The sequence below is a fragment of the Paenirhizobium cremeum genome (genome assembly GCF_022884085.1).
Classification (GTDB): Bacteria; Pseudomonadota; Alphaproteobacteria; order Rhizobiales; family Rhizobiaceae; genus Allorhizobium; species Allorhizobium cremeum.
In genome coordinates this window covers 337,585-395,042 of the sequence record NZ_JAGGCS010000001.1, presented here as the reverse complement: position 1 = coordinate 395,042, position 57,458 = coordinate 337,585, and the positions used below count along the sequence as shown (strand labels likewise).

At 62.4% G+C, this 57,458-nt stretch carries 49 protein-coding genes (2 of these 49 only partly in view); 32 read left to right on the top strand and 17 right to left on the bottom strand.

Going from position 1 to position 57,458, the window contains the following annotated elements:
* The 11 genes in view from rsmH to murB are tightly spaced (at most 60 nt apart) and all read left to right on the top strand, a layout consistent with a single transcriptional unit that may run on beyond the window.
* A protein-coding gene (gene rsmH, locus J5N58_RS01925) for a 16S rRNA (cytosine(1402)-N(4))-methyltransferase RsmH (protein WP_112828016.1) crosses the window boundary here: on the top strand, window positions 1-595 show its 3' portion. 431 nt of this gene lie to the left of the window's left edge; 595 of the gene's 1,026 nt are visible here — the last part of the coding sequence; its start codon lies off the left edge, out of view; the stop codon is at window positions 593-595.
* A gap of 3 nt (window positions 596-598) precedes the next feature.
* Window positions 599-973: a cell division protein FtsL gene (ftsL, locus tag J5N58_RS01920; protein WP_112828017.1), complete on the top strand. Its 375-nt coding sequence runs from the start codon at window positions 599-601 to the stop codon at window positions 971-973.
* Window positions 973-2,721 (top strand): peptidoglycan D,D-transpeptidase FtsI family protein, encoded by a 1,749-nt coding sequence (locus J5N58_RS01915; RefSeq protein WP_244709392.1) that lies wholly within the window; start codon window positions 973-975, stop codon window positions 2,719-2,721. The genes ftsL and J5N58_RS01915 overlap by 1 nt, the downstream gene beginning before the upstream one ends.
* Before the next feature lie 60 nt (window positions 2,722-2,781).
* Entirely contained in the window at window positions 2,782-4,242 is a 1,461-nt protein-coding gene (locus tag J5N58_RS01910; protein ID WP_244709390.1) for a UDP-N-acetylmuramoyl-L-alanyl-D-glutamate--2,6-diaminopimelate ligase, read from the top strand.
* Window positions 4,239-5,672, top strand: a complete 1,434-nt coding sequence (locus J5N58_RS01905; RefSeq protein ID WP_244709387.1) for a UDP-N-acetylmuramoylalanyl-D-glutamyl-2,6-diaminopimelate--D-alanyl-D-alanine ligase — start codon at window positions 4,239-4,241, stop codon at window positions 5,670-5,672. The genes J5N58_RS01910 and J5N58_RS01905 overlap by 4 nt, the downstream gene beginning before the upstream one ends.
* A gap of 24 nt (window positions 5,673-5,696) precedes the next feature.
* Window positions 5,697-6,797, top strand: coding sequence for a phospho-N-acetylmuramoyl-pentapeptide-transferase (gene mraY / locus J5N58_RS01900; protein ID WP_112828021.1), 1,101 nt, complete (start codon window positions 5,697-5,699; stop codon window positions 6,795-6,797).
* A gap of 7 nt (window positions 6,798-6,804) precedes the next feature.
* Window positions 6,805-8,214: a UDP-N-acetylmuramoyl-L-alanine--D-glutamate ligase gene (gene murD / locus J5N58_RS01895; protein WP_244709385.1), complete on the top strand. Its 1,410-nt coding sequence runs from the start codon at window positions 6,805-6,807 to the stop codon at window positions 8,212-8,214.
* Window position 8,215: 1 nt separating this feature from the next.
* Window positions 8,216-9,370, top strand: a complete 1,155-nt coding sequence (ftsW, locus tag J5N58_RS01890) for a putative lipid II flippase FtsW (RefSeq protein ID WP_112828023.1) — start codon at window positions 8,216-8,218, stop codon at window positions 9,368-9,370.
* Window positions 9,371-9,374: 4 nt separating this feature from the next.
* Window positions 9,375-10,493, top strand: coding sequence for an undecaprenyldiphospho-muramoylpentapeptide beta-N-acetylglucosaminyltransferase (gene murG, locus J5N58_RS01885; RefSeq protein ID WP_113439086.1), 1,119 nt, complete (start codon window positions 9,375-9,377; stop codon window positions 10,491-10,493).
* Complete coding sequence (gene murC / locus J5N58_RS01880; protein WP_112828025.1) at window positions 10,493-11,908, top strand: UDP-N-acetylmuramate--L-alanine ligase; 1,416 nt, start codon at window positions 10,493-10,495, stop codon at window positions 11,906-11,908. Before murG ends, murC begins: the two co-directional genes overlap by 1 nt.
* Window positions 11,905-12,879 (top strand): UDP-N-acetylmuramate dehydrogenase, encoded by a 975-nt coding sequence (gene murB, locus J5N58_RS01875; protein WP_244709383.1) that lies wholly within the window; start codon window positions 11,905-11,907, stop codon window positions 12,877-12,879. The genes murC and murB overlap by 4 nt, the downstream gene beginning before the upstream one ends.
* A 15-nt stretch (window positions 12,880-12,894) precedes the next feature.
* On the opposite strand, the gene J5N58_RS01870 is transcribed toward murB, so the two are convergent.
* On the bottom strand, window positions 12,895-13,989 hold the full coding sequence (locus J5N58_RS01870; RefSeq protein WP_112828027.1) for a metallophosphoesterase: 1,095 nt from the start codon (window positions 13,987-13,989) through the stop codon (window positions 12,895-12,897).
* Between the two features lie 137 nt (window positions 13,990-14,126).
* Window positions 14,127-15,434: an MFS transporter gene (locus J5N58_RS01865; protein WP_112828028.1), complete on the bottom strand. Its 1,308-nt coding sequence runs from the start codon at window positions 15,432-15,434 to the stop codon at window positions 14,127-14,129.
* Window positions 15,435-15,862: 428 nt separating this feature from the next.
* Between J5N58_RS01865 and J5N58_RS01860 the strand changes: the two genes are divergently transcribed.
* The 12 genes from J5N58_RS01860 to J5N58_RS01805 all read left to right on the top strand — a co-directional run bounded on the left by J5N58_RS01860 (window position 15,863) and on the right by J5N58_RS01805 (window position 32,166).
* A complete protein-coding gene (locus J5N58_RS01860; protein WP_112828029.1) occupies window positions 15,863-16,789 on the top strand; it encodes a D-alanine--D-alanine ligase in 927 nt (308 codons plus the stop codon).
* Window positions 16,777-17,709, top strand: coding sequence for a cell division protein FtsQ/DivIB (locus J5N58_RS01855; RefSeq protein ID WP_244709380.1), 933 nt, complete (start codon window positions 16,777-16,779; stop codon window positions 17,707-17,709). Before J5N58_RS01860 ends, J5N58_RS01855 begins: the two co-directional genes overlap by 13 nt.
* Window positions 17,706-19,037, top strand: a complete 1,332-nt coding sequence (gene ftsA / locus J5N58_RS01850) for a cell division protein FtsA (protein ID WP_112828031.1) — start codon at window positions 17,706-17,708, stop codon at window positions 19,035-19,037. The genes J5N58_RS01855 and ftsA overlap by 4 nt, the downstream gene beginning before the upstream one ends.
* A gap of 99 nt (window positions 19,038-19,136) precedes the next feature.
* Entirely contained in the window at window positions 19,137-20,882 is a 1,746-nt protein-coding gene (ftsZ, locus tag J5N58_RS01845) for a cell division protein FtsZ (RefSeq protein ID WP_244709378.1), read from the top strand.
* A gap of 265 nt (window positions 20,883-21,147) precedes the next feature.
* A complete protein-coding gene (gene lpxC / locus J5N58_RS01840) occupies window positions 21,148-22,101 on the top strand; it encodes a UDP-3-O-acyl-N-acetylglucosamine deacetylase (RefSeq protein WP_244709376.1) in 954 nt (317 codons plus the stop codon).
* A 317-nt stretch (window positions 22,102-22,418) separates the two neighbouring features.
* The gene (locus J5N58_RS01835) at window positions 22,419-23,228 is read left to right on the top strand and encodes an outer membrane protein assembly factor BamD (protein ID WP_425314441.1); all 810 of its coding nucleotides are present in this window, start codon (window positions 22,419-22,421) and stop codon (window positions 23,226-23,228) included.
* 32 nt (window positions 23,229-23,260) lie between these two features.
* Window positions 23,261-24,934, top strand: a complete 1,674-nt coding sequence (gene recN / locus J5N58_RS01830; protein ID WP_113443513.1) for a DNA repair protein RecN — start codon at window positions 23,261-23,263, stop codon at window positions 24,932-24,934.
* A 69-nt stretch (window positions 24,935-25,003) separates the two neighbouring features.
* On the top strand, window positions 25,004-26,452 hold the full coding sequence (locus J5N58_RS01825) for a phospholipase D-like domain-containing protein (RefSeq protein ID WP_112828035.1): 1,449 nt from the start codon (window positions 25,004-25,006) through the stop codon (window positions 26,450-26,452).
* A 178-nt stretch (window positions 26,453-26,630) separates the two neighbouring features.
* A complete protein-coding gene (locus tag J5N58_RS01820; RefSeq protein ID WP_113339049.1) occupies window positions 26,631-27,434 on the top strand; it encodes an endonuclease/exonuclease/phosphatase family protein in 804 nt (267 codons plus the stop codon).
* Window positions 27,435-27,499: 65 nt separating this feature from the next.
* On the top strand, window positions 27,500-29,659 hold the full coding sequence (gene ligA, locus J5N58_RS01815) for an NAD-dependent DNA ligase LigA (RefSeq protein ID WP_112828037.1): 2,160 nt from the start codon (window positions 27,500-27,502) through the stop codon (window positions 29,657-29,659).
* Window positions 29,660-29,776: 117 nt separating this feature from the next.
* Window positions 29,777-31,108, top strand: a complete 1,332-nt coding sequence (locus J5N58_RS01810) for a glycosyltransferase family 4 protein (protein WP_425314446.1) — start codon at window positions 29,777-29,779, stop codon at window positions 31,106-31,108.
* Between the two features lie 77 nt (window positions 31,109-31,185).
* Entirely contained in the window at window positions 31,186-32,166 is a 981-nt protein-coding gene (locus J5N58_RS01805; RefSeq protein WP_113443512.1) for an NAD-dependent epimerase/dehydratase family protein, read from the top strand.
* A gap of 33 nt (window positions 32,167-32,199) precedes the next feature.
* Here J5N58_RS01805 and J5N58_RS01800 read toward each other — a convergent pair whose 3' ends face one another.
* Window positions 32,200-34,251, bottom strand: a complete 2,052-nt coding sequence (locus tag J5N58_RS01800) for a DEAD/DEAH box helicase (protein ID WP_113466314.1) — start codon at window positions 34,249-34,251, stop codon at window positions 32,200-32,202.
* Window positions 34,252-34,485: 234 nt separating this feature from the next.
* On the opposite strand from J5N58_RS01800, the gene J5N58_RS01795 reads away from it, so the two are divergent.
* Window positions 34,486-35,121 carry a 3'-5' exonuclease gene (locus J5N58_RS01795; RefSeq protein ID WP_113466313.1) on the top strand — a complete coding sequence of 212 codons (636 nt, stop codon included), beginning with the start codon at window positions 34,486-34,488 and terminating at the stop codon, window positions 35,119-35,121.
* Window positions 35,122-35,170: 49 nt separating this feature from the next.
* Window positions 35,171-35,662 carry a CreA family protein gene (locus tag J5N58_RS01790; RefSeq protein ID WP_112828040.1) on the top strand — a complete coding sequence of 164 codons (492 nt, stop codon included), beginning with the start codon at window positions 35,171-35,173 and terminating at the stop codon, window positions 35,660-35,662.
* Window positions 35,663-36,138: 476 nt separating this feature from the next.
* Here the strand turns inward: J5N58_RS01790 and J5N58_RS01785 are convergent, their stop codons facing one another.
* The 3 genes from J5N58_RS01785 to J5N58_RS01775 form a co-directional block, all read right to left on the bottom strand.
* Window positions 36,139-36,603, bottom strand: coding sequence for a chemotaxis protein CheW (locus J5N58_RS01785; RefSeq protein WP_099058254.1), 465 nt, complete (start codon window positions 36,601-36,603; stop codon window positions 36,139-36,141).
* A gap of 2 nt (window positions 36,604-36,605) precedes the next feature.
* Window positions 36,606-38,570 carry a methyl-accepting chemotaxis protein gene (locus J5N58_RS01780; RefSeq protein WP_112828041.1) on the bottom strand — a complete coding sequence of 655 codons (1,965 nt, stop codon included), beginning with the start codon at window positions 38,568-38,570 and terminating at the stop codon, window positions 36,606-36,608.
* 230 nt (window positions 38,571-38,800) lie between these two features.
* Complete coding sequence (locus tag J5N58_RS01775; protein ID WP_113437547.1) at window positions 38,801-39,589, bottom strand: DUF2189 domain-containing protein; 789 nt, start codon at window positions 39,587-39,589, stop codon at window positions 38,801-38,803.
* 455 nt (window positions 39,590-40,044) lie between these two features.
* On the opposite strand from J5N58_RS01775, the gene J5N58_RS01770 reads away from it, so the two are divergent.
* Together J5N58_RS01770 and J5N58_RS01765 are read left to right on the top strand one after the other, a co-directional pair.
* Window positions 40,045-40,644: an SCO family protein gene (locus J5N58_RS01770; protein ID WP_112828043.1), complete on the top strand. Its 600-nt coding sequence runs from the start codon at window positions 40,045-40,047 to the stop codon at window positions 40,642-40,644.
* A 116-nt stretch (window positions 40,645-40,760) separates the two neighbouring features.
* Window positions 40,761-41,651, top strand: coding sequence for a 50S ribosomal protein L11 methyltransferase (locus tag J5N58_RS01765; protein WP_112828044.1), 891 nt, complete (start codon window positions 40,761-40,763; stop codon window positions 41,649-41,651).
* A gap of 218 nt (window positions 41,652-41,869) precedes the next feature.
* On the opposite strand, the gene J5N58_RS01760 is transcribed toward J5N58_RS01765, so the two are convergent.
* Window positions 41,870-42,235: a hypothetical protein gene (locus tag J5N58_RS01760; RefSeq protein WP_162757412.1), complete on the bottom strand. Its 366-nt coding sequence runs from the start codon at window positions 42,233-42,235 to the stop codon at window positions 41,870-41,872.
* A 94-nt stretch (window positions 42,236-42,329) separates the two neighbouring features.
* On the opposite strand from J5N58_RS01760, the gene J5N58_RS01755 reads away from it, so the two are divergent.
* Window positions 42,330-44,171, top strand: coding sequence for an aminopeptidase P family protein (locus J5N58_RS01755; protein ID WP_244709372.1), 1,842 nt, complete (start codon window positions 42,330-42,332; stop codon window positions 44,169-44,171).
* Between the two features lie 28 nt (window positions 44,172-44,199).
* On the opposite strand, the gene J5N58_RS01750 is transcribed toward J5N58_RS01755, so the two are convergent.
* Together J5N58_RS01750 and J5N58_RS01745 are read right to left on the bottom strand one after the other, a co-directional pair.
* Window positions 44,200-44,511, bottom strand: coding sequence for an AzlD family protein (locus J5N58_RS01750; RefSeq protein WP_244709370.1), 312 nt, complete (start codon window positions 44,509-44,511; stop codon window positions 44,200-44,202).
* On the bottom strand, window positions 44,508-45,221 hold the full coding sequence (locus J5N58_RS01745) for an AzlC family ABC transporter permease (RefSeq protein ID WP_112828047.1): 714 nt from the start codon (window positions 45,219-45,221) through the stop codon (window positions 44,508-44,510). The genes J5N58_RS01750 and J5N58_RS01745 overlap by 4 nt, the downstream gene beginning before the upstream one ends.
* Window positions 45,222-45,367: 146 nt before the next feature.
* Here J5N58_RS01745 and J5N58_RS01740 point away from each other — a divergent pair, with 146 nt between their 5' ends.
* Window positions 45,368-45,616: a DUF2164 domain-containing protein gene (locus J5N58_RS01740; protein WP_113466309.1), complete on the top strand. Its 249-nt coding sequence runs from the start codon at window positions 45,368-45,370 to the stop codon at window positions 45,614-45,616.
* 9 nt (window positions 45,617-45,625) lie between these two features.
* Here the strand turns inward: J5N58_RS01740 and J5N58_RS01735 are convergent, their stop codons facing one another.
* The 4 genes from J5N58_RS01735 to pncA all read right to left on the bottom strand — a co-directional run bounded on the left by J5N58_RS01735 (window position 45,626) and on the right by pncA (window position 48,988).
* Window positions 45,626-46,495, bottom strand: a complete 870-nt coding sequence (locus J5N58_RS01735) for an aldose 1-epimerase family protein (RefSeq protein ID WP_244709368.1) — start codon at window positions 46,493-46,495, stop codon at window positions 45,626-45,628.
* Window positions 46,496-46,574: 79 nt separating this feature from the next.
* Window positions 46,575-47,402: a 3-methyl-2-oxobutanoate hydroxymethyltransferase gene (panB, locus tag J5N58_RS01730; protein ID WP_244709365.1), complete on the bottom strand. Its 828-nt coding sequence runs from the start codon at window positions 47,400-47,402 to the stop codon at window positions 46,575-46,577.
* A gap of 1 nt (window position 47,403) precedes the next feature.
* Window positions 47,404-48,276: a pantoate--beta-alanine ligase gene (panC, locus tag J5N58_RS01725; protein WP_244709363.1), complete on the bottom strand. Its 873-nt coding sequence runs from the start codon at window positions 48,274-48,276 to the stop codon at window positions 47,404-47,406.
* An 85-nt stretch (window positions 48,277-48,361) separates the two neighbouring features.
* Window positions 48,362-48,988 carry a bifunctional nicotinamidase/pyrazinamidase gene (gene pncA / locus J5N58_RS01720; protein WP_113339038.1) on the bottom strand — a complete coding sequence of 209 codons (627 nt, stop codon included), beginning with the start codon at window positions 48,986-48,988 and terminating at the stop codon, window positions 48,362-48,364.
* 385 nt (window positions 48,989-49,373) lie between these two features.
* On the opposite strand from pncA, the gene J5N58_RS01715 reads away from it, so the two are divergent.
* Window positions 49,374-51,692, top strand: a complete 2,319-nt coding sequence (locus tag J5N58_RS01715; RefSeq protein WP_244709360.1) for a glucose/quinate/shikimate family membrane-bound PQQ-dependent dehydrogenase — start codon at window positions 49,374-49,376, stop codon at window positions 51,690-51,692.
* 141 nt (window positions 51,693-51,833) lie between these two features.
* On the top strand, window positions 51,834-52,112 hold the full coding sequence (locus tag J5N58_RS01710) for a DUF6074 family protein (RefSeq protein WP_244709358.1): 279 nt from the start codon (window positions 51,834-51,836) through the stop codon (window positions 52,110-52,112).
* A gap of 25 nt (window positions 52,113-52,137) precedes the next feature.
* On the opposite strand, the gene J5N58_RS01705 is transcribed toward J5N58_RS01710, so the two are convergent.
* The 4 genes from J5N58_RS01705 to add all read right to left on the bottom strand — a co-directional run bounded on the left by J5N58_RS01705 (window position 52,138) and on the right by add (window position 56,747).
* A complete protein-coding gene (locus J5N58_RS01705; RefSeq protein WP_244709355.1) occupies window positions 52,138-52,527 on the bottom strand; it encodes a carboxypeptidase-like regulatory domain-containing protein in 390 nt (129 codons plus the stop codon).
* Window positions 52,524-53,021: a hypothetical protein gene (locus tag J5N58_RS01700; RefSeq protein ID WP_244709353.1), complete on the bottom strand. Its 498-nt coding sequence runs from the start codon at window positions 53,019-53,021 to the stop codon at window positions 52,524-52,526. The genes J5N58_RS01705 and J5N58_RS01700 overlap by 4 nt, the downstream gene beginning before the upstream one ends.
* A gap of 104 nt (window positions 53,022-53,125) precedes the next feature.
* Entirely contained in the window at window positions 53,126-55,615 is a 2,490-nt protein-coding gene (locus J5N58_RS01695) for an ATP-dependent helicase (protein ID WP_244709351.1), read from the bottom strand.
* Between the two features lie 100 nt (window positions 55,616-55,715).
* A complete protein-coding gene (gene add, locus J5N58_RS01690) occupies window positions 55,716-56,747 on the bottom strand; it encodes an adenosine deaminase (protein WP_112828058.1) in 1,032 nt (343 codons plus the stop codon).
* A 264-nt stretch (window positions 56,748-57,011) separates the two neighbouring features.
* On the opposite strand from add, the gene J5N58_RS01685 reads away from it, so the two are divergent.
* Window positions 57,012-57,458, top strand: partial view of an efflux RND transporter periplasmic adaptor subunit gene (locus J5N58_RS01685; RefSeq protein ID WP_244709349.1) — the beginning only. The gene runs 744 nt beyond the window's last position; only the first 447 of its 1,191 coding nucleotides appear in the window; it begins with the start codon at window positions 57,012-57,014; its stop codon lies beyond the right edge, outside the window.

The following is a 57,458-nucleotide window of genomic DNA, read 5'->3' as shown; positions in this document are numbered from 1 at the left end:
CGATGTCGTCAATCGCGCCAAGGTCGGCGATCTCATCCGCATCTTCGGCTTTCTCGGCGAGGAGAAGCAGGCAGGCCGTATCGCACGCGCCATCGAAAAGCGCCGGACTGAAGAACCGTTTCGAACCACGCGCGATCTGGCCGGGTTGATTGAGATCGTTACGCCGCGCAAGGCCAAGGACAAGATCCACCCGGCGACGCGCGTCTTTCAGGCGTTGCGCATCTTCGTCAACGACGAACTGGGCGAACTCGCTCAGGCGTTGTTTGCCGCCGAGAAGGTTTTGAAGCCGGGCGGACGACTGGTCGTCGTCACTTTTCATTCGCTCGAAGACCGTATTGTCAAGAAATTCTTCTCCGAGCGTTCGGGCAAAGCCTCCGGTTCCCGTCATATGCCGATGTTGACGGCGAAGCCGGCGATTTTCGAGCCGCTGGGCAAGGGCATGGTTTCTGCCAGCGATGCCGAGGCGGAGATCAATCCACGGGCGCGGTCCGCCAAGCTTCGGGCCGGCATTCGCACAACGGCCCCGGCGGAGAAGCCGGATTTCTCGATCTTCGATTTGCCCGACCTTGCCAGCCTCGACAGGATCGGAGGATAAGCCATGCTCAGGACTTTCGATCTCATCATGATCGGTGCGATGGCCGCCGCGGCGGCGGTGACCTATCAGATCAAGCATCACACCGACAACAAGCTCGAGGAAGTCAGGCGGATCGAGGCCGAAATCAAGCTCGAGAAAGACACAATCGAATTGCTGAAGGCCGATTGGGCCCTGTTGACGCAGCCGAACAGGCTCGACCGGCTCATCAGGGTCTACGGTCAGGAACTGCAGCTTCAGCCGACCTCGCCGGAGCAACTCGCAAGGCCCGTGGAACTGCCCATGATGAAGGCCGACGTGCCGAAGCCTGAAGTGGCGGAAGGCGAAAAGAGTTCGGATCCCGTCTCGGATCTCATTACAACCGGATCGGTGCAGCGCTGATGACTTTTCTTTCTCGGATCATGCTGTTGAAGAGCCAGGCCCACTTCTCGGCCGACGTTCATCGCGCCGGCGCCTCGATGAACGGAACCTTCAAGGGAGCGGGCAAGCGCAAGACGGAAATGGCGCGCAAGCGTGTCGGACTGATGATCGCCGGTTTCGCCGTCGCCTATGCCATCATCGGCGGACGACTGGTGCAGTATGGCTATGCGCAACCGGAAACCGTTTCCAGCATCCTGCCGGCCGACCGGCTGATGGCGTCGCGTCCCGATATCCTCGACCGTAACGGCGAGGTTCTTGCGACCGATATCCGTACCGTTTCGCTGTTTGCCGAGCCCAACAAGATCGTCGATCCGGACGAGGCGGTCGAGAAGCTTGCGACCGTGCTGACCGATCTCGACATCAAAGGCACCTACAAGAAGCTCTCCAATCCGCAGTCGCATTTCCAGTGGCTGCGCCGCCAGCTCACACCGAAGCAGCAGAGCCAGATTCTTGCGCTCGGCATTCCCGGCATCGGCTTCCGCCCGGAAAAGCGTCGCTTCTATCCCGGCGGCTCGACTGCGTCCCACATCGTCGGCTACGTCAATATCGACAACCGCGGCATGTCGGGTATGGAAAAATACATCGACAACCAGGGCATGGCGGACCTCCGCGCACTCGGAATGACCAGCGACACGCCGCTCGAGCCGGTAAAGCTGTCGATCGACCTCAGGGTGCAGAACATCGTGCACGATGTGGTTGCCGCTGCGATGCAGAAATTCGAGGCGCTGGGCGCCGGCGGCGTGGTTCTCGACGTTCATACCGGCGAAGTGCTCGCCATGGTTTCCATGCCGGATTTCGATCCCAACAATCCGGCGGCGAGCGCCCAGGAAGGCTGGCTCAACCGCATGTCGAACGGCACGTTCGAAATGGGCTCGACCTTCAAGTCCTTCACGCTCGCCATGGGGCTTGACGAGGGCAAGGTGTCGCTCAACGATACGGTGGATGCGCGCTACCCCATCCGCATCGGCGGCTTCACCATCAAGGATTTCCACGGCAAGAACCGTGTGCTGACGGTGCCGGAAATCTTCCAGTACTCCTCCAACATCGGCACCGCGAAGATCGCCGACATGGTGGGAACGGAAGCACACAAGGCGTTTCTGGCCAAGCTCGGCCTGACGGCGCGACTGAGGACGGAACTGCCTGAAGTTGCGATGCCCAGCCAGCCGCGGGAATGGAAGAAGATCAACTCGATCACGATCTCGTTTGGTCACGGTGTCTCGACGACGCCCCTGCAGACGGCTGTCGCCGGCGTTGCGCTGGTGAATGGCGGCAAGCTCATACCGCCGACCTTCCTGCCGCGCACACAGGAGGAGGCGGATCAGGTGGCCGAGCAGGTCATCCAGCCCTCGACCAGCAAGGACATGCGCTTCCTGTTCGAATGGAACGGCGTCAAGGGTTCCGGCCGAAATGCCCGCGTCGAGGGATTCAACGTCGGCGGCAAGACCGGCACGGCGGACAAGGTCGTCAACGGCCGTTACGTCGGCGACAAGAATTTCAACGCCTTCCTGTCCGCTTTCCCGATCGACAATCCCCGTTACGTCGTCCTGACCGTTATCGACGAGCCGAAGACCGACAAGGGTAACGGTGCAGCGCTCGCTGGTACCTCGGCGGCGCCCATGGTCGCCGAGATTATCCGCAGAAGCGCCGCAATTCTCGGTGTAGAACCGAAATTCGGGGAAGACGGCTCCGCCTTGCTCGTTTCTTATTAAGCAGGCTTCAATGTACGGGGCGATTCGGCGGAATCGCCTCGGGGAAATGGACGGGAATCAATGTTTTTGCGGGATCTGGCGAGCGGCGAATTTCAGGATCAGGTCGGCAAGGCGAGCGATATTGTCGGTGGAATCTCAATCTCCGGTATCACGGCCGACAGCCGCAAGGTCGAGCCCGGCATGCTGTTCGTTGCCCTTTCCGGCACGAAGGCAGACGGTGCGGCCTATGTGGCCGATGCGGCAGCCCGCGGCGCCGCCGCTGTGGTGGCTGGGCATGCCGTGGACGCTTCCGTACCGGTTGTCGTGGTCGATAATCCGCGCCGGTTCCTGGCGCTTGCCGCAGCGCGCTTCTTCGGACGGCAACCGGAAACCATGGTTGCCGTCACGGGCACGGCCGGAAAGACTTCCGTCGCATCCTTCACGCGGCAGATTTGGGCGGAGGCCGGCCATCCGGCAGCACAGATCGGCACGACGGGTGTCGTATCCCCCACACGCAATGAATATGGTTCGCTGACGACGCCCGATCCGGTCGGCCTTCACAAGCTTCTGGCTGAACTGTCCGACGAAGGCGTCACGCATGCCGCCATGGAAGCCTCAAGCCACGGTCTCGACCAGAGCCGCCTCGACGGCGTCAACCTTGCCGCTGCCGCCTTCACCAATCTCGGTCGCGACCATATGGACTACCATCCGACGCTCGAGCATTACATGGCCGCCAAGATGCGGCTGTTCGATACGCTGCTTCCGAAAGGTTCGCCGGCGGTGATCTTTGCCGACGATCCGTGGTCGGCGGAGGCCATCCGGGTTGCGACCGAAGCGGGTCACGACGTGCGTACCGTCGGCCGCAACGGCGCTTTCCTTTCGCTGAAGCGGGTCGAGCACTTTCGCCATAAGCAGGTCGCCGAGATCCATATCGGCGACGAGATCCATGAAGTGCATATTCCGCTTGCCGGTGATTTCCAGATTGCCAATGCGCTGGTGGCTGCGGGCCTCGCAATGTCTACCGGGGTCGCCGCTCCGGTCGCCATGAAAGCGCTGGAAAAGCTTGTCGGCGCCTCCGGCCGGCTGGAACTCGTCGGCCATACAAAGGCAGGCGCGCTCGCCTATGTCGATTATGCTCACAAGCCGGATGCGCTGGAAAACGTGCTCAATTCGGTTCGGCCGTTCACGACGGGGCGCGTGATCGTCGTCTTCGGCTGCGGCGGCGACCGCGACAAGGGCAAGCGTCCGATCATGGGCGAGATCGCCTGCCGCCTGTCGGATATCGTTATCGTCACGGACGACAATCCGCGCTCGGAGGTTCCGGCCGTTATCCGGTCCGAGATCATGGCGGCCGCGCCCAAGGCAATCGAGATCGGCGACCGGGCGCAGGCCATTCGCGCCGGCGTTGCCATGCTGTCGGCGGGGGACACGCTTGTCGTGGCCGGCAAGGGGCACGAGGAGGGGCAGACGGTGGGCGATGTAACGCTGCCGTTCTCTGACCATACCGAACTGCGCAAGGCATTGGAGGAATTCGAACATTGACGTTTCTTTGGACGACGCGAGACCTGATCGACGCCATGGATGGCCGTCCGTTCGGCACCTTGCCGGACGGTATTACGGGCATTTCGATCGACAGCCGAACGATCTCTCCGGGGGAAGCCTTCTTCGCGATCAAGGGTGATCGTGTCGACGGGCACGATTTTGCCAGTCTTGCGGTTGCAAACGGCGCTTCCCTGCTGGTTGTCAGCGAGGCGAAGCTTCCGGCGCTCGGCCGCCTCGTCGTGCCGATGATCGTCGTCGAGGACGTGCTGGGGGCCTTGCAGAAACTCGCCATCGCGGCGCGCGAGCGCAGTTCGGCCACGGTAATCGGGGTGACCGGCTCGGTGGGCAAGACGACCACCAAGGAAATGCTGCGGCTCGCGCTTGCTCCCTCGGGCAAGGTGCATGCAGCCGTCGCTTCGTTCAACAACCACTGGGGCGTGCCGCTTACGCTTGCGCGCATGCCCGCCGACACGCGGTTCGGGATCTTCGAAATCGGCATGAACCATGCCGGGGAGATCGGGCCGCTTTCGCGCATGGTGAGGCCGGACGTCGCGATCATCACGACGATCGCGCCGGCCCATCTCGGCAATTTCGCAAGCCTCGAGGAAATTGCGGCCGCGAAAGCCGAGATCTTCGAGGGGCTTGAACCGGGCGGCGACGTAATCCTCAACCGGGACAACAGCCAGTACGATTTTCTCGACCACGCCGCGCAGGCGGCCGGCATAGAGAATGTGCATTCCTTCGGGCAGCATGCCAAGGCCGAGTTCCGGCTGGCGGAGTTCGACGGTGCGGCCGAAAGCTCCACCGTCTGGGTCTGTTTCGGCGGCGAGACGCGCGAGGTGGCGCTTGGCGCACCCGGCCGTCATATTGCGGAAAATGCCGTCGCGGTGCTTGCGGCCGTCTCCCTGGTCGGCGCCGACATGGAGGCGGCGATCGAGGCGTTGGAAGGGCTCTCCGCCGTCAAGGGGCGCGGTGCCCGGCACCGGCTCGCCATCAATGGCGGAAGCTTCACGCTGATCGACGAGAGCTACAACGCCAATCCCGCCTCCATGCGTGCGGCGATCGCCGTGCTCGCCGCCGCGCAGCCCGAGGGCGAGGGGCGCAGGATCGCTGTTCTCGGCGATATGCTGGAGATGGGCGAGTTTTCGCAGAAGGTGCATGCCGAACTGGCGAGCCCGCTGCTGGCCGCCGGTATCGAACATGTGTGGCTCGCCGGACCCGAAATGACGGCGCTTCGCGATGCGCTGCCGGAGAGCGTCGATGTCGTCTATCTCGAGACAACGGCGGAGCTTGCGGCCTTCGTCACGGCCTCGGTGCAGCCCGGTGACGTGCTGATGGTAAAGTCGTCACTCGGCCTCGGTTTCGGCAAGATCGTTGCTGCTCTTCTTGACAAGTATCCGGCCGTGCCCGACACGGGGCGCCAAAATTAATAAGGGCTTTCGGAAAGGGCTCCAATGCTGATCTGGCTTGTGGAACTGGCGAACCACTTTCAATTCTTCAACCTGTTCCGGTACATCACGTTCCGCACGGGCGCTGCTCTCTTTACCTCGGCTCTCGTCGTCTTTCTCTTCGGGCCGGCCATGATTTCCTCGCTGCGTGTCCGCCAGGGCAAGGGGCAGCCGATTCGCGCCGATGGTCCGCAGACCCATTTCAAGAAGGCCGGAACGCCCACCATGGGCGGGTTGATGATCCTCGCGGGCATCGTCGTTTCGTCGCTTCTCTGGGCGGATCTTTCCAACGTCTACGTGGTCTGCACGCTGCTGGTGACGCTGGGTTTCGGGGCAATCGGCTTTTACGACGATTACCTGAAGGTCACGAAGCAGACGGAGAAGGGCTTCTCCGGCAAGGCGCGCCTCGGTATCGAATTCGTCATCGCCGGTATCGCGGTTTATTTCATGATGCGCACCGCGCTGGTATCGGGTCCGCAGGGTTCGACCTTCGGCTCATCGATCGCGTTCCCCTTCTTCAAGGACTTCCTGATCGATCTCGGCATCTTCTTCGTGCTGTTCGGCGGCTTCGTGATCGTGGCGGCGGGAAATGCCGTCAACCTGACCGACGGTCTGGACGGACTTGCCATCGTGCCGGTGATGATTGCGGCAGCCTCGTTCGGGGTGATCGCCTATGTCGCCGGTAATGCGGTCTTCGCCAATTACCTGCAGATCAATTTCGTGGTCGGCACCGGCGAGCTCGCCGTGGTGCTGGGTGCGGTGATCGGCGCGGGGCTTGGCTTCCTGTGGTTCAACGCGCCGCCAGCCGCCATCTTCATGGGCGATACCGGTTCGCTCGCGCTCGGCGGCCTGATCGGCTCCGTCGCTGTCGCTACAAAGCACGAGATCGTCATGGCGATCATCGGTGGCCTGTTCGTCGCCGAAACGCTCTCCGTCATCATTCAGGTCGGATACTTCAAGATGACGGGCAAGCGCGTCTTCCTCATGGCGCCGATCCATCACCACTTCGAAAAGCTCGGCTGGACGGAAAGTCAGGTGGTGGTCCGCTTCTGGATCATCGCGGTCGGCCTTGCCATGCTCGGCCTTTCCACCCTGAAACTGCGGTGAGGCCGAGATGATCCCGGCCACCACCTTCAAGGGCAAGAAGGTCGCACTCTTCGGGCTCGGCGGTTCCGGCCTGGCGACGGCCAAATCGCTGGTTGCCGGCGGAGCCGAGGTCGTTGCCTGGGACGACAACCCCGACAGTGTGGCGAAAGCTGCTGTCGAAGGCATCGTCACGCAGGATCTGCACGGCATCGACTGGAAGACGGTCGCGAGCTTCGTGCTCTCTCCTGGTGTGCCGCTCACCCATCCGAAACCGCACTGGTCGGTGGCGCTTGCCAGGGCCGAGGGTGTCGAGATTATCGGCGATGTCGAGATCTTCGTGCGGGAGCGCAGGACGCACGCGCCCCATTGCCCGTTCATCGCGATCACCGGCACGAACGGAAAATCGACGACGACCGCGCTGATCGCCCATATCCTGTCCGCCAGCGGTCGCGACGCTCAGCTCGGGGGCAATATCGGCCGGGCCGTGCTGACGCTCGATCCGCCGCAGGACGGCCGTTTCTTTGTGGTCGAATGCTCGTCCTACCAGATCGACCTCGCACCGACGCTTAATCCCTCCGCCGGCATCCTGCTCAACGTCACGCCCGATCACCTCGACCGGCATGGCACGATCCAGCATTATGCCGATGTCAAGGAACGACTGGTCGCAGGCAGCGATACGGCGGTCGTCGGAATGGACGACAGCTATTGCGAACTGATCGCCGACCGTGTCGAACGCGCCGGAAAGAAGGTGGTGCGCATTTCGAAGCGTCAGCCGCTTGCGGATGGCCTCTACAATGACGGTCATCGGATCATCGAGGCCCATGGCGGCGCCACGTCGGTTCTGGCCGACCTCAACGGCATCCAGACGCTGAGGGGCGCTCACAATGCGCAAAATGCGGCGGCAGCGATCGCAGCCTGCCTTGCCGTCGGCTTGTCTCCGGATGAGGTTCGGGCTGGGCTCCAATCCTTCGCCGGCCTGAAACATCGTATGCAACCCATCGGCCGTCGTGGCGAGGTGGTCTTCGTCAATGATTCGAAGGCGACCAATGCTGAAGCGGCTGCGCCCGCGCTGTCGAGCTACGACCGCATTTACTGGATCGCGGGCGGATTGCCCAAGGAAGGCGGCATCGCCAGTCTTGCACCGCTCTTTCCGCGTATCGCCAAGGCCTATCTGATCGGTGAAGCGGCTTCCGCCTTTGCCGTGACACTCGGTGAAACGGTTCCTTATGAAATTTCGGGCACGCTCGATATGGCTGTCGCCCATGCCGCGGCCGACGCAGCCGCCGAAGGCGGTCCGGTGGCGGTGATGTTATCCCCGGCTTGCGCAAGCTTCGATCAGTACAAGAATTTCGAAGTGCGCGGCGATGCCTTTGTCGGCCATGTCGCCGCCCTTTCCGGCGTGACGATGCTGGTCGACGTGCCAACAGGAGGCAAATGATATGGTAAGCCGCGCGGAGAGGGGCCCCGTCGCAGACTGGTTCTGGACGATCGACCGATTGTTCATGATTACCTTCATCCTGCTGATGGGGATCGGCTTCATGCTCTCTTTCGCGGCCTCGCCCGCGGTTGCGGAGCGTCTGGGGCTCGACAGCTTCTTTTTCGTCAAGCGGCACGCGGCCTTCATGCTGCCGGCCCTCGGCGTGATGATCGGACTTTCCTTCCTCAGCCCGCGTCAGGTTCGGCGCACCGCCATGGTGCTGCTCGCCGTCTCGCTGGCCATGATGGTGCTGGCACTGTTCTTCGGGATCGAGGTCAAGGGCGCCCGGCGCTGGATCACCATCGCCGGCATTTCCATCCAGCCTTCGGAATTCATGAAACCGGCCTTCGTCGTCATCTGCGCCTGGCTGTTTTCGGAGCATACGCGCCAGCCGGAAATCCCGGGCAATCTCTTTGCCATCATCCTTTTCGGCATCGTTGCGGCTCTGCTCATCGCCCAGCCGGACTTCGGCCAGACCATCCTGACCTCCGTCGTGTGGGGCGGCATGTTCTTCATGGCGGGCGTGCCATGGTTCTGGATTTCCCTTCTCGGGGGCCTCGGGGCAGCAGGTATTTTCGGCGCTTACCTTACGCTGCCGCACGTGACCGGCCGTATCGACCGCTTCCTTACCGGCGAAGGCGACACCTTCCAGGTGGATACCGCCCGTGAGGCCATCATTCGAGGCGACTGGTTCGGGCAGGGGCCGGGAGAAGGCATCGTCAAGCGGATCATTCCCGACAGCCACACGGACTTTATCTTCTCGGTCGCGGCGGAAGAATTCGGCATCGTGTTCTGCATGGTGCTGGTGGCGATCTTTGCGTTTCTGGTGATCCGCGGCCTCAGCCACGCCTTCAAGGAACGAAACGATTTCAACCGTTTTGCGGTCGCTGGTCTCGTTCTGCAGATCGGCGTGCAGTCGATGATTAACATTGGCGTCAATCTCGAACTGCTGCCGGCGAAGGGCATGACCCTGCCGCTGATCTCCTATGGCGGTTCCTCGATGATCGCGATTTGCGTGACCGCCGGGTTCATTTTGGCGCTGACGCGACGGCGGCCGGAGAAGCGGGCGCAGGAACGCAGCCTGTTCCGGGCCGCTCATGGCGTCCCGGCGGAGTAAGACGATGACTAAGGGCATCATCCTTCTAGCCGCCGGGGGAACCGGCGGTCATCTGTTTCCGGCCGAGGCGCTGGCGCACACCCTCATCGAGCGCGGTTACTCGGTTCATCTGGTGACGGACAGCCGGGCCGAGCGCTATGCCGGCAAGTTTCCGGCGGAAGCGATCCACACGGTCGCCTCGGCGACGATCGGGTCGAAGAACCCGATCGCATTTGCCAAAGCGCTGCTGTCGCTCTGGAAGGGCTTCCGGCAGGCCAAGGCGCTTATCCGCCGGCTGAAACCGAAGGCCGTCGTCGGTTTCGGCGGTTATCCAACCGTGCCGCCGCTTATGGCGGCCGCGGGACTGGGAGTGCCGACGGTCGTTCACGAACAGAACGCGGTGATGGGGCGCGCCAACAAGGCGCTTGCGTCCCGCGTGAAGGCGATTGCCGGCGGGTTCCTTCAGGAAGGCGGGACATTCGCCTCCAAGACCGTAGTCACCGGCAATCCCGTGCGCCCGGCTGTTATTGCCGCATCGTCGGTGCCCTACCAGCCCTCCCTCGAAGGTCAGCCGTTCCGGCTGGTGGTCTTCGGCGGAAGCCAGGGGGCGCAATATTTCTCGGCCGCCGTGCCGAATGCCATCAGCCTGCTCGACGAGGGCCTGCGCAAGCGCCTCAGCGTGACCCAGCAGGCGAGGCCCGAGGATCTGGACCGGGTGACGGCCTGCTCGACAAAGCTTGGCATCGCTTCGGAGATCCAGCCCTTCTTCACCGACATGGCAGCAAGGCTCGCGGCCGCGCATCTGGTGATCTGCCGTTCCGGCGCTTCGACCGTTTCCGAGCTTGCGGTGATCGGCCGGCCGTCGATCCTCGTGCCCTATCCCTATGCGCTGGATCATGACCAGGCGGCGAACGCGGCGGCACTTGCGGCGACGGGTGGCGCCAAGGTGATCGCCCAGTCGGAGCTTAGTCCCGAACGCCTCGCGCATCTGTTGAGCGATGCCATGCAGGAACCGGAAAAGCTTGGCAAAATGGCGGAAGCTGCGAAAACTGCAGGCAAGCCGGATGCTGCGCGCTTGCTCGCCGATCTGGTTGAGGCTATTGCCGCAGGCAAAGGCGTGGCCGACTTGAAGGGAGCCAATTAATGAAAATGCCGAAGTCCATCGGGCTGGTCCATTTTATCGGGATCGGCGGCATCGGGATGAGCGGGATTGCGGAAGTGCTGCACAATCTCGGGCACAAGGTGCAGGGGTCGGACCAGGCCGACAGCGCAAACGTACAGCGTCTGCGCGCCAAGGGCATTGAAGTGTTCGTCGGCCATGACGCCGCCAATCTCGGCGATGCCGAGGTGGTCGTCGTGTCGACCGCGATCAAGAAGAACAATCCGGAGCTGGTGGCCGCGCGCGAAAAGCTGCTGCCGATCGTACGCCGCGCGGAAATGCTGGCCGAATTGATGCGCTTCCGCAATGCGATCGCCATCGGCGGCACGCATGGCAAGACGACGACGACCTCCATGGTCGCGACGCTGCTCGAAGCTGGCGGGCTGGACCCGACCGTCATCAATGGCGGCATCATCAATGCCTACGGCACCAATGCCCGCATGGGCGAGGGCGAGTGGATGGTGGTCGAGGCGGACGAGTCCGACGGCACCTTCCTGAAGCTGCCCGCGGAGGTTGCGATCGTCACCAATATCGATCCCGAGCATCTCGATCACTACGGCAATTTCGACGCGGTGCGCGCCGCCTTCCGCCAGTTCGTCGAGAACGTGCCGTTCTACGGTTTCGGCGTCATGTGCCTCGACCATCCGGAAGTGCAGGCGCTGGTCGGCAAGATCGAGGACCGCAAGGTCATCACTTACGGCGAGAACCCGCAGGCCGATGTCCGCTTCTCGAATGTCCGCCTCGAAGGCACCCATTCAACCTTCGACGTCGAGATCCGTCGCCGCCGCACGGGCCGCGTCTTCAGCTTCAAGGACCTGACGCTGCCGATGCCGGGTCGCCACAACATCTCCAATGCCTGCGCCGCGATCGCCGTCGCCAACCGGCTCGATATTCCGGAAGAGGCGATCCGCAAGGGATTGTCGAGCTTCGGCGGCGTCAAGCGACGCTTCACTTTGACGGGCACCTGGAACGGCGCGCAGATCTTCGACGACTATGGCCATCACCCGGTCGAGATCAAGGCAGTGCTCAGAGCCGCGCGTGAAGCCTGCAAGGGCCGGATCATCGCCGTGCACCAGCCGCATCGCTATTCGCGCCTTGCCAGCCTGTTCGAGGATTTCGCCAACTGCTTCAACGATGCCGACACGCTGTTCCTGGCGCCGGTCTATGCGGCGGGCGAGGATCCGATCGAGGGATTCGATGCCGAGGCGCTGGTTTCGCGCATCAAGTCGGGCGGACATCGCGACGCACGCTATCTTTCTTCACCGGATCAGTTGGCGCCGCTCGTTGCGGGTATTGCGCAACCCGGCGATTTCGTGGTCCTGTTGGGGGCTGGAAGCATCACATACTGGGCGGCCGCGCTGCCCAAGGAATTGGAAGCCTATTCGGGAAAGTCGGCATGAAACAGGTGGATGGAGAAAAACTTCTGGCGTCGCTTGGTCCGGGCGTTGATGCCTTGCGGGGACGCCTGACGCCCGACGTGCCGATGGACCGCGTCACTTGGTTCCAGGCGGGCGGTCTGGCCGAACTCATGTTCCAGCCGCACGATACCGATGATCTCGTTGCCTTCCTCAAGCTGCTGCCCGAATCGGTGCCGCTGACCGTCGTCGGTGTGGGCTCCAACCTTCTGGTCCGCGATGGGGGCATTCCGGGCGTCGTCATCCGTCTGTCGGCCAAGGGTTTCGGTCAGGTGGAACTTGCCGGCGAGAACCGTATTCGGGCCGGCGCCATCTGCCCAGACAAACATATCGCGGCCATGGCGATGGATCATAACATCGGCGGGTTTGCTTTCTTCTACGGTATTCCGGGTTCGATCGGCGGTGCCGTCAGGATGAATGCCGGCGCTAACGGTGGCGATACGGCCGGTCGGCTGGTCGAGGTGGAGGCGGTAGACCGCAAGGGCAATATTCATGTCCTGTCCAAGGCCGACATGGGTTACACCTATCGTCATTCCTCCGCGCCGGACGAGCTGATCTTCACGAGCGCCTTGTTCGAGGGCTATCCTGACGAGAAGGCCAAGATCCGTGCCGAGATGGACGCGGTGCGCCATCACCGTGAAACGGTGCAGCCGGTCAAGGAAAAGACCGGCGGTTCGACCTTCAAGAACCCGGAAGGACATTCCGCCTGGGAATTGATCGACGAGGCCGGTTGCCGCGGCCTGATGATCGGCGGCGCGCAGATGTCGTCTCTGCACTGCAATTTCATGATTAATATCGGCCATGCCACCGGCTACGATCTCGAATATCTCGGTGAGACCGTGCGCCAGCGCGTCTTCGAGCATTCCGGCGTCAAGCTGGAGTGGGAGATCAAGCGTCTCGGAATGTTCATGCCGGGCCGCGAGATCAAGCCTTTCATGGGCGTGACGACCGAGTAACCGGCCTCAGGCGGGTCAGCCCAGAACCTTGCTGGAGGCGGCGACGAAAGTGACGCCGCCTTTTTCGTCCGCGGTTTCAGCCAGCGCGACATCCATGAAACGGTCCGTGATCCTGACGATGCCGAAACCGCCCTTGTAGGCGGCTGTCGGTTTCACGATGTCGAGGCCCGCGCTCCGATAGATCATCGGCGTGTCGTGCTCATGGCCATGGAAGATGGCGACGATGTTGTAGCCGCGGATGGTATCGGCAAAGGCCAGTCTTTCGGCATCCGACCACCAGTGCGGCGGACCGCTTCCGTCGTCGTCGAAGGTCTTCCCGACGGGGTCCCACCGCTCGAGAGAGAAGGGGTCCCAGCCGTAATGCTGGAACAGCACGACAGGCCTGCCGTCGGCGGCGAAGCTTTTGAGATCCTGCGCCAGCCATGACAGCCCGCTTGCCGCCCCCTTGCCGGTGTCGCCCGCGTAACGCTGAAGCTGGACGAGATGCAACCGTTCCCAGTTCCAGGAATAGCTGTCGGACGCCTCGTCGTAGTTCTCGGCAGGAAGAGGCGGCTTGAAGAAGACACTCGGCTTGTGGTTCAGGCGAACATAGTCGCGCAGTTCGTCCCGGTACCAGTTGATCTCCGGCGGTTTGCCGTCCTGATCGAGATCGTGATTGCCGAGGCCGACATAGACCGGATAGTGCACGCGATCGGGACCGGAACCCTGTCGGTAACGCTCGGAAAACTGCCGGAGCTGCGCTCCTTCGCGGGGAAGGGCGGTCTGACCGCCGCCATCGTCGGTGATGTCTCCGCAAACGATGAGGCCGCGGGGCGTTGCGATCCGGGTTCCGGCGCCGGCCAGTGTCGTTGGCTTGCCGTTAATCTCGGTCGGCCAGCGAAGACGGTGCACGGCGTTCAAGGCCCGGATGTGACGCAGCAGGTTTTCATCCGTCTTGCCTTCTTCCGCACAGCCGGGACTGAGCCCCTCACCGATGCGGCAGGCATGCACGTCATTGGTGACGAGGAAGGTTATGTCGGTGGCGATGGTGGCAGCGCGCGCCGCCTGCCGAAAGGTATGGACCGACCCCGAAGCCAGCAGTCCCTTCAGCAATATCCGTCGTGAAATCATGGCGGCCTCTCGTTCCCGGTTGTCGATAGTAGCAGCCGGTCATGGAGAGAAAAGTCATTGTTACTTGAATGGTGAACAAGAGAAAGGCCGCGAAAGCAGGTGCTTCGCGGCCCTTTTTATTCTTCTGATTCAGGCGCTCAGACCTCTTCCCGGCCCGAAAGCAGGATGCATGCCAGGGTAATCACCGCCGAAAGGCCGAGGTAGAGGCCTACGGCGGTCATGCCGTAATTGGCCTGTAACCACGTGGCGATGTAGGGGGCGAGCGAAGCACCCACGATGCCGGCGAAGTTGAAGGTCAGCGATGCGCCGGTATAGCGGACGTTGGTCGGGAAGGGGGCGGCCAGTGCCGCGCCGATCAGCGCATAGGTCATGCCCATCAGCGCCATCGAGCCCACGGCGAAGATGGCGACACCCGTTTCGCCGCCCTGCAGCAATGCGGGAAGGGCAAAGGAAAAGAGCGCGATCAGCACCGTGATGACGATCAGCGACAGGCGGCGGCCGATGCGGTCTCCCACCTTGCCGGTCAGTGGGATGAAGATGCCGAAGACCACGGCGCCGAGGATCTGGATCTCCAGCGCGTCGAGGAAGGGGATCTGCAGAACCTTGACGTTGTAAGACAGCAGCCAGGCCGTGCCGATATAGAACAGCACGAAGGTGACGAGCGCCACGAAGGTGCCGAGGAACAGGCTGCGCTTGTACCTGGTGAACACCTCCGCGGCCGGAACAGCCACACGCTCCTGCGTGTCGATCGCCTTCTGGAATGCCGGCGTCTCGCTGATCGAGAAGCGCACCCACAGGCCGAGCACGATCAGCAGAGTGGAGGCGAGGAAGGGAACGCGCCAGCCCCAGGCGAGCAGGGCGTCCTTGGAGATGACCTGCAGCAGCAGCCAGAACATGCCGGAGGAAAGGAACAGGCCGACCGGGGCGCCGAGTTGTGGGAACATGGCGTACCAGTTGCGCTTGCCTTCCGGCGCGTTCTCGGTGGCAAGCAGCACTGCGCCGCCCCATTCGCCGCCGAGGCCGAAACCCTGGCCGAACCGGCAGAGCGCCAGCAGCAGCGGTGCGATCACGCCGATCTGCTCGTAGCTCGGCAAAAGGCCGATGACGACGGTGGAGATGCCCATCGTCAGAAGGGCCGCCACCAGCGTCGTCTTGCGGCCGATGCGGTCGCCGAAATGGCCGAAGACCACGGCGCCGAGCGGACGGGCGAAGAAAGCGATGGAGAAGGTGGCGAAGGAGGCGAGCAGCGCGGTGGTCGGATCGTTGTTCGGGAAGAACAGCGTCGGGAAGACCAGGACGGCCGCGGTTGCGTAGACATAAAAATCGAAGAACTCGATCGTCGTGCCGACCAGACTGGCCATCAGCACGCGCGCGGGGGAATTCAGTGCGGCGTTGCCGGAAGACGTGGTCGCAGTCGGCGATACCTGGGATATCGCGTCTGTCATTTCAGTTTCCAGTTCGGGATTTTCTTAACGACACCTTAGGAAAGGTCGCGTGCTCATTAATACAATTTTCCTGCTTGTAAAGCGTCAAGTTTGAAAGAAATGGAATGATAGCGGCCGCCACATGGCCACAAAGTTGCCGCCTAACCCTGATTATCGTTTTGAAACGGCAGGTTACCGATTCGGCGGATGCACTTGTTCTTGCGGTCGGAACCGATCCGGCGTGTGTGAAAAAAGCTGGTGCTCGAAATGCAGGAGCGTCGGATTTTTCGTTAAAATCGGGCCGTTTGAAGCCGGGCGGTTAACGAAAGTAAACGCTTCATTAACCTTAATGTCGTTTTACTAAGACAACGGTCGAGGCGGCCGTCATCTGAGTCCGCTTCCGGCTTGAGGTCGATCAGTATGTTTTATTTTTTCCTGCGGGGGCGTTGATGAGTGGCAAGCATGTAGCCGTCCTGATGGGTGGCCTTTCCTCGGAGAGGCCGGTCAGCCTTTCTTCCGGGGCTGCCTGTGCGGAGGCGCTCGAATCCGTCGGCTACCGTGTGACCCGCGTCGATGTCGGACGCGATATCGGTCAGGTGCTTTCCGATCTTCGTCCGGATGTCGCTTTCAATGCGCTGCATGGCCCTTTCGGTGAGGATGGCACCATTCAGGGCGTTCTCGAATACCTGCAGATCCCCTATACGCATTCGGGCGTTCTGGCCTCGGCGCTGGCCATGGACAAGGCTCAGGCGAAGATCGTTGCGGCCAATGCCGGAATTCCGGTTGCCGAGGCGAAGGTGATGATGCGCTTCGACATCGGGACGGTACATCCGATTGCTCCGCCCTATGTGGTGAAGCCGGTTCGCGAAGGTTCCAGCTTCGGCGTCGTCATCGTCCGCGAGGATATGGCGCATCCACCCCAATCGTTGCAGTCCAGTGAGTGGCGCTATGGCGATCGGGTCATGGTCGAGCACTACGTTGCGGGGCGCGAGCTAACCTGTGGCGTCATGGGCGACAGGCCGCTTGGTGTGACGGAGATCGTGCCGCAGGGGCATAGCTTCTACGATTACGATTCCAAATATGTCGCCGGTGGTTCGCGGCACGTGCTTCCTGCAGAAATTTCACCGAAAATTTACCAAAAAATACAATCATTGGCACTTAAGGCGCATCAAGCAATCGGGTGCCGAGGGGTTAGTCGATCCGATTTTCGTTTCGATGATCGCCTTTCCGAAGACGGTGAGCTCATCTGGCTGGAGATTAATACCCAGCCTGGGATGACTCCGACGTCGCTGGTGCCTGAAATGGCTGCTCATATGGGTATGGGCTTCGGTGAATTTGTCCGGTGGATGGTGGAGGACGCGTCTTGTTTGCGGTAAGGGGCGATAGGTCAGGGGAGTTTGCGACGCATGCCGCGCATGCCTCTGCGGCTTCCGCGGAAGGTGTGGTTTTGCCGCGTCCGTTGCGGCGCGTCGTGCGCTTTGTCGTCAGCCTCTGCTCGGGGCGAATCGCAATCCCGGCCCATACGGGCAAGGTTTCTCTCGTTGGTTTTTACTCTGCCATTGTTGTTTACGGTGTGGTTGTCGGCGGGCATGGTCCTGCGGTCAATCAGGCGATCACGTCGTTTGCGGGTTTTGCGATCGAGGATGTAAAGGTTTCCGGCAACGAGCAGACCTCGGAGATCGACATTCTTCAGCTTCTTGGTCTCGATGGTTCGACGAGTCTTCTCGGTCTCGATATTGCGGCGGCTCGTCAGTCGCTCACCGAGTTGCCCTGGGTCGAATCGGCAGAGGTTCGCAAGGTGTATCCGTCCCGCGTCGAGGTCGCTCTTCGCGAGCGCAAGGCCTACGGAATCTGGCAGCATGGCACGGAGCTTTCCCTGATCGAGAAGTCCGGCAGCGTGATTGCGCCGCTGCGCGACAACAAGTTTGCAAGCCTGCCGCTTTTCGTGGGGCGTGATGCCGAGACGGCTGCTTCCGAAGTCGAGAAGGAGTTCGCCAGGTTTCCCGAGGTTGCCTCGCGGATCAAAGCCTATGTCCGCGTTGCCGGTCGCCGCTGGGATATCCACCTCGACAACGGTGTCGTGGTGAAGCTTCCGGAAGAAGGGGTTTCAGACGCTCTCGCCCGGCTTTCCCGTCTCGATGCGGAACAGCAGATTCTCTCCCGTGATATAGCGGCCGTCGATTTGCGGCTGCCCGATCGCACAACCGTTCAGCTGACGCCGGAGGCGCAGGAGCGCCGGTTGGCGGCGGTCGAGGAACGTCGCAAGGCACTCAAGAAGGCGGGGCAGAACATATGAATCTGTTCGGAAGCTCCCATTTCGGTCTCCCGCGCATCAAGCCGCTCTCTTCGAAGCGTACCCATGTGGTCTCGGTACTGGATATCGGCTCCAGCAAGGTCGTCTGCATGATCGGCCGGCTCACCCCGCGCAAGGAAAGCTCTGTCCTGCCCGGTCGCACGCATAACGTCGAAATCATCGGTATCGGTCACCAGCGCTCTCGCGGCGTCAAATCCGGGGTGATCGCCGATCTCGATGCCGTCGAAAACGTCGTTCGCCTGGCGGTGGACGCTGCCGAGCGCATGGCCGGGCTGACCGTCGAAAGCCTGATCGTCAACGTTTCTGCCGGCCGCATCGGTTCGGACGTTTATACGGCAACCATCGACCTCGGTGGACAGGAAGTCGAATCGGGCGACCTGCGCAAGGTTCTCGTTGCCGCCGGCCAGCAGTCGCAGGGTTCGGACCGGGCCGTGCTGCATTCTCTGCCGACGGGTTTCTCGCTGGATGGCGAACGTGGAATCCGCGATCCGCTCGGCATGTATGGCGACGCGCTCGGGGTCGACATGCATGTCGTGACGGCGGAGCGCGCCGCGCTTCGGAACCTCGAACTTTGCATCAACCGCGCTCACCTGACGGTCGAGGGCGTTGTTGCAACGCCTTATGCGAGCGGTCTTGCTGCCCTGGTCGACGATGAGGTCGAACTTGGCTGCGCCGCCATCGACATGGGTGGCGGCATGACGACGATCTCCGTCTTCGCCGAGGGCAAGCTGATCCATACCGATGCGATCGCGCTCGGTGGCCATCACGTCACCACCGACGTTGCGCGCGGTCTGTCGACCCGGATCGAAGACGCCGAACGTCTCAAGGTGGTCCATGGTTCCGCCCTTGCGAACGGCGCCGACGAGCGTGATGTGCTTTCCATTCCGCCGATCGGCGAGGATGATCGCGATCAGCCGACCCAGGTGCCGAAGGCGCTGCTGACGCGGATTATTCGCGCCCGCATCGAAGAGACTCTTGAACTTCTGCGTGATCGGATTCAGAAGTCGGGCTTCTCGCCGGTTGTCGGCAAGCGAGTCGTTTTGACGGGTGGCGCAAGCCAGCTGACGGGCCTTCCCGAAGCTGCGCGCCGCATCCTTGCCCGCAACGTGCGAATCGGGCGCCCAATGGGTGTCGCCGGCCTCCCGGCCGCGGCCAAGGGTCCCGCTTTTTCGACCGCTGTCGGATTGATGATTTATCCGCAAGTTGCAGATCAGGAGACCCATGCCGGGCAGGCGGGATTGTTCTCGCCCTTCGGTAACGGCAACAGCCGTATCGCCCGCATGGGCCAATGGCTGAAAGAGAGTTTTTGAGTTCAGTCCGTCGGTCCCGCAAGGCGGGCCGCCGGGCGAAAGAGTTGAAATGACATGGCCGGCGTGGCGATGCGGCCGGAAAGAGAAGGAACTGGTACCATGACCATCAAGCTGCAGAAGCCAGACATTACCGAGCTGAAGCCCAGGATCACCGTGTTCGGTGTCGGGGGCGGCGGCGGCAACGCCGTCAACAACATGATTACCGCGGGCCTACAGGGCGTCGACTTCGTCGTCGCCAACACGGATGCCCAGGCGCTGACCATGACGAAGGCGGAGCGCATCATCCAGCTCGGCGTCAACGTTACGGAAGGCCTCGGCGCCGGTTCGCAGCCGGAAGTCGGCCGCGCTGCCGCCGAAGAGTGCATCGATGAGATCATCGATCACCTGAACGGTACGCACATGTGCTTCGTCACCGCCGGCATGGGCGGCGGCACGGGTACCGGTGCAGCCCCGGTCGTCGCACAGGCAGCCCGCAACAAGGGCATCCTGACGGTCGGAGTGGTCACCAAGCCGTTCCACTTCGAAGGCGCCCGCCGCATGCGGCTCGCCGAACAGGGCATCGAGGAACTTCAGAAGTCCGTCGACACCCTGATCGTCATTCCGAACCAGAACCTCTTCCGCATCGCCAACGACAAGACCACCTTCGCCGACGCCTTCGCGATGGCCGACCAGGTGCTCTACTCCGGCGTTGCATGCATTACCGACCTGATGGTGAAGGAAGGTCTCATCAACCTCGACTTCGCCGACGTCCGCTCGGTCATGCGCGAAATGGGCCGTGCAATGATGGGTACAGGCGAGGCTTCGGGCCAGGGCCGCGCGATGCAGGCCGCGGAGGCAGCAATCGCCAACCCGCTGCTGGACGAAACCTCGATGAAGGGCGCTCAGGGCCTCCTGATCTCCATCACCGGTGGCCGCGACCTCACGCTCTTCGAAGTCGACGAAGCCGCGACCCGTATCCGCGAGGAAGTCGATCCGGATGCGAACATCATCCTCGGCGCGACCTTCGACGAAGCGCTGGAAGGCATCATCCGCGTTTCGGTCGTTGCGACCGGCATCGACCGTGCTGCCCTCGCTTCCAAGGGCTTCGAAGCTGCACCGCTTTCCAAGCCCGTTATGCGTCCTTCCGCGGCCGTTGCTCCGGCTCCGGCCGCATATCAGCCTGCAATGGCGCAGGCACCCAAGACCGTTGACCCGGTCGCCGAAACCATCCGCTCGGCTGAAGCCGAAATGGAGCGTGAACTTGAAATCGCCGTCGCCCGCCAGGCTGCAGCCACACCGGTTCAGCAGCCGGTTGCCGAACCGGAATTCCGTCCGGCCAGCCGCCTGTTCGCAACCCCGGTTGCGGAACCCGCACCGGCTCCGCGCATGGCGGAACCGATGCCTGCCCCGATGGTGAGCCGCCCGGTCGCTCCGATGGCTGCACCGGCCCCGCAGCCGATGGCTTCCGCTCCGCTCCGTCACGAGCCGGTTGTTCCGGTCGCCCGCCAGACGGTCGAGCAGGTCCGCATGCCGAAGGTCGAGGATTTCCCGCCGGTCGTCCGCGCCGAGATGGACCAGCGTGCCGCGCCGGCCGCTCACGACGAGCGCGGTCCGATGGGCCTGCTGAAGCGAATCACCAATTCGCTTGTCGGCCATCAGGAAGGCGAGCAGGTTGCCGCCGACGTTCCGGCGCCTGCTCCGGTCGCACAGCCTCAGCGTCGTCCGCTGTCGGCCGAGGCGAGCCTTTATGCTCCGCGCCGCGGTCAGCTCGACGACCAGGGTCGGCAGGTGCCGGCCGCGCGTGCTGACCATGGCGGTGACGACGAGCTGGAAATCCCGGCCTTCCTGCGTCGCCAGTCGAATTAAGGGCGGCCTTACGAAGCGAATTCGGAGCCCGGGCGAGAGCCCGGGCTTCCTTTGTTTCAGGCTGCAGTTCGCGGTGTAAATTGTCTTTTGTTTTCAAACTCATTGGATCGTAACAATCGGAAACGAACAGTGATTTGGAATGTCGGCGAGCCCGCCGTATGAAAGGATCGACACGTGGACAGGGTGCGCCGTGGGGCGGCTTGTCCGGAGAATGAAAGACCAGTCGCGCCAAGGCGCCGACGGCCGGAAGACAGAGGCAGTATTCATGGCAATCGCATTGCTCGGATTTCAGACGACCATCGCGGCACCGCTTAGCCTGACGGGCATCGGTGTGCATTCCGGGCGGTCGGTGACAATCAATCTTCAGCCTGCGGAAGCCGGCACCGGCATCGTCTTCGTGCGGTTGTTCGAAGACGGTACGCAGGCCGAATACAAGGCGGTTTCCTCGCAGGTCGGCAATACCGATCTTTGCACGGTGCTCGGCACCTCGCCGGCCCGCTCGGTCGCAACCATCGAACATGTCATGGCGGCCATCTACGCGCTCGGCATCGACAATCTCGTGATCGAGGTCGACGGTGCGGAAATGCCGATTATGGACGGCAGCTCCGAAGTTTTCATCGAGGCGATCGAGCAGGTCGGCATCAGCAATCTCGGCGTCAAGCGCCGCTATATCCGGGTCACCAAGCCGGTTCGTATCGAAGCCGGTGCTTCTTGGGCGGAGTTCCGTCCGTATGACGGGACCCGTTTCGAGGTCGAGATCGATTTTACGTCGCCGTTGATCGGTCGGCAGAGCTGGCAGGGCGACCTGACGGCTGCGACCTTCAAGAGCGAATTGTCGCGGGCCCGGACCTTCGGTTTCATGCGGGATGTGGAGCGTCTCTGGGCTGCCGGCTTTGCGCTTGGCTCCTCGCTGGAAAACTCGGTGGTCATTTCTGACGACGATACCGTCATCAATGTCGAGGGGCTTCGCTACGCGGACGAGTTCGTGCGCCACAAGACGCTCGACGCCGTTGGCGACCTTGCTCTTGCCGGTGCGCAGTTCATCGGCTGCTACCGTTCCTATCGCGGCGGCCACAAGCTCAACGCCAATGCATTGAAGGCTCTTCTGGAGAAACGCGACGCTTACGAAGTGGTCGAGGCTCCGGCCCGCAGCCAGCAGGCGAGGGCGCGTGAATTCGTCGCCGTCAATGTTCCGGAATTTGCTCCCTGGTCTGCCTGAGAGGGCGCAGCTTTCCTCGATTTCACAAGGGTTTCGTCGTTTTGTCCCGCCTTCTCCCGAGGGCGGGACGATACGTATTCAGCGCTTGCCGGTCGCTCCGGTCGAAGGTTGCGGACCAATTCCGGGTTTTCCTTCTGGATCGCCACAAAAATGCGTTAAATCGCGATCATTGCGTTGCTCTCCCGCCGCTTTTGTGGCTAGAAACGCCATTTGAAAGCGACGGCTTTTCAAACGGCGCTGCAATCGGGATCTGTCGAATGAGTCATTTAAGGTCGGTCACTGTGAAGAAAGCAGCACGTATTGCCAGCATTTGTGTGATGATGACTGTATCCGGCGGGTTGCTCGCCGCCTGCCAGTCCGATCCCGATATCGACATCACCAAGCTCGGCGTCGATACCGATCCGCCGGAAACCCTCTACAATCAGGGCCTTGCCAACATCAAGGCCGGCAATATGGCCGAAGCGTCGCGCAAGTTCGACGCCGTCGATGCACAGCATCCGTTCTCAGAGCCCGCCCGCAAGTCGCTGGTGATGAGCACCTTCGTGAAATACCGTCTGGCCCGCTACACCGAAGCGGTATCGACGGGCAACCGCTATCTCAATCTCTATCCGAAGTCCGATGACGCCGCCTACGTGCAGTATCTCGTCGGTCTGTCCTACTGGAAACAGATTTCCAACGTCACACAGGACCAGAAGAATTCGGTGAAGACCATCGAGGCGATGCAGAAGGTCGTCGACCAGTATCCCGATTCGGAATATGTCGACGATGCGCAGGCGAAGATCCGCTTCGCGCGCGACCAGCTCGCCGGCAAGGAGATGCAGGTCGGCCGTTATTATCTCGAGCGCAAGGAATATCTGGCCTCGATCTCCCGTTTCCGTACGGTCGTCGAAAAATATCCGAACACGAACCAGATCGAGGAAGCGCTGGCGCGCCTCGTCGAGGCCTATTACGCGATGGGCGTCGTGCAGGAAGCGCAGACCGCCGCGGCCGTTCTTGGCCACAACTATCCGGACAGCCAGTGGTACGCCGATTCCTACAAGCTGCTGCAGAGCGGCGGTCTGGAACCGCGCGAGAACGCGGGCTCGTGGATTTCGCGCGCCGGCAAGAAGCTCCTGCTCGGGAGCTGAGACACCCGCCATCCAGGTGAGATGAGGCATCCATGCTGGTCCAGTTGTCGATCCGCGATATCGTTCTGATCGAGCGGCTGGATCTTGCCTTCGAGGCGGGGCTGTCGGTTCTGACCGGCGAGACCGGCGCCGGCAAGTCCATCCTGCTCGACAGTCTTTCGCTTGCGCTCGGCGGGCGCGGCGATGGCTCCCTGGTGCGCCATGGCGAGGAGAAGGGGCAGGTCACCGCCGTCTTCGACGTCGAGGGCGATCATCCCGCCCGAACGCTCCTGCGCGGCAATGGCGTGGACGATGACGGCGATCTCATCTTTCGGCGTATCCAGTCGGCGGACGGTCGTACGCGCGCCTACATAAACGACCAGCCGGTTTCCGTGCAGCTGATGCGGCAGGCGGGGCAGTTGCTCGTCGAAATCCACGGACAGCATGACGACCGGGCGTTGGTCGACACCGATGCGCACCGGATGCTGCTCGATGCCTTTGCCGGGCTTTCCGACGATGTCGTCACCCTTGGCGACGCCTATCGTCGTTGGCGCGAGGCGGACCGGGTGCTGAAGGCGCACCGGGCTCGTGTCGAGGCCGCCGCCCGCGAGGCGGATTACTTGCGGGCTTCTGTCGAGGAACTCGAAAAGCTTGCCCCGGTGGATGGCGAGGAGGACGCGCTCGCCGAACGCCGCACGATCATGCAGAAGTCCGAGCGAATCGCCAGCGACATCTCGGAAGCGTCCGAGTTCCTGAACGGCCATGCCTCTCCCGTACCGCTGATCGCATCTCTGGTCCGCAGGCTGGAGCGCAAGAGCCATGAAGCGCCGGGCCTTCTGGAAGACACGGTTCAATTGCTCGACGCTGCGCTCGATCACCTTTCCAACGCTCAGATGGAGGTCGAGGCTGCGCTTAGACGTACCGAATTCGATCCCCATGAACTGGAGCGTGTCGAAGAAAGGCTTTTCGCCCTGAGGGCCGCGGGCCGGAAATATTCGGTATCCGTTGCTGACCTGCCGGCGCTGGCGGAAAAGATGGTAGGCGACCTTGCCGAACTGGATGCCGGCGAGGAGCGCCTCGGCGAGCTTGAGGCCGCCGTGGCGGCGGCGCGGGCGCATTACGATCATCTCGCGGTCGCCTTGTCCGACAAGCGCCGCAACGCCGCATCGGCGCTTTCCGAGGCGGTGATGGCGGAGTTGCCGGCGCTGAAGCTGGAGCGCGCCCGTTTCATGGTGGAAGTCGCGACCGATGCCGCTGCTGCGACCGCCGAGGGGATCGATACCGTCGAGTTCCACGTCCAGACGAACCCCGGAACCAGGCCCGGACCGATCATGAAGGTTGCCTCGGGCGGCGAACTCTCTCGCTTCCTGCTGGCGCTGAAGGTGGCGCTTGCCGATCGCGGTTCGGCGCCGACCCTGGTCTTCGACGAGATCGATACGGGCGTCGGCGGCGCGGTTGCCGATGCCATCGGTCAACGGCTGAAACGGCTTTCGGCAAAGGTGCAGGTTCTTTCCGTCACGCATGCGCCGCAGGTTGCTGCACGTGCCGGGACCCATCTGCTGATCTCCAAGGGGCCGACCGGTGAGGCGGGCGACAAGATCGCCACGCGGGTTGCGACCATGGAGCCGGAGCGGCGCCGGGAGGAGATTGCCCGCATGCTGGCAGGTGCCTCGATCACGGACGAGGCAAGGGCCGCTGCCGCCAAGCTTCTTGCTGGCGAGGGCTGACGGCCTGATCTGTTCCGATGCAAGGCGCAGATTGCTTTATCTGCCGAAACCTGTTTCCCTCGGGGCACGATGACAGGCGTTTTTGCGACCTACTGGGCTGAAATCCTTGCCGTTCTTTCCATTGTGCTGGGGACGGTGGCCGCCGTGCATGCCGCGATGACCAAGCGGGATGTCCGCTCAGCCATCGGCTGGGTTGGCATTATCCTTCTTTCTCCTCTGATCGGAACGCTGATCTATGCGGTCGCCGGCATCAACCGGGTGCGCCGCAAATCGCTGATTTCTCGCCGCACGCGGCGTTTCGAGGAACTCTGGAAGCGGCTTTCCGAATACGGCGTGCCGCGCGAGGCCATCACCCGGGATTTCGGTAGCCGCATGGGGGCGCTGAAATCGCTTGGCGATACCGTCGGCCATCATGCGCTCCTGTCCGGCAATCGGATCGAAGTTCTGGGCTCAGGCCGCGAGACTTACGCGGCGCTCTGCGCGGCGATCGACGGGGCCGAGAGGAGCGTCATCCTGGAGACCTATATCTTCGACCGTGACCGGATCGGGAAACGGGTCGCCGATTGTCTTGCGGCAGCGGTCGGGCGCGGTGTCGAGGTTCGGGTGCTGGTCGACGCCGTCGGCGCCCGTTACAGCGTCCCGAGTATCCTCGGTTACCTCAGGGAGCGCGGAGTTCCCGTCGCCGCGTTCAACGGCAAGGTCATCGTCGGCATGCGGCTGCCCTATGCGAACCTGCGCACCCACCGCAAGATCATGGTGGTCGACGGCAAGGTCGCCTTCATGGGCGGCATGAATATCCGTGCCGCCTTCGATGGCGAGGATGCCGCGCGCGACACCCATTTCAGGGTCACGGGGCCGATCGTGTCTGACATCTTCGCCGTGGCGGCGGAAGACCTGCACTTCGAGACTGGCGAGGTGCTGACGGGCGTCGCGTGGCAGTTGGCGGTCGATGATGCCGTGCCGGGTGGACCGGCTTTCGCGCGGACCGTGATATCCGGTCCGGACAGCCACATCGAAACCAATCACAAGATCCTGATGGGCGCCTTTTCCGTCGCGGAAAAATCGATCCGCATTATGTCGCCCTATTTTCTGCCTGATAACATCCTGCTTGCGGCTCTCGTCACGGCGGCGCGGCGCGGCGTGTTGGTCGAAATCGTCGTGCCTTCACAGAACAATCTGGCGATCGTCAGTCATGCGATGACCTCGCAGTTCGGGCAGATCCTCAAGGACGGCTGTCGAATCTATCGTGCTCCGGGGCCGTTCGACCATTCGAAACTGCTGACGGTGGACGGCCAATGGTCCTTCATCGGTTCCTCGAATCTCGATTCGCGCTCCCTGCGGTTGAACTTCGAGATCGACATGGAGGTCTTCGATCGGGACTTTGCCGCAGCCATCAATGCCCGTATCGATGCGGCGCTGGACGGCGCGGAATCACTTTCCTTCGAAGTCCTGGGATCACGACCGTTCCTGCTGCGTTTCTTCGATCGTATTCTCTGGCTCGGTTCTCCCTATCTCTGAGGCAGATGTCGGAGGTTCTGAAAAACTGCGGAAATTTGCCGCTGCCGTGTATTTGCTGTTGCGGTGCGGTATCCCGCATTTCACATTGGGGCCGTAAGCGCCGGGCAACGGTGCCAACGTCCGGTCGCCTCGGTCAGGCAGGACCGGGCATCGTGCCCGACAGTCGCATGGTAACGAGATGACGAAGACCAAAGGCAATCTCGCCAGGACAATGCTCGCTTCGATCCGCAATCGCGCAAACCGGGCGGTTGTTCGGCCTTTCGACGCGCGGGACGGGTCGCTGGTGGTCGCCTCCTACAACGTTCACAAATGCGTCGGCACCGACGGACGCTTCAATCCCGAGCGGATCATCGAGGTTATCAGCGAGATTGACCCGGACGTGATCGCGCTGCAGGAGGCCGACCAGCGTTTCGGCGAAAGGTCTGGCCTTCTCGATCTGCCGCGGCTTCGGCTGGAGACGGGTCTGATGCCTGTCCCGGTCCTGTCGAAACCGAAATCCCATGGCTGGCGCGGCAATGTGCTGCTGTTCAAGGAGGGGGTGGTCCGGGACGTGCATCAGGTGGCGCTGCCGGGGCTGGAGCCGCGGGGCGCGCTCGTCGCGGAGATCGATCTCGCGCGGGGCGAGGGATTGCGGGTGATTGCCGCGCATCTCGGCCTTCTGCGCTGGGCGCGCCGCCAGCAGGCGGACGTCATCCTCGATATCATGGACGGCCGGGAGGAGCGGCCGACCCTGCTGATGGGCGATTTCAACGAATGGCGGCTTGGCCCGGGTTCGGCGCTCACCCGCCTCGAATCGGTGTTCGGTCCGCTGCCGCCGGCGATCCCGAGTTTTCCCGCCCGGCTGCCGGTGCTTTCCCTTGACCGGATCATGGCGAATCGCGCCGGCCTCATTGCCGAGCTTGCCGTGCACGACACGCCGCTTGCCCGTCTGGCGTCTGACCACCTGCCGCTGACCGCGCGGCTCGATCTCGACGGGGTGTGACGCCCCCGCTTTTCATTCCGTCAATTTAGGCTAATACCGAAGGCGTCAATTTTCGGAGCATGGCCATGGCAAAGGATATCGTCGCAGTCGCTGATCTGACCGAGGAGCAGGCCGTTGCCGAACTGGCGCGACTGTCTGCGGAAATCGCCCGCCACGATGCTCTCTATCACGGCAAGGACCAGCCGGAGATTTCCGACGCCGATTACGATGCGCTGAAGCGGCGGAACGATGCCATCGAGGCCCGTTTTCCCGCACTCGTGCGTGCCGACAGCCCATCGAGGCGGGTGGGTGCCACGCCGCTGGCGACCTTTGCGCCGATCGTCCATGCCCGTCCGATGCTGTCGCTCGACAACACCTTTTCCGACGAGGATGTCGCCGATTTCATCGCTTCCGTCTACCGCTTCCTCGGGCGGCTGCCGGACAATTCCATCGCGTTCACCGCCGAGCCGAAAATCGACGGTCTCTCCATGTCGATCCGCTACGAAGGCGGCCGGCTCGTAACGGCCGCAACCCGCGGGGACGGCACCACGGGTGAGAATGTCACCGCAAATATTCTTACCATCAGGGAAATCCCGCGCCAATTGCCGCCGGATGCGCCAGATGTCGTTGAGGTGCGCGGCGAGGTCTACATGGCAAAGAGCGATTTCCTGGCGCTCAACGCGCAGATGGAGGCAGAAGGCAAGCAGACCTACGTCAATCCACGCAACACGGCTTCCGGTTCTCTTCGCCAGCTCGACCCGAAGGTGACGGAGAGCCGCAAACTGAAATTCTTCGCCTATGCCTGGGGCGACATGTCCGCCATGCCGGCCGACACGCAGATGGGCATGGTCGAGATGTTCCGCATGTGGGGTTTCCCGGTCAATCCGCTGATGAGGCGGCTTCATTCGACGGAGGAGATTCTTGCGCATTACCGGGAGATCGGCCTGATGCGCGCCGATCTCGACTACGATATCGATGGTGTCGTCTACAAGGTCGACCGGCTGGACCTGCAGGAGCGGCTGGGCTTCCGGTCGCGTTCGCCCCGGTGGGCGACGGCGCACAAGTTTCCGGCCGAGCAGGCCTTCACCACGGTCGAGAACATCGAGATCCAGGTCGGACGCACCGGCGCGCTTACGCCCGTTGCCCGGCTGGAGCCGATTACGGTGGGTGGCGTCGTGGTGACCAACGCGACGCTGCACAATGAGGATTATATCAAGGGCATCGGCAATTCCGGCGAGCGCATCCGTCCGGACGACCATGATATCCGTATCGGCGACACCGTCATCGTCCAACGTGCGGGAGACGTTATTCCGCAGGTCCTCGACATCGTGCCGGAAAAGAGGCCCGTAGGGGCCGTGCCTTATGCCTTCCCCAAGACATGTCCGGTCTGCGGCAGCCATGCCGTGCGCGAGCTGAACGAGAAGACCGGGAAGCTCGATTCCGTTACCCGCTGCACCGGTGGCTTCGTCTGCTCTGCGCAGGCGAAGGAGCACATAAAGCATTTCGTCTCGCGCAATGCCTTCGACATTGAGGGATTGGGGACGAAGCAGGTCGATTTCTTCTTCGAGAGCGAGGACCCGGCGATCCAGATCCGCACGGCGCCCGATATCTTCACGTTGCGCAGCCGGCAGGAGGCTTCACCGCTTACCAAGCTCGAAAACATCGAAGGCTTCGGCCGTGTGAGCGTGCGCAAGCTGTTCGATGCCATCGATGCGCGCCGCGAGATCGCGCTTCACAGGCTGATCTTCGCGCTCGGTATTCGCCATGTGGGCGAGACCACCGCCAAGCTTCTCGCCCGTTCCTACGGGTCCTATTCTGCCTTTGCCGAGGGCATGACGGCCGCGGCTCCGATGCATGGCGATGCCTGGAACGAACTCAATGCCATCGATGGTATCGGCGAGGTCGTCGCCGCCTCGATCGTCGAGTTCTTCAAGGAGCCACGCAACATGACGGTCGTCGAGCGGCTCCTGCAGGAGGTTCGGCCGCTCGATGCGGAAGCGCCTGCCACGAGCGGCAGCCCCGTTGCCGGCAAGACCGTTGTCTTCACCGGCTCGCTCGAAAAGTTCACGCGCGACGAAGCGAAGGCGAGGGCGGAGAGTCTGGGTGCAAAGGTGGCGGGTTCTGTTTCGAAGAAGACGGACTACGTGGTGGCCGGGCCCGGCGCCGGGTCCAAGCTCGACAAGGCCCGCGAGCTCGGCGTGACCGTCATGGACGAGGACGAGTGGTTGGCCCTGATCGGCGGTTGAACCCCGCCGCGTAGACACACGTTCCGCATTGCGCATGACCGGAAAAACAGGTGGAATAACTCAAAAGGATAAATTGCGTTACCCCCTCGAAATATAGGTCAATTGACGCTGAAAACGATGGGCCGGCTGGGGAGCCTGGGGGCGTCGAGACACCCCCCGTCGTTTGGTTCCGGACGAATGGACCACGGCGCTATGCGGCTTGTTGTGATAAATGATGTGTCGGTTGTTTTGGGAGGCGCGACAAAGGTCGCGATGCAATGCGTCGAGGCGGGTATAGCCGCCGGGATGAATTGTACGGTCCTTGTCGGAGACGACGGCGAAGGCGTGCGGACGCGCTTTCCCGAGGCGACGGTCGTCGCCCTCGGAGAGAGGCCGCTGCGCGATGGCGTCCGGGCGCGCGACGTCATTGACCGGAACTACAATATCCGCGCCTACGCCATGCTGGACCGCTTGCTGTCTGCAAGCGACGAGGAGACCGTGGTTCATGTCCACGGCTGGTCCCAGATCCTTTCCCCTTCCATCTTTCACGCCCTTGCCCGCCATCGCGTCCGGGTGATCGTGACCGCGCATGATTTCTTTCTCACCTGTCCGAACGGCGGCCGCCTGAATTTCCGCACCGGCGAGGTCTGTGAATACGAACCGATGTCGCCGTCCTGCCTTTCCAGCAATTGCGACAAGCGCAGCTACCTGCACAAATTGTGGCGCGTCGGCCGAATGCTGACCCAGCGTTCCGCCGGAGAGGCGTTCTGGAACGGGGTGGAGGTGATCCTTGCCCATGAGAACATGGAGAGACATCTCGGGGGCGGTCTGCTGCGGCATTTCCAGACGCTGCGCACTCCCTGCAAGCCGCTGACCGCCGGGCCGGTCAGAGCCTGGCACAACGACCGGGCGCTGTTTCTCGGTCGCATGACCTGGGAGAAAGGCGTGCGCACGCTGGCGGAAGCGCTGAACAGAAGCGGCCGGACCGCGACCCTGATCGGGCGCGGGCCATTGCTCGAAGAGATCCAGAATGCCTTGCCTCACTGTTACGTGCCTGGCTGGCTGGAGGACAGCGAGGTCGATCGGCTCGCCTCCGGAGCACGGTTCTTCATCATGCCCTCGCGGATGCCGGAACCCTATGGCCTGGTGGCTGCCGAGGCGATGATGAGCGGTATTCCGGTGATCGTCAGCAGCAATGCCCTGATCGCCGACGAGGTGGCGCGCAACAGCGCCGGGCTGGTCTTCGAGAGCGGCAATGCCGCATCGCTCGCCGAGAATATCGCGATGATGGACAGCGCCACCCTCGTGCGCCGCCTGAGCGAGGGAGCCTATGAATATGGCAAGCGGATTGCCCCGTCGGATGACGAATGGCGGCGCCGGCTCATCGAGATCTATCAGGGGGGCGTGTTCGCGGATGTGACGGGGGAGGAGACCGGCGTCATGCCCGAGGCAATGCGGGCAATCCACTGATCTATCGGCAATGCTGCGCCTCCGGGTGAGGCGGATCAGGCAAAGTTGTGAAGGCGCAGCGGGGAGGCAGGGAAACGATGGCAAGGGCTTTGGTCACCGGCGGTGCCGGTTTCGTTGGACGTCATATCTGCACCAGGCTTCTGGATGAGGGGATGGATGTCGTGTGCGTGGACAGCCTTGCCCCGGCAACCGGCGCCCTTCGCCCCGAGCGCTGGCCCTTTCCGCCGAAGGGCGACTTCACCTTCGTCCCCCAGGATTGTCGCGATTATTTCGCCCGTTCTGCCGAGCGTTTCGATTATGTCTATCATCTTGCCGCAATGGTCGGCGGAAGGCTCATGATGGAGACGCAGGCGCTTTGCGTTGCCGAGGACCTCTCCATCGACGCGCAGATGTGGAAGTGGGCGGCGGAAACCCGACCCGGCTGCGTTGTGTTCTTCAGCTCCAGTGCCGCCTATCCGGTCGCGCTGCAGCGCCCGGCCGGACATGTCATGCTGCGCGAAGACATGATTTCGTTCGAAAATGGGCTCGGCGTGCCGGATCTCAGTTACGGATGGGCGAAGCTTACGGGCGAGTTCCTGATGAAACTCTATGTCGAGCGCTATGGCGGGCGCGCAGTCGCCTATCGCCCGTTCAGCGGCTATGGCGAGGATCAGGATCTCGCCTATCCCTTTCCAGCGATATGCAAGCGGCTGATGGAAGAAAAAGGGCGGGACGAGGTGTTCGTCTGGGGTTCCGGCCGGCAATGCCGGGACTTCATCCATATCTCGGATTGCGTGGATTTCATCTGGCGAACCGTTGACCGGCTGCCTTCAGGGGCAAGCCTCAATCTGTCGACGGGTGTCGCCACTTCGTTCATCGCACTGGCCGAGGACGTGGCACTTCAGATCGGATGGCAGCCAAAGGTTTCCGGTCTTTCCGACAAGCCGGAGGGCGTCTTCTTTCGCTGTGGCGATACCGGCTTGCAGTCCGAATACGGACTTTCACCGTCGATCGGCCTCAGGGATGGCATCGCGCGCATGCTGGAGCATCTGAGGTTTGCCGCCGGAAAGGCAGCGTGAGCCCGAACGCAAGGGGACGGGCTCACCGGGTCTTCAGCCGTTCGGTCGGCTTTTCTTTTTCGGCTTGCGGTCGGGGCCGCTTCCGGTGCGGTCGTCAAAACCGCGATCCTTGAACTTGCCGCCGGGCTTTCCCTGCTTGCCAGCCCAGTCGCTCTTGGCGGGCTTATCCCAATTGCGATTGTCGCCGGCACCGGCGGCCTTCGGCTTTTTACCGAAGGGTTTCTTGCCGAAGTCGCGGTCGCTTTCGGGCTTGCGGGCAGGTGCATCGCCCCAAACCTCGGCATCGGCCTTTACCATGTCGTCGTCGAAGCGACGCTTGCCGGCGGGCTTGTCACCGTAAGGCTTCCTGTCGCCGAAGCCGCGCTTTTCGCCATAGTTTTTCTTGTGGCCGAATTCGCTCTTCTCGCGGAAGGAGCGTTCCTTCGGCGATGCATTGAAGTCCGGGATACCGTCGAGCGGCTTGACGCTGATGCCGCGGTCGATGGTCTTGTTGGGGCCGAGCGCCGCGAGGAAATGGTCTGCGCTGTCGGAGGCGATTTCGACGAAGGTTTCCTCCGGCTGCATCTTGATCGCGCCGATATCCGCCTTGGAGATCTGGCCGTGGCGGCAGAGCATGGGGATCAGCCAACGCGGTTCGGCGTTCTGGCGCCGGCCGACCGATAGCGAGAACCAGACGCTCGGGCCGAAGTTTTCACGCGGACGCAACTCGCTGCGTTCCGTGCGCGGCGTGTCCTGCCCGTCGCGTTCGCGGCGCTTGCGCTCGGGAGCCACGGAGACGTCGATCAGGTCTTCCGGTGCGGAGCGGCCGTTGCGGTAGAGCCGGACGAAAGCGGCAGCCACCTGTTCGGCGCCATGCTTTGCCAGCAATTCGCCGATGGTGGCTGCTTCGTCTTCCGTCGCCTTGTCGAGGAAAAGCGGATCGGCGAGAAGGCGTTCATCGTCGCGCCGGATGACTTCGTCGGCCGACGGCGGCTTGGCCCAGTTCGCGGCGATCTTGGCGTTGTCCAGCAGGCGCTCCGCCTTGCGGCGATTGCTGGCCGGCACGATCAGGGCGGAGACGCCCTTGTTGCCGGCGCGGCCGGTGCGGCCGCTGCGGTGAAGAAGGGTTTCCGGATTGCTCGGCAGGTCGGCATGGATGACCAGTTCCAGGCCGGGCAGGTCGATGCCGCGGGCGGCGACGTCGGTTGCTATGCAGACCCGGGCGCGGCCGTCGCGCATCGCCTGAAGCGCGTGGGTGCGTTCGTTCTGGCTAAGCTCGCCCGAAAGCGCAACGACGGAGAAGCCGCGATTATGCAGCCGGGACGTCAGGTGATTGACCGCCGCACGGGTCGAGCAGAACACGATGGCGTTACGCGCCTCGTAATAGCGCAGCACGTTGATAATCGCGTTTTCCTTGTCGGAGGGCACGACGACGAGCGCGCGGTAGTCGATATCGACATGCTGCTTCTTTTCGCCGGCGGTGGCGATGCGCTTCGCGTCGCGCTGGTAGTTGCGGGCGAGATCAGCGATCGACTTCGGCACGGTCGCCGAAAACATCAGCGTCCGGCGATCCTCCGGCGCAGATTCGAGAATAAACTCCAGATCCTCGCGGAAGCCGAGATCGAGCATCTCGTCGGCTTCATCCAGCACCACGGCGCGGATGCCGGACAGATCGAGCGAATTGCGGGTGATATGGTCGCGAAGGCGACCCGGCGTGCCGACGACGATGTGGGCGCCGCGTTCGAGCGCGCGCCGTTCATTGCGAATGTCCATGCCGCCGACACAGGAGGCGATCGTCGCGCCGGTCATCTCGTAGAGCCATTCGAGTTCCCGCTTGACCTGCAGCGCCAGTTCGCGCGTCGGAGCGATGGCGAGCGCAAGCGGCGTTGCGGCGCGGCCGAAGCGGGTCTCGCCGCTGAGAAGAGTGGTGGCAAGCGCCAGCCCGAAGGCGACTGTCTTGCCGGACCCCGTCTGGGCCGAAACCAGGGCATCGGCGCCGGCAAGCTCCGGGTCCAGCATCGCCTGCTGAACCGGGGTGAGGGTGGCATAGCCGCGTTTCGACAATGCCTCGGCGATCGGCGGCGCGATGCCGTCAAATTCTGTCATAGAACCGTCTTTCGAACGTAAGTGTTGCGCATCCCGGCCGATGCGTTTCGGGCGCGTTCACGCGCCGCATCCGCCAGGGGCGGGCCGGATTTCAGCCGTTCCTATAAGGCATTGGCCCGGATGTACAGGGGGAACGGGCTATAAAAGCGTCCGAGACGCCACCCAAGGCCTGCATTTGCAGAATTGGAAGCGGATCGAGTTGCCCGAATCCTTGTCGCAGCCTATGCCAGTCGGATGCAGTATTCATCGCCCCTTGCCGGGAAAGCCATCGCCATCGATTTCGAGACCGCGAACGAAGAGCGCGGCAGTGCTTGTTCGGTCGGGCTCGCCTTCATCGAGAACGGCGAGGTCGTACGGGTGGAAGAGCGGCTCATCAGGCCGAAAACCATGCGCTTCTCGCCATTCAACGTCGCCATTCACGGCATTCGGCCGGAAGACGTGAAGGATGCCGGCGAGTTCCCTGAAGTGATGGAGGAATTCGCCGACGATTTTGAGGGGGCGCTGATGATCGCGCACAACGCCGCTTTCGACTTTTCCGTCTGGCGCGCCGCGCTCGATGCCTATCGTCAACCCTATCCGGAGCTTTCCTATATCTGTAGTGTCAAGCTGTCGCAGCGCGTCTGGCCGGAACTCGGTTCGCACCGCCTGAACGTGCTCGCCGCACATCTCGGCCTGACCTTTTCCCACCACAATGCCGCGGAGGACGCCCATGTCTGCGCGCTTGCCGCGATCGCCATGGCCAGACAGGCGCGTGCGGCTGGAATCAGGGAGCTCGCGGCAAGCCTCGGTATCGCACCGGGGCGGCTTTACCGCGGGGGCTACGAGGCATGTTCCGTTCGCCGCAGGCCGAAAGCCGCTTCCGTCTTGTAAGGCCGTGTGCCACGCTTATCTCAATTGTGTGTCACGACCGGAGGTTTCCATGTCGCTCAGATCCCATATTCTTGCCGTTGGCATCCTGCATTCGGCCCTTGCCTCTCCCGCCTCCGCCGAAGTGGTCGGCAAGGTCGGCGTCGACTGGGTTGGCAACGATATCGTCGTGGAGGCGGTTACCGATCCCAAGATCAAAGGGGTGACCTGTCACGTCACCTATTTCGACCGTTCGATCATCGACCGTCTGTCGAAGGGCAATTGGTTCGAGGACCCCTCGAACAACTCGATCGCCTGCCGCCAGACCGGGCCGATCGAGATCGGCGACATCGACTTGTCGAAGGATGGCGAGGAAGTGTTTCGGGAGGGCATGTCCCTCATCTGGAAACAGCTCGTGGTCAACCGAATTTACGACAAGGCCAATGACACGCTGATCTATCTCATCCATTCGCGTCAGGTTGTCGACGGTTCCGCCAAGATGGCGATTTCGACGGTGCCCTTGTTCAACGAACCCGTCACCTGGACCAAAGGTAAACCGCAATAACCCCTAATTTCGATGGGATCGGTATGATTGTGCCAAAAATGGTCGATTTAAAAGACGATTGAACCGGCTTTTTGTGAGCGGCGTCACTTCCGTTTACTTGAGCAGTTTGCAAAAGTTCTGGCGGCATTGGCGGACGGTCGTGTCACCCCATTTTTCGGCCGTTGTCTGTTCATGTCTTGCCAGACCGCGGGGGTGCGCCTCTCGGACTCCAGTTGAGAAGCTGCGTTTCGGATGATCTTCATCCCGGAACGCAGCTTTTTTCGTTTCAGCTTCCGCAACGAAATCCCCCGCAACGATTGAAGAACTGGCGGAACTCCGAAAAGGGTGGCGCAAGAAAACACCCGCAGTTCCGGAGGCCGGGACTGCGGGCGAGGGAAGAGCCTCCAGGCACATCGCGCAAGAGTGTGCAGCGGTTTCGCGATGGCGACGGCCACACGATGCGAGCCGCGGGACAGCGGCGCGCATCAGGCCGACGGTCAGGCCGCCTGGGCGAGTTCGTCGGCGATGACGGTGTCGAGGTTGAGGAAGCAGACCATCGACTTTTCCAGGGCGACGATGCCGCGGCAGAAGGCGCGCTGTTCTTCCGGAATGATTTCCGGAGCGGGCTGCAGGTCCTCGGCCTTGATTGTCATCATGTCGGAAACCTGCTCGACCAGCAGGCCGACCAGCTTGCCGGCGATGTCGGTGACGATGATGGCGGCGCGCTCGGACGGTTCCGTCATCTTCATGCCGAGGCGGCAGGCCATGTCGATGACCGGGATCACTGCGCCGCGCAGATTGATGAGGCCGAGCACGTAAGGCGGGGTGTGGGGCATCGGGGTCACAGGCGCCCAACCGCGAATTTCGCGGATCGCCATGATATCGATGCAGAATTCCTGGTCGCCCAGGTGAAAGGATACGATTTCGAGGTAGGCCCCGGACTGCTTGATGGCATTGCTCATGGTCAGAACTCTTCCCAGTTTTCGGCGGCCGCGGTCTGGCTGGATGCGGCGGTGCTGCGGTTGAATGTCCCCGCGACCCTGGCGACCAGATTGCGCGCGGGGGACGGTTGCGGAACCGCGGCGGCGGTGACCGTCGCGGGCTTGGCGGAAACGAGGCTCGCCTCTCCGCCCATGTTGAACTGGCTGACGAGACGCGAAAGGTTTTCCGCGTCGCCGGCAAGCGTGTGGCTGGCTGCATTGGTCTGTTCGACCATGGCGGCGTTCTGCTGGGTCACCTGGTCCATCTGGCTGACGGCGGAGTTGATCTCGCTCAGACCCACCGACTGTTCGCGGGCGGAGGTGAAGATAGCCTTCACATGCTCGTTGATGCGGTGCACGTCCTCGCCGATCCGATGCAGGGCTTGGCCCGTTGCCGTCACCAGTTCGACACCGGTCTTGACCTCGGTGCTCGACCGGCCGACGAGGTTCTTGATGTCGCGGGCGGCCTCGGCCGCACGGCCGGCCAGCGCGCGAACCTCCTGTGCCACGACGGCGAAACCCTTGCCGGCATCACCGGCACGAGCTGCCTCGACGCCGGCGTTCAGCGCCAGAAGGTTCGTCTGGAAGGCGATTTCATCGACCACATTGATGATCTTGCCGATCTCGCCGGTCGCATCCTCGATGCGCTCCATGGCGGCCATGGCGTCGTTGACGACGGCGCCGGATTTTTCCGCATAGTCCTTGGCGTGGTCGACCATCTGGCTCGCCTCTTCGGCGCGTTCGGTGGCGTTGTGAACGGTGGAGGTGATTTCGTCGAGAGCCGCGGAGGTCTGTTCGAGCGAAGCCGCCTGTTGCTCGGTGCGCCGGGCGAGATCGTCAGCGGCGCTGCGCATCTGCTGGCTGTTTGCCCGGATCGACGCACTGTTGGCCGCAATCTCGGACATCACGCGCTGGAGATGGCTGGCCACCTGGTTGAAGTCGAGGCGCAGGCGGTCGAGATCGCCATGGAAGGGTTCGCCGATGCTAACGGAAAGATCGCCTTCGGACAGCCGGTTGAGGCCAAGGGCGAGCTGGTCCACGGCCTGCTTGATCGCGCGGCTGTCGGACGCCATTGCCGCTGCGCGGCTTTCGCGCTCGGCATCGTTCTGCTTCCGGGTCTGTTCGGCGGATGTCTCAAGTTCCTGCTTGTCGATCGCCGCCTTGCGGAAGACGTCGGCCGCGCGGGCCATGTCCCCGATCTCGTCCCTGCGCTCGACCGCATCCACCGCGGTTGTCAGGTCGCCGTCGACGATGCGCTGCATCGCGCCGCGTACCGCGCGAATTCCATTGACGATGGCATTGCCGTGCACGATCTGCAGCGTGCAAACGCTGAGAAAGGCCAAAAGCCCGAGGATAAGCTGGCTGTGAAGGGAGGAGCTTGTCCGTTCGGTCGCCTGCGCGACACGATCCTCAACCGCGTTGGCGGTTGCCTCCGACAGATCGTCGAGCGTCTTGCCGAGGCGTTCCCCCGCTTCGTCGATCACATCGTCGATGTGGGCATAAGCCTCTTCCGCCGCCCCGTTTTCGACCAGTTGCTTGAGGTCGACGGAGATGGCCTGGACGAGCGCTGTCCTGTCCTTGTCGTAGTTCGAAACAAGCGCCGCGTTGCCCGTGGCCTCGGCGACGGATTTCAAGGTGGCCGCGCCATCCGCGAGGACTGCCGAGGCCTGCGCAATGATTTCCATCCGCTCCGGCTGAACAGTACGCTCGCCGCGATCGATGATGGTGTCCATTGCCGCAAGGGTCAGATGCGTATTCGCGAGCCGCATCTCGTTGAGGCGCTCGAGGTCGGCCGAAAGAGCGACTGAGCGCCGCAAGGCCGTGTCGACGCTGGTGTTTTCCCACCAGCCGACGGCCAGCATAGAACCTATCCCAAAAACCGCCGCTGCGCCGAGCGTCATCAAACGCTGGCGAACCGACAGGCGTGTTCCCGATATGAACTCCAGCATGCGCCTCCCCGAAATCCGGCTGTCGCGGATCGGTTTCGTCCGCGATGTCGTTCCTGCATGCTGAGACCCGAGGAGGAGATTGCATATCCCGGTGGACGTGATGTCCGAATGACCTGAGCAGTCATCTCGCGAACCCGAAGATTCGCCAATATTAGTTAAACAACGCCTAATGTGGCGGCCCTTGCCGGTGATTTCCGGCTGAAAGGCCTGATTTCACGGTCGGTCCCGGTTCAGGTGGCGGAGATCGCCCGTCGATAGACGTGCCACGTCGCGTGCCCGAGAACGGGCAAGACAACGAACAGTCCCAGAAAAGCCGGCAGCATTGCAAGAATCGCCGAAACCGCGATGATCGCGCCGAAGCCGAGCATGGGGAGCGGGTTCTCCAATACGACCCGGGCGCTGGTTATCATTGCTGTGACGAAGTCGAGGTCGTAATCCAGCAGCAAAGGCATGGAAATGACTGTCGCGGCGAAGAGAACGGTTGCAAGCACCGCGCCGACGGCCGTGCCCACGATCAGGAAGAGGAGACCTTCGGGTGTCGTGGTCACAAGGGTGAAGAATGCGCCGAGTTCAGCGGGTATCTTGAAACCGAGGAAAAGGGCGAGAAGCAATCTCACCTGGTAGATCCAGATCCAGAAGATGAACAGAACGGCGAAGGCCATCCAGGAAAGCTGGCGTTCGCGCTGGCGGAAAACTTCGGCCAGGACGCCGCGCCATGTGACGGGTTCGTGTCGGTGGTGGCGCCGGCTGATCTCGTAGAGGCCGACGGCAACGAAGGGCCCGATCAGCGGAAAGCCGATCGCCACGGGTATTATCATCCAGGGCATGTGATAATAGACCAGCATCGCCAGAATGAAGGCGCCGCCAAGCGCATAGATGCCGCCGAAGAACAGCCCGAACACGGGATAACGGCGGAAATCGTCGATACCCTGCCGTAGCGCTGCCTGCACGTCACCGACTGTCAGCCGGTTGATCCGCAGCTTCGTCTGAGGAACCGCCTGTAATGTCTGCTCTCCCATTCGCCCCTCCCAAGACTCACGGTCGCCACAGCGATCACGTGGTGAGCCTCGCAGGTTCCGCGCTCCATTTCACCCATTTTCTGCAAGCCGGCCGAGAAACTTTGTGCTTTCGCACGGGGCGGAGGAATATTATAAACCGTTTATGGACCATATCGCCTCCAGAACATCCCGCCTCGCGCTCGCTGCCGCTCTTGCGGCCGCGTCGTCGGTTGTTCTCGCGCTTGTTTTCGCCGGCTGGCTGCAGCACGGAGCGGCTATCATCCTTGCACTCTCCGAGAGCGGCCTTTCCATCTGTTTCTGATTGGCACCTGTCCGGACGGGCGGTCGGCAGCCGAGACAAAATGGCGCGCCCCGGCTTTTTGACGTCCAGTTGATTTGCGCTTCTCGCGTCGGCAGCGTATCGGCATTGGAAAATGCGGACGGCCGCCCGAAGGCGGGTCGCGAGGATGGAATAGATGAAGACGTTGCGGATTTTCCTCTGGGCCGGCGTTCTGGTCATGGCCGGCGTTCTCGGATGGCTGACGCTTGCCGTCACCCAGTCGACGACAAAGATGACGGAGGCGCCGTTCGGCGTTCCGTTCGAACTGACCGATCAGAACGGCAAGCCGATCACGGAGCAGGCCTTCCGTGGCAAGCCGACAGCGCTTTTCTTCGGCTTTACCCATTGTCCGGAGGTTTGCCCGACGACGCTGTTTGAGCTCGATGGCTGGCTCGCCAAGGTCGATCCGGATAAGAACAAGTTGCAGGCCTATTTCGTTACCGTCGATCCCGAGCGCGACACCCCGGAGATCCTCGGTTCTTACATCTCCAACGTGACCGACCGCGTGACCGGCATCGCCGGCGCGCCGGATAAGGTCGCGGAGGTCATCAAGGGGTTCCGCGTTTATGCGCGCAAGGTGCCCCTCGACGAGAAGGACCCGAACGGCGACTACACCATGGACCACACGGCCTCGGTTTTCCTGCTGGATGCCGAGGGAAGATTCGTCGGTACCATTGCCTATGGCGAGAACCCTGACACGGCCGTCAAGAAGCTCGAAAATCTGGCGAAGGGCTGACCGGCCTGCTTTCGGCGCCCTTGAAGGTTGCCATATGTGGGACGACGGTGTAGCGCAGACGCGAGAGCCGCGCGTTTCCGCGCGATACCCTTCCCAATGGCATAGGACCATCGATCGTGAGCGAAATCCGTCTTTTCGTCACCACCACCGAGCAGCAGGCAAATCGTATCCTCGACCTCATGAGCTTCGCCTTTGGCGAAGAGGACTATGCGATCGCCACGACCGAGATCGACGAGAAGAACGATGTCTGGCAGGCCTCCGTCTATCTGATGGCCGACGAGGAAGCCGAGGTGAACGAGCGTGTCGTCGCCCTGCTGGCGGAGGAGTTTCCCGATCTTCCGGTCGAGCGTGAAGTCATTCCCGACATCGACTGGATCGCCAAGTCCCTAGAAGGGTTGACACCGGTCAGGGCAGGGCGTTTCCTCGTTCACGGCTCGCATGACCGCGACAAGGTGCAGCCGAACGATGTGGCGATCGAAATCGACGCCGGGCAGGCGTTCGGGACCGGTCATCACGGCACGACTGCCGGCTGCCTTGAGGTGATCGAGGATGTTACCCGCTCGAGGCCGGTCGCCAATGCGCTCGATCTCGGTACGGGCAGCGGCGTGCTTGCCATCGCTGTGCGCAAACTTCTGCCGGTGCCGGTGCTGGCAACCGATATCGACCCGATCGCCATCCGGGTGGCGCGCGAAAATGCGCGGCGTAACGGCATCGTCGAGGGCATCGATTTCCGCGTGGCGCCGGGTTTCCATTCGACCGCTTTTCGTGAGCGCGGCCCGTTCGACCTGATTATCGCCAACATCCTTGCGCGGCCGCTGATGAAGATGGCGCCGCAGCTTGTCGCCAATCTGGCGCCCGGCGGGTCAGTCATTCTTTCAGGTATTCTCGCAGAACAGCGCTGGAAGGTGCTGGCCGCCTATAATGGCGCAGGCCTCGCCCATATCCGCACCATCTGGCGCAATGGTTGGGTGACCATCCATCTGCGGCATGAAAGCCACCGTCGGTAAGAGGTGCCGACTGACGGCAGTTGCCATATTGCATCGCAGCATTGCGATATATGCATGACGATCCGTTCAAGGGATGGAAAAGCAAAAAGGCGGCATCATCGATGCCGCCTTGCTGGGCCGGTCTTGCCGGTCCGTTCCCGCGAGCCTTGGGAGGATCGCTCAAGCGGGAATACTTTCCGTTGAGGTTGCCGAGATCCTTTCGTTGCGGTCTCCGGTTCTCAGAAAAATGCGTGCTGCCGCTCCTTGCGGCGAAGTTCTTCGCGCGAGACGCCCATCTGCTGCAGGGCCTTGTCGTCCATGCCGAGAAGGGCGCCCGTAACATAGCGCTCCGCTTGCCGCTCACGAGCAGCGATGAGGTGCCGATATGCGTTGCGGAAAAATGAACCTGCCATCATCTCTCTCCTTCGTCGCGCTGTGTGAGCCATTGATGGTGTGAATATAGTTCGTGCGATGCGGCGCAGTGAGTGGGCTTGCCTCAAGGGTGCTATGCGTTCTTCGCATTGGTCGAGCGAAAATACGATCCCGATGACGTCTTCTTGTGCAGATTTGAGCGATTTTGAAATTCTTATGGTGCGGTGCGTCATTTCGCTGTGCTGTGTGCCGACGGTTGGAAATGGGCAGCAGCGTCCGGGCTTGCTATAAGCGGAGCCACGAATCCTTCAGGCAGGTAGTCTCTTCATGTTTCAGTCCTTTGACGTCACCTCCACTCCGCAATACGGCCGCGAACGCATCGAGGCGCTAAGGGCGCAGTTCGCCGACCTCGGCATCGACGGTCTGCTCGTGCCTCGCGCAGACGAATACCAGGGCGAATATGTGCCCGCTTCGGCCGAAAGGCTTTCCTGGCTTACGGGTTTCACCGGTTCGGCGGGTCAGGCGCTGGTGACGGCGGGGCAGGCGGTGGTTTTCGTCGATGGCCGCTATACGACGCAGCTTGCCCAGCAGGTCGATCAGTCGGTCTTCACCGGTGGCGATCTCGTCGGCGAACCGCCGCACCTATGGTTGCGCGGGCATGCACATGCCGGTTTCCAGCTCGGCATCGACCCCTGGCTGCACACGACGGCGGAGGTGCGGCGGCTGGAAAAGGCGCTTGCCGAGAAGGAGGGCGCCGTTGTCATGCTCACCCGCAATCCCGTTGATGCGATCTGGGAGGACCGACCGGAGGAACCGCTTGGCACTGTCACGATACAGACCATTGCCTATGCCGGCTCGCTGGCGCGCGACAAGATCGCCAAGATCGCCATGGACCTGAAGGAGCGCGGGCTCGCCGCGGTACTGATTACCGATCCATCCTCGGTCGCGTGGATATTCAACATTCGCGGTTCGGATGTGCCGCATACGCCCCATCCCCTGGCGCGCGCCATCATCCATGCCGACGGGAAGGCGGAGCTTTTTCTCGACAAGCGCAAGACCGGCATCGAGGCGGAGGCCTATCTCGGCCAGCTTTGCGAGCAGGTCGATCCGGAGCTTCTGACCGGCCGCCTGGCGCAGCTTTCCGCCAAGGGCGCCAGCATTCTCGTCGATCCGGATCTCGCGCCCTTCGCGCTGGTGGAACTCATCCGCCTTCACGGCGGCAACGTCGTTGAGGGCGCGGACCCGGTGAGGATTCCGAGGGCGACCAAGAACAGCGTCGAACTGAACGGCTCGGCGGCGGCGCATCTGCAGGACGGCGTGGCGGTAACCGAATTCCTCTCCTGGCTGGACGGGCAGCACCCCGGCACGGTTACCGAGATCGCTGCGACGAAGGCGCTGGAAGAGGCGCGGGCGCGGGTCGGCGAGCGGATGCAGAACCCGCTCAAGGATATCTCCTTCGACACGATTTCCGGCGCCGGCGAACATGCCGCGATCATTCACTACCGGGTGACGACGGAGACCGACCGGCCGCTCAAGTCGGGAGAGATGTTCCTGATCGATTCCGGCGCGCAATATGTGAACGGAACCACGGATATCACCCGCACCATCGCGATCGGCCCGGTGCCGGACGAGCAGCGGCGGTTCTTTACCCTTGTGCTGAAGGGCATGATTGCGATCAGCACCGCGCGTTTTCCGAAGGGAACGAGAGGCTGCGATCTCGATCCTCTGGCCCGTATAGCGTTGTGGAAGGCGGGAGCGGATTTCGCCCACGGCACGGGGCACGGGGTCGGTTCCTATCTCTCCGTGCATGAAGGACCGCAGCGCATTTCGCGCCTTTCAACGCAGGAACTGCTGCCGGGCATGATCCTCTCCAACGAACCCGGCTACTATCGTCCCGGTCATTTCGGCATCCGCATCGAAAACCTCGTCTATGTGCGCGAGGCGGAACCCGTCGAGGGCGGCGATCAGCCGATGCTCTCCTTCGAGACGCTGACTTTCGTGCCCATCGACAAATACCTCGTCGACACGCATCTCCTGACCGACGAGGAACTGCGCTGGCTCGATGCCTATCACGAAAAGACTCGCGCTGAACTGATGCCGCTGATCCATGATCCCAAGGCGCGGGAATGGCTGGAGCGGGCGACCGCACCCTTCCGCGGCGAGGCCTGATCCGGTCGTTTCAATCCGGGTGCGCGCGTCACATCAGGAACTGACGCGCCGCCATCACCACGAGCCAGCCGCCGGCGAGCATCGGGATCGCCGAGTAGCGCAGCCCGATCAGCAGCGAAGCCGCCATCGCGACCTTGATGTCGAGCCCGCCGGAAAAGAAGGCGGGGGCGACCAGGGTCGTCAGAACGGCGGCGGGAACCGCGTTCAGGGCCGCCTCCAATCGTGGCGGCATGGTTTTCAGCCGTTTTACCAGGATGTAGCCGGCGATGCGGGTGAGAAAGGTGGCTATGGCGGCTGCCGCGATCAGCAGCGTCATGTAGGGCGTCAGGAGCGTGCTCATCGGGCAGCCTCCTTCTCCGCGACATTTCCAGTCTTCTTCGGCGGCAGCAGTGCGGCGAGCACCACGCCGGCGATGGCGCCGATGCTGACGTGCCAAGGCGAGCCGACGAGCTTCTGGGCGGCGATGGAGGCCACGGCGCTAACCGCGACGATCAAAAGGAAGTTGCTGCGTTTGCGGAAGCCCAGCACGAGACCCATGAAATAGATCGGCAGCAGGACGTCGATGCCCCAATTGGCCGGCTCGCCCATTACTCTGCCGAGCAGCCCGCCGACCGTGGTCATGGCGACCCAGGGAATGTAGATCGTCATCGCAAATCCCATGTACCAGGCGAAGGTCACGGGACGGCTGGTTTCACCGCGCGTCAGCGTTTCGGCAAATTGCGGGTCGGTTAGAAGGAAAAAGCTTGCGGCTTTCTGCGCCAGCGTGAAGTGGCTGACGAAGGGCGCGATGGCGGCCGAATAGAGCACGTGGCGGAAGTTGACGGCGAGGATCGACAGTACGATCACCCAGAGCGGCACGGAATGGCCGAACAACTCGATGCCGACGAGCTGGCTTGCGCCGGCGAAGACGCTGGCGCTCATCAGTGTCGCCTCGGCAACCGTCTGGCCGTTGGCGACCGCGACCGCACCGAAGAGCGCCGCAAAGGGCATGGTGGAAAAAAGGATCGGCATGCTGCCGCGCATGCCCTCGATAAAGTCGCTTCGCATCATTCGTCTCTATTGTGGTCTGCCTCTCACTGTCGCAAAAGGCTTTGATAGACAAACCAATTCGCGTGATGGCTGATCGCGCGGAATTGATCGCGACCGCAACCTCGCGGATGTCGGCAGGGATTTCTTGAACGAAAGGAACGGCGGCCATGGCCAAGCCCGATTTTTCTCCCGAGCAGCTGGCGGTGCTGGTGAAAGCCGTGCAGAAGCATATCGACACGGAATACGACCTGAAACTCGGCCGTTTCGAGGCGGAAAACCTGATCGCGTTCATGGCAGGCACCATTGGCGCGCTTCTCTACAATCGCGGCCTGCATGACGCGCAGGCGCTGCTCGCACGGCAGGTCGAGAGCCTTGGCGATGCGATCTATCAGATGGAGAGGCCGGTCGGAGCTTGAAGCTTCGCCTCAGGCGGGGATTTCGACGCTGAAGGCAAAGCAGGCCTTTTCACCCGGCGGCAGTATCGTGGTGAAGGGCCGTGCCGCAAGGTCGTCTGACGCGCCCATGGCTGCGGCGGTGCCGTGCCAGGGCTCGACACAAAGGAAAGGTGCACCGGGTTTGCTCCAAAGGGCAAGGTTCGGCAGGTTCTCGAAGCGGAAGCGAAGGACCGCACCGCCATCGACGCCATAGGTGAGCGCTGTTCCGGCCCCTTCCAGGAAAATCATCGCGTCATCCGCGAACATTTCGGAGGAAACCTGGAGCTTGCCTGCCGCGAAGGGCGAGGCAAGGCGCTCCGGGCGGAGGAGCCCATCCTCAAGTCTTGCAAGCGGCGGCTCTGCCCCGTTTTCGAGTTCGACCACATGCGGCTTGCCGTCACCATCGGGAAGCGGCCAGAGGAAGGCGGGGTGAAAGCCCAGTCCGAAGGGCAGGGGCTTTTCGTCGAGGTTGTCCACCTCAGCGGTGACGGTAAGGGTGTCGCCGTCGAGAGAGTGGGTGAGCGTCAGCGCGAACTCGAAGGGGTAGACGGCCCGTGTTGCATCCGTTGCCGCGAGCCGGTGCGAACAACTCGTTTCGGTCCGGCTGGCGAGCGCGAATTCGCTGCGACGGGCAAAGCCGTGCTGCGCCATCTCCACCTGCCGTCCGTCAACGGTCAACCTATTGCCGGGCGCTTTTCCGACAATCGGAAAGAGAATGGGCGAGCGTCCCGACCACCAGGCGGCGTCACCGGTCCAGAGCCATGAACGGCCATCGGAGGAGGACAGCGACTGCATCTCCGCGCCGAGAGAGGAAACCTCGACGGCAAGACGGTCATTGGCGATCCTGACGATTTCCGGCATGGCTGGTCCCTTCGATTCCCGTTGGCGTACCATAAGAGCGGACGCCCGGAGGTTTCAATCGCGGAAACCGCCGGAGCGGTCAGCTTTTCAGACGCGGCTGGAAGGTGTGCTCCGAGCCGGGGAAGGTGCGCGCCCGGACTTCGCCGGCATAATCCGCAGCGGCCTTCGAGATCACCTCGGCAAGTTCGGCATAGTGCTTGACGAAGCGCGGCTTGAAGTCATTGAAAAGGCCCAGCATGTCGTCGGAAACGAGGATCTGGCCGTCACAGGCGGGGGATGCGCCTATGCCAATCGTGGTGGCGGATACCGCGGCGCTGATCTCGCGGGCAAGCGGTTCGACCGTGCCTTCGATGACCATGGCGAAGGCGCCGGCTTCGTCGATGGCGCGGGCGTCGCGGCGGATTTTTTCCGCTTCCTTGTCGCTATGGCCCTTTGAGCGATAGCCGCCGGCGGTGTTCACCTGCTGTGGCATCAACCCGACATGGCCGAGCACCGGCACGCCGCGGTCGACGAGGAAGGCTACGGTCTCGGCCATTTCCGCGCCGCCTTCCAGCTTCACGCCGTCGCAGCCGGTTTCCTTCATGATGCGGGCGGCCGAGCGGAAGGCCTGCTCCTTCGATTCCTGGTAGGAACCGAATGGCATGTCGATGATGACGCAGGCGCGGGAGACGCCCCGCATAACGGCCTGGCCATGGGCAATCATCATTTCCATGGTGACGCCGACCGTCGTATCCATACCGTAGAGAACCATGCCGAGGCTATCGCCGACCAGCAGGAAATCGCAGTGGGGATCGAGCAGGCGCGCCATGGGCGTCGTATAGGCGGTCAGCGACACGACGGGCCGATTGCCCTTGAGCGCGGCGATGTCTGCCGGGGTAAGACGCTTCTGGCGGGGTGGTGTGCTCATTTTAGGCGGCCTCCCTGCCTCTGGCTGAGCCGGCGTCGATCACGCGGTTGTCGAGCAGCCTGGTTTTTCCGATGCGGACGTAGAGCAGGACGAGAAAAGGTCCGTCGAGGACGCCAAGCGGCATCAGCGTATCGGGATGGCGTACCGCCACGACTTCCGGTGTCGCCAGCGGTTCTGCGGTTATGAAGGCGGAAAGCATGCGCTCCATCGTGGCGGGATCGGTCACGCCGAGCATGCGCAGTCGCAGCGCCTCGTCGAGCGCCTTCGGCACGATGACCGCAGCCGAGCGTTCCTTCTCCGAGAGGTAGACGTTGCGCGAGGAGCAGGCGAGGCCGTCTGCCTCGCGCACCGTCGGCACCGGCACGACCCGCACCGGCTGGGCAAGGTCCTCGACCATGCGGCGGATGATCGCCACCTGCTGGTAATCCTTCTCGCCGAAATAGGCCGCATGGGGCTGGACGATGTTGAACAGCTTGGTGACCACTGTCGCGACACCGGCAAAATGGCCCGGCCGGGCGGCGCCTTCGAGCTCGGCCCCGAGTGCCGGCACGTCGACAACGGTTTCCATCGGTCGCGGATACATGTCCTCGACGCGCGGCGCGAAGAGGAAATCGACGCCGGCGCGTTCCAGCATCTTGCTGTCGCGCGCGAGGTCGCGCGGATATTGATCGAGGTCCTCGTTCCTGCCGAACTGCAAAGGGTTCACGAAGATCGAGACGACGGTGACGTCGTTTTCGGCACGAGAACGTTCCACGAGGCTCATATGGCCTTCATGCAGATAGCCCATGGTCGGCACGAAGCCGATGTCGCGGGCGGCGCGGCGATGAGGGGCAAGCCGCTGCCGGAGGGCGGAAATAGTTGTGACGGTCTCCATATCGGCTCCTCCCGATTGACGCGACGGGCTGCACTAGCGCCGTTCCCGCAAAAAGGCAATCCGCTGAATCGGTTGGAGCTTTTTCTCAAACGATTATATCAGTGCTTCTGACGACCTCGATTCCGCTGGCCTTCATTTCGGCGATGGCAGCTTTCACGCCCTCCGGGTCGATGCCGCGTGAACCATCCTCGATGAAACGCACCGTGGCGCCCGGCAGCATGTCGACGGCGTCGAGTGCTGAGAACTTGACGCAGTAATCGGTGGCAAGGCCCATGATGTCGAGTTCGTTGACGCCGTTTTCCTTCAGGTAGGTGTCAAGGCCCGTCAGCGCCGAGCGATCGTTGTCACGGAAGGCAGAGTAGCTGTCGACAGCGGGGTCCTGGCCCTTTTTCTGCACGTAGTCGATTGCGGCGGTGTCGAGCGCGGGATGAAAATCGGCATCGCGGGTGCCCTGCACGCAATGGTCGGGCCACATCACCTGCGGCTTACCGGAGAGTTCGCCCATTTCGAAGGGAGCCTTGCCGGGATGCTGCGAGGCGAAGCTGCCGTGATTGGCCGGGTGCCAGTCCTGCGAGGCGACGACGAGCGTGTAGCGGCCACTCGCCATCAGCGCATTGGCGACGGGCACAACCTTGTCGCCATCCGCCACCGGCAGGTTGCCGCCGGGGCAGAAGCCGTTCTGGATGTCGATCAGCAGCAGAGCCTTGGTCATTGGCGTTCCCTTCTTGTCTGTATGCGCCGCAAGATGGCAAGCGGCGGCGGTCGGATCAAGGGTGGGGCTGCGTTGTCCTCCGTCTTTCTCCGATGACGGAAATCCTAGGCGGGCAAGCGATTGGGGCGATGTCTTGTGTCGCCTTCAGGCGTCACGCTCTTGCCCTGCTACGGGCGGCCGTCGATGGGTTTGGGGTCGGCTCGACCGGCGTCCTGCCGTCCCAATGGCTCCAGCGTGGGCCGGAGCCGGTTATCTTCCCCGGGGCGCTTTTCAGTTTATGCGTCGATATCCTCATGGAACAAAATTGCTGCGGTTGCGTTTCCGCCGTGGCGGAGGCACGTCTCCGCTGTCTGAGAATTTATTTCCATAACGAATTGGAAAAGACATGGTCGTTGTCCTTACCGCCGTTCTGTTCGGCGCAATCGGGCTTGTGCTTGCCATCGGCGGCGTCGAGCTCGTCACCCTGTCCGGCAGCCCTTTCTATCTTGTCGCCGGCATCGTCTTCATTCTCACCGCAATCCTGCTTCTCATGCGCCGCCAGGCGGCGCTGTGGCTCTACGGGCTCTTCATCCTCGCCACGCTCGGCTGGGCCATTCTCGAGGTCGGCTTCGACTGGTGGCAGCTCGGGACGCGGGGAGGGCTGGTTATCCTGCTTGCCTTCCTGCTGCTGTCGCCGGCGCTTCGCCGGCGCCTGAACGGTCTCGGTGCGTCGCCCTGGCCGGTGGCCGTTCCGGTGCTGGTCTCGCTCGGCGTGGCCGGCTACTCCCTGAGCATCGATCCGCTGGACAAGGCCGGCACCTTGCCGACGGAGGCGGTCGTTCAAACGCCTGCCTATGGCGGGGAGGTGGCCGACGCGGAATGGCACCAGTACGGACGCACGCCATTCGGCCAGCGCTACTCGCCGCTTTCGCAGATCACGACCGAAAACGTGAAGGACCTGAAGGTCGCCTGGACGTACCAGACCGGCGATGTGAAGCAGCCTGGAGATGTCGGAGAGACCACCTATCAGGTGACGCCGCTGAAGATCGGCAATCGCCTTTATCTTTGCACGCCGCATAACTGGGCGATCGCGGTCGATGCGGCGACGGGCAAGGAAATCTGGAAATACGATCCGAATGTCGGACTGAACCCTGACCGCCAGCACCAGACCTGCCGCGGCGTGACCTATTATGCCGACCCGGCCGCGACGGCGGGAGCCGAATGCGCCACCCGCGTCTATCTGCCGACCTCCGATGCGCGGCTGATCGCACTCGATGCCGAAAGCGGCAAGGTGTGCGCGAGTTTCGCCGAGAACGGCGTGCTGCACCTGGAGACAGGCATGCCCTACAATCCTGCCGGCTACTACTATTCCACCTCGCCGCCGGTGATCGCCGCCGGGAAGATCATCATCGGCGGAGCGGTCAACGACAACTATTCGACACAGGAGCAATCCGGTGTCATTCGTGCCTTCGACGTGCATACCGGAGCGCTGATCTGGAACTGGGACAGCGGCAATCCGACCCGGACCCAGCCCATCGGCGAGGGCGAGACCTATACGGCCAACTCGCCCAACAGCTGGTCGGTCTTCTCGGTCGATGAACAACTGGGCCTCGTCTATATCCCGCTCGGCAACCAGGTTCCGGACCAGATCGGCATCGGCCGCAGCGAGCACGTAGAGAAATATTCCTCCTCGATCGTCGCACTCGATATCAATACCGGCGCAGATCGCTGGGTGCGCCAGACGGTCCATCACGATCTCTGGGACATGGACGTTCCGGCCCAGCCCGTGCTGCTCGACATCACGCAGCAGGACGGGACGGCGGTGCCGGCGCTGGTCGGGCCGACCAAGCAGGGCGATATTTACGTTCTCGACCGGCGGACCGGGCAGCCGATCGTTCCGGTCAGCGAAGAGCCCGCGCCGGGTGGCGCCGTGGAGGGCGACTTCACCGCGCCGACACAGCCGCTTTCGGCTCTGACGTTCCGTCCTCCAAAGCTGGAAGAGAAGAACATGTGGGGCGTCACACTGATCGACCAGATGGCGTGCCGGATCGCCTTTCACAAGCTGAAATACGAGGGGCAATACACGCCGCCGTCGCTGCAAGGCACCCTGGTGTATCCCGGCAATTTCGGCACTTTCAACTGGGGTTCGGTTGCCGTCGATCCTGAGCGTCAGGTGATGTTCGGCATGCCGACCTATCTCGCCTTCACCTCGCGGCTGGTGCCGCGCGCCGAGGTCCCGCCGCGCGGGCAGGACGAGAAGGGGTCGGAGCAGGGCCTCAACCGCAATGACGGCGCGCCCTATGGCGTTTACATGGGGCCGTTCCTGTCGCCGCTCGGCATTCCGTGCCAGGCGCCTCCGTGGGGCTATGTCGCCGGCGTCGATCTGCGAACCGGCCAGATCGCCTACAAGCACAGAAACGGCACGGTGATGGACATGGCGGCGCTGCCCTTGCCCTTCAAGGTTGGCGTTCCAGGTATCGGCGGGCCGATAATCACCAAGGGCGGCGTCGCGTTCCTCGGAGCAGCGGTCGACAACTACCTGCGGGCCTACGATCTGACCACCGGACGGGAGCTCTGGAAGGCAAGGTTGCCGGCCGGTGGGCAGGCGACGCCGATGACCTATGCGCTGGACGATGGCAAGCAGTATGTCGTGATGGTGGCCGGTGGCCACGGCTCGGTCGGCACCAAGCCGGGCGACTACGTCATCGCCTATACCTTGCCCTGAACCGCTTGGCGTCTCACGAGGAGCCGGTCTCTCCGGACGCGAATGTCCGGGGAGATCTGCCGAACCCATGAAATCTGAGGGCGAAACCGAACGTTAACCATGTGGACCTTACACACATATCGTAACGTAAGGATGCTTCGTATGAGTAATTTCGCCGCCAACGGCCAGACTGCCCCTTCCATTGCCTTCTTCCCGCTGGCCGGTCGACGGGATCTGATTCGTCGATCTGCCGTCGAGCTCGATCGCCTCAACGGACACCACGCGGTGAAATACTGGCGCACCGTTTGCCGCTCGCTTGGCGACGAACTGCTTGCCCTTGGGTGCCCCGAAGAGGAAATGCGCGCCGAAATCATGGATTTCCAGGCCGCCGTGCAGGCCGAGTTGATGTGGCTGCATCGTGGGGAAGAAGCGCGCGGGTGAGGGGCTCGCTATCGCGTCGGGCATTTCAGAACTGCTGCTCGCCAATCAGCGTGTCAACGATCTTGGTCTTGCTGCCATCGGTGGCGAAGCCGCTGAAGAAACCCTTGTTCTCTATCTCGAAGGGAACCGAGGCTGTGCGGGCATTGGAGTTCGGGATCGCGGTCGTCGCCGAATAGTTGCCGGCAGGCGCGTCGTACAGGGTCCAGCGTCCCGACTTGTCTGTGAAAACGACGGATTGGCCGGCCGGCCCATCGACGATAACCGGAACGCCGGCTATCGGTTGTTGGTCGGGCGTTTTGACCACGCCCGTGACTTCCGATGCCTGAGCCCATGCCGCAGCTGGCGCGAGCAATGCCATCGAAGAACTGAGCAGCGCCATAAAACGATGCCGCATGGGTGTTCGCGTGCCGGTCATCGCTCCAGATCCAGTTTGAAGTTTCGTTGATCGCGCCTCAGGCCGATCACTGCCGGCCTGACCGTTCCCAATCCATGAGCAAAGGCATAGGCCGTATAATTATTCCAATTGCTCGGCACGGGAATGGTTATTTCCATGGTGCCGCTCGACCGGTCGGGCGTGCCGGTCTGCGTCCACGGGCTTGTCGTGACGCCGACGACTACTGCGGATATGTCATTGAGCGCTCTCGGATCGATGGAGATCTTGCCGTCGAAATGGACCATCTCGATCTTGTCCACTCGAGATAAATCGTAGGCAAAAAAGGCGAATACGACGCCGAGGAATATCACGCCAAGCGCAGGGTAGTCGGTCCTGATTTTTCCGATCAGCGGAATCTCGATTTCCGTGCCGGCACTCGGGTTATATTTGATGCGCGCGATCACCGTCACGCCGCCGATGATGCATAGCGCCGCCAGTAGGACAAATGAAAGAGATATAATCAGATTGTTCGACATTTCATTGCCCCATGCCACAATCCATTATCTCTGGTAGCATGATATGTTGCGAAATGCAATTATGAGGGGTAGTTTGTGCGGCGACAACCCGGATATTTTTTACCTCACAGCCTTTCCACAAACCCATCGAGCACGCGCTTTTCGCCGGCGCGGTCGAAATTGATCGTCAGCTTGTTGCCTTCTATCGCCGCCACGTTGCCGTTGCCGAACTTGATATGGAACACCCGGTCTCCGGCGGCGAATTTCGATGGCGTGTCGGCCACCGATTTCGCCACCAGTTCGCCCTCGATGGTGCGGGCGCGGGGGCCGCTTTCACCGTAACCGATGCGTTCGACGGCGTGGCCGGAGCGGCTGCCCCAGTTGTCGCGGGTGGCTTCGCTCTTGTTCTGCTGAGCACGCTTCCAGCCCGGCGTGGAATAGGAATTGGCGAAGGGATCGGCCTTGTCGAAGCGCGACTGGCCGTAGCCGCCGCGACCATAGCCGCCATAGGACTGTTCGGTCTGGGCGACCTCGACATGGGTGACCGGCAGTTCGTCGAGGAAGCGCGACGGCATGGTCGATTGCCACAGGCCGTGGATACGCCGGTTCGATACGAACCAGATGTGGCAGCGGCGCTTGGCGCGCGTGATGCCCACATAGGCGAGGCGGCGTTCCTCCTCGAGGCCGGCGCGTCCGCCTTCGTCGAGTGCCCGTTGGTGGGGGAAGAGGCCTTCCTCCCAGCCGGGCAGGAAGACGGTGTCGAATTCCAGACCCTTAGCCGAATGCAGCGTCATGATCGAGACCGCGTCCATGTCCTCGTTCTGCTCGGCATCCATGACCAGCGAAACATGTTCGAGGAAGCCGCGCATCGATTCGAAGGCCTCCATCGAGCGCACGAGTTCCTTCAGGTTTTCGAGGCGACCGGGCGCCTCCGCCGACTTGTCGTTCTTCCACATGTCGGTATAGCCGGACTCCTCGAGGATCTGTTCGGCAAGCTCGGTATGTGGAGTCGTTTCAAGCAGTTCCTGCCATCTCCTGAACATCTGAATCACGTCGAACAGCGCCTTGCGGGCCTTCGGCTTCAGTTCGTCGGTCTCGACGATGTCGGCTGCGGCGGCAAGCATGGGAATGTCGCGGGCGCGGGCATAATCATGCAGCGCGCGCACGGTCGTATCGCCAAGGCCGCGCTTCGGCGTATTGACGATACGCTCGAAGGCAAGATCGTCGGCAGGCTGGCAGACCAGCCGGAAATAGGCCATGGCGTCGCGGATTTCGAGGCGCTCGTAGAAGCGCGGACCCCCGACGACACGGTAGTTCAGGCCGAGAGTGACGAAGCGGTCTTCGAACTCGCGCATCTGGAAGGAGGCGCGCACCAGGATCGCCATGTCGTTCAGATTGTGCTTCCTGCCATCGGCATCGCCGCGCTGCAGCCGTTCGATCTCCTCGCCGACGGCGCGGGCTTCCTCTTCGCTGTCCCAAGCGGCATGGACGACGACCTTTTCATCGTCTGGCTCCCGCCGGTCGGTGAAGAGTGTCTTGCCGAGGCGGCCCTCGTTGTGGGCGATCAGGTGGCCGGCCGCGCCGAGGATGTGCTCCGTCGAGCGGTAGTTGCGTTCAAGCTTGATGACCTTGGCGCCGGGGAAATCCTTCTCGAAGCGCAGGATGTTGTCCACTTCGGCACCACGCCAGCCGTAGATCGACTGGTCATCATCGCCGACACAGCAAACGTTCTGGGGAATGCCCTGCGGGCGCTGCGCGAGCAGGCGCAGCCACATATACTGCGCGGTATTGGTGTCCTGATACTCGTCAACGAGGATGTAGCGGAATTTCTGGTGATAGTCTTTCAGGACATCGGGGTTTGCCCGAAACATGCGGATCGGGTGTAGCAGCAGGTCGCCGAAGTCACAGGCGTTCAACGATTTCAGCCGGTTCTGGTAGGCTGCGTAGAGTTCGCGGCCCTTGCCGTTGGCAAAGGCGCGGGCGTCGCCTTCCGGGATCTGCGAGGGGTCCAGCCCCTTGTTCTTCCAGCCGTCGATCATGGCGGCGAACTGCTTGGCCGGCCAGCGCTTGTCGTCCAGTCCTTCGGCCTGGATCAACTGCTTGATGAGGCGCACAACATCGTCGGTGTCGAGGATGGTGAAATCGGAGGTGAGGCCGACAAGCTCCGCATGGCGGCGCAACAGCTTGACGCCGATCGAGTGGAAGGTTCCGAGCCAGGGCATGCCTTCGACCGCGCCGCCGACCAGCATGCCGATGCGTTCCTTCATCTCGCGCGCTGCCTTGTTGGTGAAGGTCACGGCAAGGATCTGCGAGGGAAAGGCACGGCCGGTCGCAAGGATATGGGCGATGCGGGTGGTGAGCACGCGGGTCTTGCCGGTGCCGGCGCCGGCAAGCACCAGAACCGGGCCATCGGTGGTCTCGACCGCCTCGCGCTGCTCCGGATTGAGGCCGGCGAGATAATCCGGGCCGCGGGCCTGATCGCGGGCGGCCATGGCGCGCGCCGCAATGCCGAGGCCGCCCGATGCCGGCTCCGAACCGGAGGTCGCGCCGGTTGCCGGCTTGCGCGGTGCGGGCTCTTCATCGAAGAAGGGAATGTCGTCGAAACCGTTACTCATGCGGCTCAATGTAGTGATTCGGGATGGAAAGGCGAGTCAAGATGTTCTCCTTTCATTCCGACATCACCATGATCCGCAGGGAAAACCTTCGTGATCCGGCCTACTGGAGATCCGCCATCAGCGCGTCAATCTCCAGGCTCCACTCGCCTTTCCAGCGTTTCTTCGTCCGTTCGTCCAGCCAGCTTCCGTCGATGGCGTTCATTACGGTCGCGCGGATATCGGCGGGAGAAAAGCCCAGGAAATGGGCGGCCTTGCGATATTCCTCACCGAGATCGGTAAAGAACATCGGCGGATCGTCGCTGTTCAGCATGACCTTCAGGCCGGACTCCTTCATCCTGCGGATGGCGTGATCCGGGCTCGTCAGGTCATGCCAGGGTGAGGTGATGGCACTGGTCGAGGGGCAGACTGTGAAAAGGATGCCTTCGTCGCGGCAGCGACCCATGAGTTCCGGATCGTTGACCACGTGATAGCCGTGGTCGATGCGACGGACCTTCAGCGCGTCTAGCGATCCGCGGATGAAATCCGCAGGCCCCGTCTCGCCGGCATGGGCGGTGACCCTCAGGCCTGCCGCGCGGGCACGTTCGAACAGGGCGGCGTAGGGCTCCGGCGGGAAGGGGGCTTCGTTGAAATCGAGGCCGATGCCGACGAGCTTTTCATCGCGGCGCGCGAGGACCATGTCGAGAAATTCTTCGCCTGCTTCGGGGCCGAGTTCGCGGTTGATGCCCGGCGCGCAGACGCTGAGGATGCCGAAATCCTTCTCCGCCTCGGCGATGCCGGAGAGAATGCCGTCCATCTGGGTGTCGAAACTGACCCCATGGGGGAAATGCACCTGCGGGGAGAAGAAGAACTCGACGTAGCGCGCGTTGTGGGCGGCGCAGCTTTCGAGCATCTCATAGGTGATGCGACGGTAGTCGTCCGCCGAGACCACGCTGTCTGACACAGCCGTATAGATCGCCAGGAAGTCCTTGAGATTGTCGTAGTGGTAGAGTTCCTCGACCTTCTTGAAGGGCGGCAGCGTCACGCCGTTTCGGGCGGCAAGCTCGACGGCGGTCCGGGGACGGATCGAGCCCTCAAGGTGCAGATGCAATTCCATTTTCGGTATGCGGGCGAGAAATTCATCCAGCGTAAGCATTGTTGGCTACCCGATTTACAAGAATGGAAGATATTGAAAAAAACGGCGAGCGGAGTTGCCGTTGCCAGAAGGTTTGTTGCGTTGCAGCATTTGTCAAGCAAGAGATTGATCCGCGCCGGATGACAATTTGGTAATGTACGCTTTCGTGACTTGCCGAAGCGGTCCGGGAACGGAATATTGCCGCGCAAGCCGGCGCAATATCCGCGGCGATCTTACGGCAGCCGTGCCATGGGCAGGCTGCCGGCATCGAGACTGGAGTACCCGATGGCATTTTGGAAGCAATTGCTGCTCAGTGTTGTGGCGATCGTGCTTTGTCTTTTGGGATGGTTATGGTTCGTACCCGGCGCAACAGCACTCCTTGCGCGGGCAGGCGTTCCGCATTCGGTGATCGCCATGATCGGACCGAGTAGCGAGACGCCGCAAAGCGCTGCCGGCAAAGGCCAGGGGCAGGGCGGCGGCCGAAACGGCAATGCCGCACCATCGGTGGTCGTACAGAATGTGAAGCTCGGGCTGGTGAACGACCGCCTTTCCGCCATCGGCACCGGCGATGCCATCCAGTCCGTAACGGTGATGCCGCAGGTGGCGGGCACGCTTCTCGAGATCAACATCAAGTCCGGCGACAAGGTCGCCAAGGGGCAGGTGATCGCGCGACTGGAGAACGAGGAACAGCGCATTGCCCGCGACCAGGCGCAGGTGGCGCTGAAAAGCGCA

Coding starts and splice junctions, on each gene's coding strand:
- ftsL (WP_112828017.1), top strand. CDS start 599: ATGCTCAGGACTTTCGATCTCATCATGATCGGTGCGATGGCCGCCGCG.
- J5N58_RS01915 (WP_244709392.1), top strand. CDS start 973: ATGACTTTTCTTTCTCGGATCATGCTGTTGAAGAGCCAGGCCCACTTC.
- J5N58_RS01910 (WP_244709390.1), top strand. CDS start 2,782: ATGTTTTTGCGGGATCTGGCGAGCGGCGAATTTCAGGATCAGGTCGGC.
- mraY (WP_112828021.1), top strand. CDS start 5,697: ATGCTGATCTGGCTTGTGGAACTGGCGAACCACTTTCAATTCTTCAAC.
- murD (WP_244709385.1), top strand. CDS start 6,805: ATGATCCCGGCCACCACCTTCAAGGGCAAGAAGGTCGCACTCTTCGGG.
- ftsW (WP_112828023.1), top strand. CDS start 8,216: ATGGTAAGCCGCGCGGAGAGGGGCCCCGTCGCAGACTGGTTCTGGACG.
- murG (WP_113439086.1), top strand. CDS start 9,375: ATGACTAAGGGCATCATCCTTCTAGCCGCCGGGGGAACCGGCGGTCAT.
- murC (WP_112828025.1), top strand. CDS start 10,493: ATGAAAATGCCGAAGTCCATCGGGCTGGTCCATTTTATCGGGATCGGC.
- murB (WP_244709383.1), top strand. CDS start 11,905: ATGAAACAGGTGGATGGAGAAAAACTTCTGGCGTCGCTTGGTCCGGGC.
- J5N58_RS01870 (WP_112828027.1), bottom strand. CDS start 13,989: ATGATTTCACGACGGATATTGCTGAAGGGACTGCTGGCTTCGGGGTCG.
- J5N58_RS01865 (WP_112828028.1), bottom strand. CDS start 15,434: ATGACAGACGCGATATCCCAGGTATCGCCGACTGCGACCACGTCTTCC.
- J5N58_RS01860 (WP_112828029.1), top strand. CDS start 15,863: ATGAGTGGCAAGCATGTAGCCGTCCTGATGGGTGGCCTTTCCTCGGAG.
- ftsA (WP_112828031.1), top strand. CDS start 17,706: ATGAATCTGTTCGGAAGCTCCCATTTCGGTCTCCCGCGCATCAAGCCG.
- ftsZ (WP_244709378.1), top strand. CDS start 19,137: ATGACCATCAAGCTGCAGAAGCCAGACATTACCGAGCTGAAGCCCAGG.
- lpxC (WP_244709376.1), top strand. CDS start 21,148: ATGGCAATCGCATTGCTCGGATTTCAGACGACCATCGCGGCACCGCTT.
- J5N58_RS01835 (WP_425314441.1), top strand. CDS start 22,419: ATGATGACTGTATCCGGCGGGTTGCTCGCCGCCTGCCAGTCCGATCCC.
- recN (WP_113443513.1), top strand. CDS start 23,261: ATGCTGGTCCAGTTGTCGATCCGCGATATCGTTCTGATCGAGCGGCTG.
- J5N58_RS01825 (WP_112828035.1), top strand. CDS start 25,004: ATGACAGGCGTTTTTGCGACCTACTGGGCTGAAATCCTTGCCGTTCTT.
- J5N58_RS01820 (WP_113339049.1), top strand. CDS start 26,631: ATGACGAAGACCAAAGGCAATCTCGCCAGGACAATGCTCGCTTCGATC.
- ligA (WP_112828037.1), top strand. CDS start 27,500: ATGGCAAAGGATATCGTCGCAGTCGCTGATCTGACCGAGGAGCAGGCC.
- J5N58_RS01810 (WP_425314446.1), top strand. CDS start 29,777: ATGGGCCGGCTGGGGAGCCTGGGGGCGTCGAGACACCCCCCGTCGTTT.
- J5N58_RS01805 (WP_113443512.1), top strand. CDS start 31,186: ATGGCAAGGGCTTTGGTCACCGGCGGTGCCGGTTTCGTTGGACGTCAT.
- J5N58_RS01800 (WP_113466314.1), bottom strand. CDS start 34,251: ATGACAGAATTTGACGGCATCGCGCCGCCGATCGCCGAGGCATTGTCG.
- J5N58_RS01795 (WP_113466313.1), top strand. CDS start 34,486: ATGCAGTATTCATCGCCCCTTGCCGGGAAAGCCATCGCCATCGATTTC.
- J5N58_RS01790 (WP_112828040.1), top strand. CDS start 35,171: ATGTCGCTCAGATCCCATATTCTTGCCGTTGGCATCCTGCATTCGGCC.
- J5N58_RS01785 (WP_099058254.1), bottom strand. CDS start 36,603: ATGAGCAATGCCATCAAGCAGTCCGGGGCCTACCTCGAAATCGTATCC.
- J5N58_RS01780 (WP_112828041.1), bottom strand. CDS start 38,570: ATGCTGGAGTTCATATCGGGAACACGCCTGTCGGTTCGCCAGCGTTTG.
- J5N58_RS01775 (WP_113437547.1), bottom strand. CDS start 39,589: ATGGGAGAGCAGACATTACAGGCGGTTCCTCAGACGAAGCTGCGGATC.
- J5N58_RS01770 (WP_112828043.1), top strand. CDS start 40,045: ATGAAGACGTTGCGGATTTTCCTCTGGGCCGGCGTTCTGGTCATGGCC.
- J5N58_RS01760 (WP_162757412.1), bottom strand. CDS start 42,235: ATGACGCACCGCACCATAAGAATTTCAAAATCGCTCAAATCTGCACAA.
- J5N58_RS01755 (WP_244709372.1), top strand. CDS start 42,330: ATGTTTCAGTCCTTTGACGTCACCTCCACTCCGCAATACGGCCGCGAA.
- J5N58_RS01750 (WP_244709370.1), bottom strand. CDS start 44,511: ATGAGCACGCTCCTGACGCCCTACATGACGCTGCTGATCGCGGCAGCC.
- J5N58_RS01745 (WP_112828047.1), bottom strand. CDS start 45,221: ATGATGCGAAGCGACTTTATCGAGGGCATGCGCGGCAGCATGCCGATC.
- J5N58_RS01740 (WP_113466309.1), top strand. CDS start 45,368: ATGGCCAAGCCCGATTTTTCTCCCGAGCAGCTGGCGGTGCTGGTGAAA.
- J5N58_RS01735 (WP_244709368.1), bottom strand. CDS start 46,495: ATGCCGGAAATCGTCAGGATCGCCAATGACCGTCTTGCCGTCGAGGTT.
- panB (WP_244709365.1), bottom strand. CDS start 47,402: ATGAGCACACCACCCCGCCAGAAGCGTCTTACCCCGGCAGACATCGCC.
- panC (WP_244709363.1), bottom strand. CDS start 48,276: ATGGAGACCGTCACAACTATTTCCGCCCTCCGGCAGCGGCTTGCCCCT.
- pncA (WP_113339038.1), bottom strand. CDS start 48,988: ATGACCAAGGCTCTGCTGCTGATCGACATCCAGAACGGCTTCTGCCCC.
- J5N58_RS01715 (WP_244709360.1), top strand. CDS start 49,374: ATGGTCGTTGTCCTTACCGCCGTTCTGTTCGGCGCAATCGGGCTTGTG.
- J5N58_RS01710 (WP_244709358.1), top strand. CDS start 51,834: ATGAGTAATTTCGCCGCCAACGGCCAGACTGCCCCTTCCATTGCCTTC.
- J5N58_RS01705 (WP_244709355.1), bottom strand. CDS start 52,527: ATGACCGGCACGCGAACACCCATGCGGCATCGTTTTATGGCGCTGCTC.
- J5N58_RS01700 (WP_244709353.1), bottom strand. CDS start 53,021: ATGTCGAACAATCTGATTATATCTCTTTCATTTGTCCTACTGGCGGCG.
- J5N58_RS01695 (WP_244709351.1), bottom strand. CDS start 55,615: ATGAGTAACGGTTTCGACGACATTCCCTTCTTCGATGAAGAGCCCGCA.
- add (WP_112828058.1), bottom strand. CDS start 56,747: ATGCTTACGCTGGATGAATTTCTCGCCCGCATACCGAAAATGGAATTG.